This window comes from Rhodopirellula islandica, assembly GCF_001027925.1.
GTDB lineage: Bacteria > Planctomycetota > Planctomycetia > Pirellulales > Pirellulaceae > Rhodopirellula > Rhodopirellula islandica.
Window position 1 is genome coordinate 1 of the sequence record NZ_LECT01000055.1, and the last position, 57,671, is coordinate 57,671.

The window sequence follows — 57,671 nt, forward strand, 5'->3', positions numbered from 1 at the left end:
CGGGGGTGTGCTGCTACGCAGCGACCCCCGGCTACCATCTGACATCCCTACCGGGATGGAGAAAGACAGAAGCCGGAAGAAAATTTGCATCCGCTATCAGAGCGCCAATAGCAAACATTTAGCAGTCCAGAGCAGTGCGCGCCGCTTCCCATGCTCGGCCCTCTCCCTCGCGGACGCCTGAACGGCGTCGCTCGACCTAGTATATCGCGGTTGCTCTCCCCAAACTTCGTTTCAGGAGAGGTGCACCATGTGGAAATCCGCCGAGAAGCGATGTCAGAAATCGGCAGACCTCAGAGAGTGAACGTGTGAGCGAGGCTCCAACCGTCCTGAGGGGCCCCGTCATTCGTCCCAAACGCCACAATTGCGACGGAACGCATCACCAGAGCGTCTCCTCGCACGCATTGCGGGCAATGATCCGATTGTGAGGGCCAGCCAAGCGCCGCGAGATCCTTTTTCAAAGTCGCCGCAGTGTCGGCATCCAACCAAGGGGTACGTTTGACTAAGTCATCGTTTCTCCTTTTCCGGTCGTTCGAATCATGTCTTCCCTGGACGTCACGTTCGAAATTCTCAAGCAAAACACGTCTCCCTGTGCCGGCGAAGTGTTGCAACTCGGCGCAGCGAGCGACGATCGGTCCACGCGGCAACGTTGTCTGCATGCGATGGCGCATCGCAAAGACGTCAAAACGCTCAATTGGCTCATCAATCGTTTTGAGAAGTGTCACGACGACCTCCTGTCTGCTCTGACCACTTCCAAAGTCGAGATCGATGCGGGGTGCTTGGGCAGCGTCGTCACCAAACAACTCGCCAAAGGCGGCTGGAATCAATCCGTGGGCTTGCGATTGATCGAGATGATCGACTGCTTGAACCAAACCGCCGCTCTCGAGACCTTGATTCATTTGGCCCAGCATCACGAAGACTCGTTGATTCGCGCCGCTTCGGGGGAAGTCACACTGTCCCTGGTCTGCCCGCTCTCCAAGCCCATTCGTCAGCGAGCCCCTGAGCACCGCATCTACCCCGAGTCCGAACGATTCCGCCAGCGAATCACAGAACAACTGGCCGCCGCGGTCGAGCGACACAACGCTCATCGCAACAACGATTTGCTGGATGCCTTCTTGGTCATCTCAGACTGGAACGATGCTTTGCTGCAGCGGTTGCTCAGCGATGAATCCTCCACCCAAGAAACGCTGCTGCGCCGCATGCGGACGAGCGAGCATCAAGCGGTGCTTCAGCTTCTATCGGGCTTCATCCGACGTCGCAAAGTTTCGGGACCGATGGTTGGACTGATCCTTCGCCGACATGACGCGATGTTCTGCGAAGCATTGTTGGATGCCATCGGCGAATCCCCCACGCCTGTCACTTCGATCAATTTGCGGGAATACGGATTGCCTGATTGTTTGCGTGGAGGCGAATCCTTCATGCGGTCCCTTGGCAGCGATCGTGACGCTGCCATGTGCAACGCTTACTCGATCGCGATGCCCCATGAGTCCGAATCCGTTCACATGGTTCTGGCGATGCTGGAACGAGGGGGCGAACACAGCGTCCGAGTTGCCGAAGTCTGCTTGAAACGGATCGAAGCGCCGTCGTTGGCAGACTGGATCGCGGACCTGCAAGCAGCCAGTGAACAGCAAGCCGCCCTGGACCAAGCAACCGCGAACTCCCAAGCCTATCAACGCGTCCCCGAAATCGATCGTCAGATTGATTTGCTGAACGGATTGGTGGAACTCTCCGACCACGACTCACCATCGCTGGCCCAAGCCGCGCAAGCCTTGCTGGTTCATCTGAACACCCACGAAGCGCTCCCGATCTTCGCCGGACTCACCCCCGACGTCGGTCGTCGACTCGGTCGCATCCTGATGCAAGTCGACTCCAGCACGCTGGACGTCATCCGCCATGGCCTGCGTCACGCGGTCATGCAAAACCGACTCGATGCGATCGCGTTCACAGAGTCACTTGGCCTGATCGACTTGATGATCGATCCGCTTCGAACGATTGCCGAAACCGATCACCAGGTTGCCAAACTGCGAGCCGCCCAAGCACTTGCACATGGAACCGGAACACAATCAGAGACCGTGCTGCGAGAACTCTGCGCCGTTCCAACAGGGTCTCTCCGAGATGCCGCGTTTGCGGCCATGAAAGAGCGAGGATTGGTCGCATGAGTTTTCTCCACCACATGGACCGCCTGCCGTCGCTTGTCGAGTTCACCGAATCAGTGCTGCACCCATCGCGGTTGCTGATGAATGTCACCCGCATGACGGACTTGGCACCACAATACGAAACCACCGCCAACCACTCATCCATTCCGATCGTGTTTTTTGCTGGCGTTGCGATGGCACTGGTCGCGATCGGCGGTGCCTTGACATGGCACTACCGCACACGCGAACCCGAAGTCCCAACCAGCGACGCTCTGACCATGGAATTGTGTCGGGCACACTGCCTGCCAATTTATCACCGTGGCTTGATCGTTCGCTTGGCTACCGCGGCTGAACTGCCTCACACCGCGGAAATGTTTCTGTCAGCTTCGCATTTCGACAACGCGGTCGCGAAAGCCAAACAAGTCGTCCGGTTGCGCCGTCATCACCAAAGCTGGTTGGGCGAAATTCGCCGCACACTCTTTGACTCGTGAGCCGCATGCATCTCAATCACGCGTCAATCCGGGTGGGAAGATCAACCGCCGCTGCAACACGATCTGCCGGTGACAACCAACGCGGCACCGCACAGAAATGAGCCTGCCGTTGGAATTGCTCCGGCGGTGAAAAGATCGAACGCTGGAACTCAAACGCCTGTCACTTCACAAGCCTTGTAGACGACCTTGGTTTGCCGAAAACCAATTCGCTCGTACAGCTTGACCGCGTGTGAGTTGGCCGTGGTGACTTCCAGGTGCATGCGTTCCAACCCCGCGGATCGAAATCCCGCGGCGGATCGCATCATCAGCAATCGTCCCAAGCCGTTTCCGCGGTGCTCCGGAACAACACCCAGGTTTTGCACCGCACCCCATTCGTCCAGATCCAGCCCTTGGATGGTTCCCACAGCGAGGGGACGGCCTCCCGGACGATCTCGATAGCGGATCAACCAAGTCGCTTCCGGAACAAACGTGGCGCGACTGGCGATTTCTCGCATCAATCGCAAACAACCGTCTCGCCGTCCCAAACAAGGGAAAACATCCGCGTCCATCTCACAGCGGAAAGACTGAAACTTCGCCGCCGCATGTTCGCGAATCAGACCTTCGTCAAACGCGACCAACTCGTAACCACGAGCGGCCAAATCGGCTGCGTCCCAGGATCCGCTCCACTGGCGCAGGTCCATCTCCATGCGGTAACGGCGAAAGTAAGTCATGCCCACTCGGGTTGCCCCCTTTCCGGGATCACGGTCTCTTGTGAACAATCCAGTTTACCACATCAGCTGACTTTCGAGATGCAACCTGACACCCGATCCCAGCCCTTTGCCCCTTTGTTCGATGACGTGATCGTTCTGACCGGTCCGACCGCTTCGGGCAAAACAGAATTGGCTCTGCGGGTTGCGGAAACTCTCGCGGCCAAAACGAATGGCCGGCAAAAACTCGAAATCCTTTCACTCGATGCCATCGCGGTCTACCGCCGCATGGACATCGGGTCAGCCAAACCCACCCCCGACCAACTGGACCGAGCCCCCCATCACCTGATCGATCTGGTCAATCCCTGGGACGAATTCAGCGTCGCTGAATACTTGCAATCCGCCCACGCTCGCGTCCGCGAGATCAAGGACCGCGGCAATCGCCCGATGTTCGTCGGAGGCACCCCGATGTATTTGAAAGGCGTTCTGCGGGGGTTCGATGCCGGACCGCCCGCGGACGAAGCCTTCCGCCAAGCCGTCGAAGAGGACTTGCGGCAACATGGCATCGGCGCACTGCGTGAACGATTGCAACAAGTCGACCCGTTGTCGGCGGCCAAAATCGACCCGGGAGATTCGCGACGGATGATTCGGGCGCTCGAGTTTGCTCGTGCAACCGGAACCCCCATCAGCCACCGTCAATTGCAATTTGAGTCGGCACGAGCCAGCCACGAAGGCCTCGTCTTCGCGCTTCGTGTGCCACGCCCGATTCTGCATCAACGAATCGAACAACGCGTCGAAGCGATGTTCGACGAAGGCTTGGTAGCGGAAGTCCAAAGCCTTCTGGCACTGGACCACCCCCTTTCCAAAACGTCCCGCCAAGCGGTTGGCTACCGTGAAATCATCGAAGCAATCGCGGCCGGGGAAGCCCCTGAAACCGCGGCAGAACAAGTCGTCTTCCACACCCGGCGTCTGGCCCGACGCCAAGAAACCTGGCTCCGTTCATTCTCCGAAATTCGCGGCCTCGGTTCCTTCGAAGCCGACTCTGCACCGGACATCGATCAGTGCGTCGAAACGATGGTCAAAGCCATTGCCTCATTCGATCGTTGAAACGGTCTCGGGCGAGCTTGATTCGCAAATCCAGTTCCAGTCCTCGTCGCTTTGAAAGTGCTCCCGCGAAAAATACATCGCACGGTTGTTTCGCAAATGCCACACCAGCGTTTCGTCGATCCACTCGATTCTCAAACATTCCTCACGAGACAAACGGATGCCGTTGTTCTCGTTGACGCTGACAACTTCCTCGGGGCTGATCCATCCATGCTGTCGCCAGGACGTTTCCTGAGTTGGAATCGATGTCCAACGCCAACTGTTGTAAAAGTATCGTGTGGTGCTGAGGGCCAGAATCAGCAACCCCGCGGCAATGACCCAGAATCCAAAGTGCCAGGCGATGAACATCGCCACCCCGTAAACGACAATCAACCCGCCGTTTCGAATCATGATCCGCCGCACCGCTTTCTGGTCCACTGGCACATGAAGCGTGACTTGCCCGTCGAACGAAATCGCCGACTCAGGACGTTCCCCCAATTGCTGGCAGTTCCGTTCCACGACGGCGTCTGGATCCAACTGAGCTGCATCATGTTGCTGCCAGATCGCTTGCAGGTGATTCCAAACGGCCTTGTCAAACCGCTCAAACAAACGCGTGGAGAGGTAGAGCTGAACGTAGGGGCCTTCCAACAGCGGAACTCGAACACCGTGCCTGGTGGATTGAGCCTGCCTGCAGTAGTCCGCGTTCAAAAGATGGGTCCGCTCACCATCGTTGAACAGCAAACCCCACGGCACGAACCGGCCGACCGCACGCCCCACCAAATCCGGCCGCTGCTTCAATGCCCGCCGTGCTCGCCGGGAAGAACTGACGTACTGCGTCGCAATCGCGAATCCACATCCAACGCCGATGCAGGTGAAGATCAGCCCAACCGATTCGGAATCCAATCCTTCTCGAACCGCATTGATGATTGTGACCACGGCACCAATCGCAAACGCGGGAATGAGAAACCCCCACATCAAAACCGCTAAAATCATCCACAACTCTCGTTCTGGAATCAATCGCCGAATGTCGTCTTCGGTGATCTCGCCATCGAAGGCGAGAAAGCAGCCGACTTGATCGGAGTTCGTGATGGGGTCGGGGTCCGAACCATTCAGTTGCATCGATGACGCGTACGGATTGACCGACGCTCGATCCGATTCGGACGTCGAGGTCGGCTCGACTTCGCTGCCATCGTCCGTCATTCCGGCGGACGCCAACCGTACGTTTCCGTCAAACCGCCGCAGACAATTTCGCGAAGCTGTCCCAACCGAACCGGCTTGCGAAGAATCTTGTAGGCCCGCATCCGAGCCGCTTCCCGCTCGATCGCTTCGTCCATCAGGGCGCTCATCAGCACATACGGCATCGAATTGGGACGCTGCGACAAGATCCGCATCACGTCCAATCCGGTCACACGAGGCATGTGCACATCGAGCAGCACCATGTGAATCGCAGTCTTTTCAATGACACGGAGCGCTTCATCACCGTCGGCGGCTTGAGCAGTGTGCACGCCACGGCGCGCGAGAGCCTCACAAACCACGCCGCGAAAATCGGCGTCGTCGTCGGTCACCAAGACTGTTGGGATCATGCCAGCGTCGACCATGGCTCATCCACATCCCCGCAAACAAAGAAAAACTTGATCACTGTTGATCGTGATTCCATCCATTATACGTCACAGGCTCGGTTTTGGGTTGCCTTGCCAACAAGAGCGTTTTTCCCGCACGATCCGTTCAATCGGGCCAAGCATTCCCTCCGTGTGAGCAGCCGCCGCCTGCCGTTGGCCCGGCAATTCCCCCGGCATTCGAACATCCCGGCTATCATGGAACCCGCGTCGTGGCCCCGTTCCAAGACGACACCTTTTCCATCGGAGTCATCCGTCACCGGAGCGTTTGCCCTTGAATTCCAAAGCGACCTCGTCCGCCGCTCCTCGCCGCGATACCCCCCCTTCGCCACCAACGGCAAGCAACGCCCCGGCAGATGTCTCGGCGGTGGCCGAGCTTTCGAAACGCGTCATCGGCAACGTCGAAAACGCGATCGTGGGCAAACGGAAACAACTGGTTCTTTCGATGGTCGCTTGGCTCAGCGGCGGACACATTTTATTGGAAGACGTTCCCGGTGTGGCCAAAACCATGCTGGCCCGAGCGCTGGCGAAAAGCCTGGGCTGTCACTTCAAACGAGTCCAATGCACACCGGATTTGCTTCCCACGGATGTGACCGGCACTTCAATCTTCAACCAGAAGAACTCGGAATTCGAATTTCGGCCCGGCCCGGTGTTCACCCAAATTTTGCTCGCCGACGAAATCAACCGAGCCACGCCACGAACACAAGCCTCGTTGCTGGAAGCGATGGCGGAAGCCCGGGTCACCGTCGACGGAAAATCCTACACACTGACTCCGCCCTTCCTTGTCATCGCGACTCAAAACCCCGTCGACCACGAAGGCACGTTCCCGCTCCCTGAGGCACAACTGGACCGTTTCCTGATGCGGTTCTCGTTGGGGTATCCCTCCATCGAAGAAGAGCTGCGGATGTTGGATCTGTTGCAATTCAAGCACCCAGTCGATTCGATGACCGCCGTTGCAACCGCCGAGCAATTGGTGGCGGCTCAACAGGCGATTCGGTCCGTTCACGTTGACCCGCGAGTCCGTCACTACCTGCTGCAAATCGTTCACCAAACGCGCCACAACGAGAACCTGGCCCTGGGGGGCAGCCCCCGCGCAACGATCGCCTTGTTCCGGTGCGGACAAGCGATGGCGGCCATCCGGGGACGCACGTTCGTCACCCCCGATGACATCAAAAAAATCATCGCCCCCGTGATGAATCATCGACTGATCCTCCGACCCGAAAGTCGCCTGCGAAAAATGACCACAGAAAAGGTGCTGGAGGAAATTCTCAGTGAGATCGCGGTGCCAACCATCTCATCATGACCAACCAAGGCACCGCTGCGGATTCCAATTCTGGCCCGCCCGCTCCTTCGCGTTGGCTGACAATCGTCGTCGTGTGCGCGATCGTTGTTTTCCTGGGAATGGTCGCGGGCGCCGGGTTGTGGATGACCGCCGCGATCACGGTCGCCTCGGTCGTCGCGATCGGCAATTGGGTTGCCACGCAGTGGTCCGCCGGTGTCGTTGCCGTTCGCCTGGACTCCCCCGAAGAAGGTCGCGATCTGGAGGTCGTGATTGGATCCTTGGTTCCCGTCACCGTCGAAGTCACCAACCAAGGCAAATTACCCGTCGCCTGGGTTTTGGCCGAAGACTTGATCCCTCGCGCCGCCACCCAGCAAGCCCGCCAGGCCGACGGCATGGCCCTCGATCCAAGAACCAGCCCCTTGGCCACCGAAGGAGCCCGCCTCGCCGTCATGGCATTGCTACCTGGACAAACCAAGCGAATCGAATACTCGGTGCGATGCCACCGTCGAGGCTACTTTCAAATCGGTCCAACGGTCCTGGAAACCGGCGACCCGGTTGGCATGTTCCGCCGCTATCGATTGGGAGCACCGCCGATGTTTGTGACCGTGCTTCCCAAAGTCAAACTGCTGTCGACCTACGAAATTGGCTCGCGGCGTCCGATCGGTGAAATCAAAATCCGAGCCTCTTCGATGACGGACCCCACGCGTCTGCGAGGCATCCGGCAATGGCAGATCGGCGACCCTCTGCGCAGTGTTCACTGGGCCGCCACCGCGCGAACCGGCATCCTGCACAGCAAAGTCTACGAGCCATCCTCGGTCGCCGGCGCGACAATTATTCTGGACTTGCACGTCGACACCAATCCCGATCAACACGAACCGCTTCGCACCGACCTGACGATCACCACCGCGGCCACGATCGCAGCGGCCCTGCACGACGCCGGCGAGCCCTTTGGTTTGGCCACCAACGGTCGCGACGCAGCGGACCGAATCCGCACCGAGGGATTCCGAGGCGACCACCGCGTGCGAGACGCATCCGTGCAAGCCGCCTCGCTTAAACAACGCAATGAACGAATGCGACCGGTGCTGGTGGACGTCGATCGCGGTCCAGTGCACCTCAAAGAAATGTTCCGCACGCTGGCTCGACTGGAACGAACCGACGGTCTGACCCTGGCCGAATTCTTAATCGAAACGGAGTCGCAACTGTCCAGCGAGACAACCATGTTGGTGATGCTGCAACAATCGACCGAAGCCGACATCGCGGCACTGGTTGGATTGTCTCGTCGCGGCTGGGCCATTGCAGTCATCATCAACACGCTCGACATCGACCGCTACTCACGGATCGCCGGTCCGCTGCTGGCCGAACGCATTCATGTCAGTCACCTTCAAAACGAAGACAGCATCATGGATGTTTGCCGAGCCCAAATGGCTCGTTGATTGCAAGCTGCTCTTCCCGGCGTCATCGCGTTTGGGCGAACGAATCGGACGTTCCACTCGTCTCCATAGAGCAGAAACAACGAGCAACCAATCGCAAAAACTCTCTTGCTGCTCTATAGCCTTGGGCTTCCACGCGGCTTTTGAAGCAAACGATCGAAGGAACGCGCGCACAATCACCGGTCAGACAGACGCAAAGCGTCTGAATCCGCCAAAGAAGTGTTGAATTCAGAGTCTTCGAAGAATACGTTTCCATTGGAAGTCGACGGTTCTTGCCCTGCAGATCTGCCAGCGATTTCTCTCCCGCCCCCACCCCACCTACCAACGACGTTGCTCGAAGCACCCACCCAGCGATCATGGTGGCGATTCGTGCTGGGTGTCTCCACCAACGTCGCGAGGCCTCGCCTCTCAATCCGGTCCCCCTCGTTGCATCCGATGAAAACCAACTCGTTCCCCCTCAGCCTTCCGCGGCTCTTGTTCGTATTCGCTTTGCTTCTGGCTGCGTCCGGTTGGTTCATAGACCTGCCCCGCGTGTCCGCGGAGCAGCCTTCCGAACAGATCACCGAGTTCCTCGAACTGAACTGCACCGCTTGCCACGACTCCTCCACGCAAGAGGGCAACTTGGACTTGGAGTCCCTGACGTTGGAGCTTGCCGACCCTGACAACTTTCATCTTTGGGAACGCGTGTTCGATCGAATTGGCGCCGGTGAAATGCCGCCCGAGGAAGACTTGGATCCATCGGAGTCCAAACCATTCTTGTTAGAACTGCATGGCATCCTCGAACTCAGTGACCAACAACGCATTGCAACCGAAGGCCGAGTGCCTGCACGTCGCTTGACGCGCACTCAGTACGAACGCAACGTCTGCGACTTGCTCGCGATCGATGTTCCGCTGAGAGACTTCCTACCAGCAGAATCGCTCGCCGATGGCTTCGACACCGTCTCCAGCAGCCAACAAGTTTCGGATCACTCCTTGGCGGCGTACCTCAATGCCGCCGACTTCGCATTGCAAACGGCCTTCGATCGACTGCTCGCTGCTGATCCATCCGGTCATCAATCGCTCAACCAAATCCACTTGGACTGGACCAAACTTCGTCGAAACGAAAAACGCACCAACCGGGAACCGGAAGGTCGTCCCGAACACCAGGACATCGTTTCTTGGTCCAGCAGCCAAAACTTCTACGGCAGAATGCCAGCCACCTCTGTCCCTGCGACGGGACGCTACAAAATCCGAGTGAAAGCACACAGCGTCAACACGCCTGAAATGGGGCGTGTCTGGTGCAGCGTCAACAGCGGCGTTTGTTCGGGCAAGGCATCCACGATGTACTGGATTGGAAGCATCGAAGCGACGGACGAACCCCAAGTCCACGAATTCGAAGCCTGGATTCGCGAGGGGCACATGCTCCAAATTGTCCCCAACGACCACGGCATCCGTCGCCTTGCCGCCAAAGCCGTGGAATCAAAACCCGGTGTGGTGGAAGAGATGGGAGTCGCTGGGATCGCGATCCAGTGGATTGACCTGGAACGTCTCGAAGGCGACCGAGAAGAAATCCGCCACGCCTTGATCGGCGACATGGAACTGCAGCCACTCGCAGCGACGAACAAGCATTCCACGCAGCGATTCAAAATCGTATCGGCCAATCCCAAACGAGACCTGAAAGAGCGAATCCAGGCCTTCGCCGAGAAGGCCTTCCGCCAAGAACTCACCGCCCAAGAACTGCAGCCGTACTTCGAGTTCTCGGAAGCCAAACGCCAGGTCAACCATTCCATGCAGGACGCGCTTCGAGCGGGATACCGAGCGATCCTTTGCTCCTCCCGTTTCCTCTACTTTGATGAGACCCCCGGCCGACTGTCCGATGCGGCCGTCGCCAACCGCCTCAGCCACTTCCTCTGGGGACGCGCGCCCGACATTGAGCTGCGACAACTCGCCGAATCAGGCCAACTGCGAAATCCCGATGTTTTGCGGGCCCAAACCGAACGCTTGCTCAACGACACGCGTTCGCAAGTTGCCATCAACGACTTCACCGATCAATGGCTGCAACTCTACGAACTCGAAAGCACCACCCCGGATGGTCAACTGTACCCCGAGTACGATCTCGTGCTGCATCATTCTTTGCCGGATGAAACTCAAGCGTTTGTGGGCGAACTGATTCGGCGCGACCTTCCCGTGACTCATGTCATCGATTCTGACTTCACGTTCCTGAACCAGCGATTGGCGCGTCACTACAAAATCGATTGGCCCGGTGGAACCGGCCTGAAGCGTGTCTCCCTTGCCTCGGATTCTCGTCGAGGTGGCATCATCTCTCAGGCCAGCGTCCTGAAGGTCACCGCAAACGGAACCACGACCTCGCCCATCATTCGGGGCGTCTGGATGCTGGAAAGGATCATGGGCGAACACGTCCCACCGCCTCCCGCGAACGTTCCCGCTGTCGAACCCGATATTCGCGGCGCGATCTCGATCCGAGACCAACTCGACAAACACCGGAACCTGGAGATGTGTGCCTCCTGCCACGTCAAAATTGATCCCCCCGGATTTGCCTTGGAAAGCTATGACGTGATCGGTGGCTGGCGAGATCGTTACCGCGCCGCGGCTCCCAACAATGGCAAACGCTGGGTACCAGGTTTGCCGATTGACCCCAGTCACGAATTCACCACAGGCGAAGCATTCGAAGATGTCACGGGCCTCAAGTCGATCCTGCTCAATCGGCCCGCACAACTGGCCAAGAACATGGCCTCTCAGTTTGTGACCTACGCCACGGGTGCAGCCCCGACTTTTGCCGATCGAGACGAACTGCAGAGCATCGTCCAGGCCACGAAACCCAATCACTACGGCGTCCGGTCGTTGATCCACGAAGTGGTCCAAAGCCCCTTGTTCCTCCGCAAATGACGAGCGTCGTCACGACAGCTCGACGCATTGCCCCCTCTCAACTCAATCGAATCTCAACACCACCTGGTTGCCACGATGAAAATCAAACCCTTTGTGACCAATCAATCTCTGTCACGCCGAACCGTGTTGCGCGGCGCAGGCATCACCATGGCCCTGCCTTGGCTGGACTCGATGGTGCCAGCCTTTGGACGCGAAGCGACCTCGGCAGCCCACCCACCGCGACGATTCGTTGGGATCAGCAACGCCCTTGGTTTTCACGCTCCGTTTCTGTTTCCTCAAAAGAGCGGCCGGGACTACGAAACCACTCGCTACCTCAAACCGATCGAAGATCTTCGCGACCAATTCACCGTCATCTCCGGGGCCTCGCACCCCGGCGTCGGCGGCGGGCACAAAGCCGAACCCTGCATCTTGTCAGCGGCTCCGTACAGTGGATCGAACTTTCGCAACACGATTTCGCTCGACCAACTGATGGTCAGAGAACTCGGTGGCGAAACTCGCTTCCCATCCTTGGTGCTGAGTTCCAATGGCACGACCAGCACGTCGTACACCGCAAACGGATCGATGATCCCGCCAATCAATTCGCCACAGAAATTGTTTGCGCAACTTTTCATCGACGACAGCCCCGCAGCACAGCGAGCCCAGAAGCAACGCATTCTCGAAGGCCGAAGCATCATGGACCTCGTCGCCGCCGAAGCCAAATCCATGCAGCGCCGCCTCGGTCCCTCCGACCGCGAAAAACTGGATGCCTACTTCACCAGCGTTCGTGATTTGGAACGTCGCTTGGACATGAACCAAGGCTGGGCCGAACGCGCCAAGCCTAAAGTCAACGAAAAGGCACCGGAACCGGTGTCTGACAACAGCCACACAATCGCCAAACAATCGGCCATGCACGATGTGATCTACCTGGCGATCCAAACCGACAGCACCCGGTTCATCACCATGCACACCGATGGCGGAGGTGAACGCGTGCCCTTGGAAGGAGTCGAACAAGGCTATCACCAACTCAGTCACCACGGTCGCGACGAAGAAAAGATCACGCAGCTTGGAATCATCGAAGAAGCCCAAATGCAATCCTGGGGCAACTTGGTTCGCAGGCTTCACGAAACCCCAGAAGGCAACGGCAACCTGCTCGACCAAACCATGTTGTTACTGACTTCCAACCTCGGCAACGCCTCCTCACACGACACCAAGAACATGCCCGTGGTGGTTGCCGGTGGCGGCTTCCGCCACGGCCAGCACCTCGCGTTTGATCAAGCCAACAATTACCCGCTGCCCAACCTCTACACGTCGATGCTGCAACGCCTCGATCTGGAAGTGGAGACCTTCGCGAGTGCCACCGGCACCATGCGAGGGCTCGAACTAGTTTAAGCAGGTGACCCAGAAAAACCACGTGAGTCGTTTGGGCGTTCGCCTGGACTGCGAAATCTTTGATGTTGTGGGGCGCATTGGTTTGCGCAAGTTCTGTTCCACGACTTCGCCCCAACGGGGCAGCCCTATGACAGCCCAGGGCAACGCCCTGGGTTACAGCGGGACCAAGATTGCAAAGCCCCAACGGGGCGGCCCTAGCGTTTTTGCGGGACTCTCCAGTTTTCGCGGTCCAGCGTTCGCCACAGTTGTGCGTGGGAACCGTGGCGAACGCCAACCGGCTCACATAGCGAAAGACACCTGCTGGACGACTGAAAGAACTCTCACACACTCGCTTGGCCGCTGGCAGGTAGATGGGTCAGCTCATGAACCTGAATGCCCTCCAGCGCTCCTTCGGTCGCCGTCCCAAACCCTTTCAACGGCTGCCCCGCGGTGTGCTGCTGCCACAACTCTCGCGTTTCCCAGTTTTCATAGAACATGAAATGGGCGGGATTCTCATTGTCTTGGTGCAAATCGTAATTCACGCACCCATCTTCCTTCAACGTCGGTGCAATCAGCTTCAACAACTCGCTTTTGACAAAATCGACTTGATCTTCTTTGGCGGTGATGTGGGCAACGATGGTCAGGTGTGCCATGAGAATTCAATCAACAGTTCAAAGGGAAGGAAGGGGGAAATCAATTCGGACAATTGCCAACGAAGACAATCTCGACCAGCTGGAAATTCGCTGCCTCAACGAATGAGGTTTATCGGCCGACTTCCGCCAATTTTTTCGCGAACGCTTCGTACGGCAATGTGTTGGCGACATCCGCCGCGGTCAGTCCACCCCGGCGAGCTTGCCGGATTCCATACCGCATCACCCACAACCCGTCCGTGACGTGTGCGTCGGTGTTGATCACGATCGGAATGCCACGCTTTTTCGCGGCCGCCAAGTGAACGTCGTTCAAATCCAAGCGAGCGGGGTTGGCGTTCAGCTCCAGAAACTTGTGGTTCTCTTTCGCGGCTTGCATCACCGCGTCCATGTCCACGTCGTAGGCCTCTCGGCGATTCAAGATCCGCCCCGTCGGATGAGCGATGCAGTCCACATGCGGGTTCTCAATCGCTCCCAGAATCCGATCCGTGATTTGGTCTCGCGGTTGCTTTTGACCGTAGTGCACACTGGCCAAAATCCAATCACCTTGTTCCAACACCTCGTCGGGCAAGTCCATTCCACCGGCTTCGAGGATGTCGCACTCGATGCCTTTCAAGATCACCAGCCGGCCTTCGTACTGCGGTCGAATCTCGTCGATGATTTCCCACTGTTTCAACAATCGCTCGGAATCCAATCCGCCCGCCATCGTCACTCGTTTGCTGTGATCCGTGATCGCGATGTATTTCAAGCCACGCTCGATCGCCGCGTCGGCCATTTCTGCGATCGTGTTTTGACCATCCGTCGCGGAGGTGTGCATGTGCAAATCGCCGAGCACATCATCGGTGTCGATCAGATCCGGCAACTCTCCGGCTTTCGCCCACTCGAATTCGTGGCGATCCTCTCGCAACTCCGGCGCAATCCATGGCAAATCAATGGCTTGGTACACCTCTTCTTCGGTCGTTCCCGCCACGCGAGTTTCGTCGTCCAAACGGAACACGCCGTACTCGTTGATCTTGTACCCATGCTCTTTCGCAATGCGGCGGACGTGAATGTTGTGGGCTTGGCTGCCAGTGAAGTACTGCAGCGCGGCACCAAACTGATCGGCCTCGACCAATCGCATGTCCACTTGGAACGCTTTGCCCACACGGATCGACATCTTGGTATCGCCCCTGCCAATGAGGGACATCACGCCAGGGAATGTTGCCAAGTGATCCATCGCGGCCTCTCGGTCGGATGCAACCGCCAACAAATCCAAATCGCCGACCGTGTCACGGCCACGTCGATAACTCCCCGCCCATTCCATTTGTTTGATCGCGTCGCATGCCTGCATGTGTTTGCTGATCTCGCGAGCCAGATCATCCGCTTTGGACCAGTAAATCCGTTCCGAAGCGGCTTTCGCGATCGCCAGCCCATCCAAAATCGCAGCTTCCGTTTTCTTGGCAAAGCCTTTCAAGCTGGCGACACGTCCTTCGCGACAGGCTGCGGCCAAATCGTCCAACGACTCAATGCCCAACTCCTCGCGAAGCTTGCTGGCTTTTTTCGCCCCCAACCCTGGAATGCGAGACATCTGAATGACCACCTCGGGGACCGCTTCTCGCAACTCTTCCAATTGAGGCAGCGAGCCGGTCTCCAGCAACACCTTGATCTTTTCCGCAATCGTTTTGCCGATCCCAGACAACTTCGAGAGATCTTGATCGGGATCCGAAGCCAGATTGGCGATCGGTTCGTCAAGGTCCCGAATCGCGCGAGCACCGTTCTGATAGGCACGGATGCGAAACGGATTTTCACCTCGAAATTCAAGCAGCTCAGCGAGCTCTTCGAAAACGGCGGCGACGGCGGAGTTGTCCATGGAAAGGATTCGAACAGAGGCTTCTCGGGCAATCAACAGAAGCCGTCATTCAACGCCGGAGTCGCCTGCATTGCAATGGTGCGGCCAGCTCATGGTCACCTTGGTTCCCGATTCTCCGTCGGATTCCATTTGGAACGATCCGCCCAGCTCTTTGATCACCAACGTCGAAACCGCCAGCCCCAAACCGGCTCCGTCGCGTCGTTCTTTGCCGGTCCCCAAACACTCGAACGGCTCACAAATTTTTTCTGCGTACTTGGTGTCGACTCCGATGCCGTTGTCTTCGATGGACACCGAGATCAGTTCACCAGTCTGCTGGATCGAGACGAGCACCTGCAGCGGACGAGACTCCTTTTGAAACCCCAACGCATTGCGAAGCAACTGTTCCAACGGAACCAGCAACAGCGTTTCGTCCACCGACGTTTGGGCGTCGCCCTGCACGGTCAACGAGTCAACCCGGCCGCCGATCGAGCTCCAACTTTCAGAAATCACCTCCGCGACAGAGTAGGGTTCTGCTTGAAATCTCGCACTGGGATTCTTCGCCGTTGCATGCAGCCGCTCGATCATCTTCATGTGCAACGACACCATCAGCGTCAATTGTTGCATTCTCACCGCGGCGGTTCGGACGGTTGCCAACGAACGCCGTGCGTCATCAAGGTCCAACGGCTCCGTCAACGCTTCGTCCACGAACTCCGAAAAAATCGACACGTGACGCGTCGGCGCACTCAAGTCATGCATCAAACGACGGATGTAGGTGGTGTCGACAACAGGTCCATCACGAACCGTGGGGGACTCACCAGGCGAATCGATGGCCGCGTTATCGACGGACGGATCATTGGACATTCGTGGCACTCCGACCCATGAGGTTTTCTTTCCAAGCCTCTGACAAACTTTCGCAAGCCGCCAAACGCAGATCCGCCGCAGCATCACGAGGCTTTGCAAACAAAACGTCATTGGCCGTTTCGATTGTGAATTCAGGATGAGGACGTTCGATCAACCGCAATTCCTGCCCCGCCTGGACAACCCCAGGTTGCAGCACCCTCAGATACCATCCCGTCCGCCGTGTTTGTTGCACTCGCACTGCTAACTTAGGCAGCCCCCACCGCTGCGACAACTTCCAGCACGGCTCGCGCGGCTGCGAAACCTGCAACCGGAGCCCTTGGGCATCGTCTGACTGACACTCAAAAACATCACCAATGCAAACTTCCGATTCCAGCATTCCAGAGAAGGTCAAATTCTCTCCAAATGCACCTGAGTCCCACTGGACCTCGGGAAATTCGGTTTTCCAAAACGCAAAGTGGGATTCGCAGTACCCCAAAACAGCTTTGTCAATTCCGCCGTGGTGTTTCTTGTCGGCCTGTTCATCCCCTTCCAAACCCAATTTCGAGACAGGCACCGGAGCGTGCACGACACTTTTTTCAATCGCGGAGATCCAGGGTCGATCTGGATCGCCATCTTTGAGATAAGTACGGCACCTTCCCACTTGGACGGCGACAATTCGCAGCGAATCGGTCATGGCAAGCAATCCTCGTCCACACGGCGACATTCAATGTCGGTAATCTGTCCGGCAACCCACCTTGGACGTGACGCGTTCGCCCAGTTTCAATGGGTCCATCCTACCGTTTGATCCCTTCCCCATCGATCCACCTTCTCCCATGAATGCCAATCCCGACCGTGACCCAACCCAATTGCGTTCCCACCGTTGGTTCGGCCGAGACGACTTACGCTCCTTTGGGCACCGTTCCAGGCTGAAAGGGATGGGATTCGACGACATTGATTACCGCGACCGGCCGGTCGTGGCGATTCTGAATACTTGGAGCGAACTGAACACTTGCCACTCACATTTTCGTGATCGAGCCGATGAAGTCCGACGCGGAATCCTGCAATCGGGTGGTTTCCCCGTCGAGGTGCCCGTCATGTCGCTCGGCGAAATGATGATGAAGCCCACCACGATGCTGTATCGCAATCTGTTGGCGATGGAAGTCGAGGAGGTCCTGCGTTGTCACCCGATTGATGCCGCGGTGCTGATGGGGGGATGCGACAAAACCGTTCCCGCCATGTTGATGGGCGCCATCAGCGCCGACATCCCCAGCCTCTTCCTGCCCGCCGGTGCGATGTTGCGAGCCCGTTGGAAAGACCAAACACTGGGCAGCGGCAGCGACGCCTGGAAATACTGGGACCAACGTCTCGCCGGCAATCTTTGTGACCGTGATTGGAACCAAGTCGAAAACTGCATCGCCGCGTCCGCCGGCACCTGCATGACGATGGGAACCGCCAGCACAATGGCCTGCGTCGCCGAAGCCATGGGATGGACGTTGCCATCCGCCGCCACGATTCCCGCCGTCATGGCCGATCACTCCCGACTCGCCGTCGCGACCGGACGCCGCGCTGTCGACATGGCCTGGGAACAACTCAAACCCAGCCAGTTCTTTAACTCACAAAGCATCGACAACGGTCTGACCACGTCGCTGGCCATCGGTGGCAGCACCAACGCGATTGTGCACTTGATTGCGATCGCCGGCCGACTGGGCGAAACACTGACGCTGGATCGCTTCGATGAACTCTCGCGAAAAACTCCCGTGCTCGGTGACCTGCGTCCCGGCGGGCGTTTTCTGATGCAGGATTTCTTCGAAGCCGGCGGACTGCCCGCCCTGTTGCAACGCCTTCGCGATCTGTTGAACCTAGATTGTCCAACCGTCTCGGGCAAAACGCTCGGCGAGCAAATCGAAGATGCGGAAGTCCACGACGACGAAGTCATTCGAACTCGCGAAAACCCGGTTTCACCGGCCGGAGGAGTCTGCTTGCTGCGTGGCAACTTGGCCCCCTCGGGATGTGTGATCAAATCCATCGCCGCCAGCGAAAAGCTGCTGCATCATCGCGGCCGTGCAGTGGTCTTCAACGACTACCCCGAGATGAAAAAATCCATCCACGACCCCGAGTTGGACGTCGATGAAAACAGCGTCCTGATCCTGCGTTCCGCAGGCCCCCTCGGTGCTCCCGGATTCCCGGAATGGGGCATGTTGCCGATCCCGCAAAAACTCCTGCAAGCCGGTGTCACCGACATGGTTCGCATGAGCGATGCTCGGATGAGCGGCACCAGCTATGGAACCTGCGTGTTGCACATCGCACCGGAAAGTGCCGCTGGCGGACCGCTGGCGTTGGTCGAAACCGGCGATGAGATCGAGATCAACGTTCCCGAACGTACGATCCACTGGCACATCGACGACGAAGAACTCGCTCGGCGCCGAGCCAACCAACCGGGCGCCGCACCGGAGCCCGCTCGCGGCTACATGAAGCTGTACGCGAAACATGTGACGCAAGCCGACCAAGGGTGCGACTTCGACTTCCTCGCCGGTCGCTCACCCGGCGAAGAACCCGCCATCCACTGATGGAGCGCGACGAAGCAGGTACGCGGGTTTCATCGGGTATGTGAGCCGTTGGCGTTCGCCACGGTTTTCACGCACAACCGGGGCGAACGCTGGGCTGTCAAAAGGTTGGTATTGATCATTCCTGCCGACCTGCTTACAGCGACGGGACTGAAATCCCAGCGCCACCGCCAGAACGACTCATCGGCATTCGCGGCACTCCGATCCGGGGCGTTGGCCTGGGGAACGATCTCGCCTGGATCTCAATTCCAAACGGCTTTTCCAGTTCCCAGTTGGCAAGCTCCGCCCAGGGTGTTCCTCGATGCTCGCTGACGCACTCGCTCAGAACCTGGGTCGCGTGCTCGGCAAGGGCCGCCCCCGGCGAAGTGTTCATCCGCGAGGACGGCATGAAAGTCACCATGTTGGTGTCGGACTGAATCGCGTTCTTCGCTCGATCACAGGCCGCGATGTATTCATGGTACCGAGCCATCGAAGCCAGCGACCTTCCGTGAGCCAGGCTGAATGCAGCTCGCCAACGTGCAGATTCTTCCCCCTCCAGCAAAGCTCGCCAATCGTTTGTCTGTGAATCCTCCAGCAATTGATCCAGCGCTTCCAACGCCTCTTCACTGCGAGCACGCTCGCGTTTGATCGCCACACTGAACCGAGACCGAAACTCGGCGGGGGTGACGTACATCGCTGTGAACTGAGTCGGATCGATCGGCGATCGCTTTCCCATGAACAACATCCGAGGCGCAGCGAGCTGCTCCTTTTCTTGCATCGTCCAATCGGCTGCCTGCACCACGAACGATCGCAACAGACTGCCCTGGACCGACAATCGCACGTCCGTGACCGAGCGATAACTCGGCATGTACTGTCGTAGTTTCCCAACGTCGTACTGATCCGACACACCGTCGTCGTACAGCGTGAATGTCCCGCCGGTTTGCAACGCCAACCGAGTCAGCGCATACGGTCCAAAACCTGACAACACCCGTTCGCGATAGGCACTGCCATACCACGGCATCGCCGACACCGGTTGCATCTTCACGTTCTTCAGCGGCACATCCGCCTCATGCCAGTACGGCAAGAAGATCCGCTGCGGCACCGCCGATTCCGGCCCTCGGTCCACGGTCAGGAAATACTCGGCTCCTCCACCGGCAGCGGGTGCGGTCCAACGTTGCAATCCCTTCTGCATGCCCATCACCGCGGTGGGCCCCAACACGTGCACCACTGCTTCGGACTTGCGACAATTCGCGATGGTGTACTCGAGTTTCTGCACGTCGTCGCCGGATTCATCCGTCAACAACACCACCATCAAACGCTCCTTGCGTCGCTGCTTGGATCGGTAGTGTTCCAGGACACCGTCCACCGCCGCCATGGTGTTCTCAACGCCGCTGGTATCAACCGGCACTCGCGTCATCGCATCGATCGCATTGACGCCGACCAACGAAGGCCGGGAGACCTCTTGGATTCCTTTGCCGAATGCGACCACGCTGCTGAACAAGCGATGTTTCTCGATCCCGTCCGAGGTGGCCGGCCGACTCAGTGCTCCAATCTCGTCATAAAATTCGCGAATTCGGCGAGCCATCCGGTCGCGGTTCAGCTGCAAACTGATGGACGCATCGAGCAACCACACCACCAACGTGTCGCCCTGTTTCAACTCGCCCCGAATCGCGTTTTCGACCGTCTGAGTCGCGGACTCAATCCCGTCGGCGGCGCCGATTTGTTCCGCGGTGGATTCACTTCGCTCCGTCGACTCAGATCCGCCGACCTCGGCCATCATCTTCCGGATCGACGCCAAGCGTGTCTCGGGCGTCGGCAAAAGCTTCTCCAATGCCGAAGCCTCCACCCCTTCCGCCGACGGCATCAACTCCGGCAGATCCAACTCCGCGAGCTCCGAAGTCAACGACGTTTCAACAGGCTCGTCTTCCAAATCCGAATCGCCCAGTTCGGGCATTTCAATCGCAGCGATTGGCATCAATGAGAAACTTGACTCCTGGTCGCCCAGGTCGGCAAAGCTGGCGGTGATCAATTGACCTTCGCGATCCATCCAGTCGGGAAAGACCCACAGCCCCATCACCAACAACGCGGCGGTGTGAAAGATCATCGAGATCAACCACGGATGATCTTTCAGGTGCTCTCGGATCTCTGCCAACGTGTTTCGCATCAGTCGAGCGCTCTGAGAGGGAATTGTTCGCTGGGAACATGCTGTTCCTTCGCGATTGCTTCGATCTGGGCCATCACATCCGGATGCGACGCACTCACGTCGGTGGACTCTGCCAAATCCTTCGACAAGTCATACAGAGCAAACGCCGGCGGTTCGGTTTGGCCTTTCTTCAATCGCTTGGAAAGGTCTTTGCGGATCGCTTTCCAATTGCCGATCCGAATCGCCTGTTGGCCACTGTAACCGGGAAATTCCCAGTACAGAAATTCGTGAGCTTGCTGTGCGGCGTCGTCTCCATGAAGCAATGGCAAAAACGAGATGCCGTCCGTCGTGCTCGGATCCACTTCCACCCCAGCCGCTTCCGTCAGCGTTGGCAAGAAATCCCACCAAGCACCAATCCAATCAGAAGTCCGCCCCGCGGGCACCACACCGGTCTGACGAGCGATCATGGGCACGCGAATCCCGCCTTCATCGAGTTGCCCCTTCAAACCCTTCATGCCCGACGCCGAATCAAAGTAGTCGCTGTCCGATCCACCCAAGCGATCGTAGGTCGGGCCGTTGTCCGACGTGAACAGAATCAGTGTGTTCTCGCCCAATCCCAGTGAATCGATCAGGTCCACGATCTGGCCCACGCCTTCATCCATGCGTGTCACCATCGCGGCGTACCCCGCACGTGGACGTGGGTGCTTCAGATAACCGTGGTGCTCATACTCGGCTTCTTCGATCACGCCGTCATACGCATCGACTTCTTCGTCAGGAACCTGAATCGAAAGGTGAGGCACCGCGAAGGGCAGGTACGCGAAGAAGGGCTGGGTCTTGTCTTCCGCCACGCTTTGGCGAATGAAATCACACGCTTCGTTGACGAATTGATCCTGTGAATACGTCTCGCCATTCAATGTGCGATCGTTGCCCGGCTGAATCTCCTTGACTCGGTTCCGCCACAGGAATTTTGGATAGTGGTTGTGAGCGTGGCGCTGGCAGTTGAAACCGTAAAACAGATCGAACCCTTGCTCGTTCGGGTCGCCTGTGGTTCCAAAGTGACCCAGCCCCCATTTGCCAAACGCGCCCGTTCGATAACCAACCGACTTCAAGTGCTCCGCAATCGTGACCTCATCAACCGGCAACGGGTACTGACCGGGAAATTCCAGTTTGAGCTCTTCGCGAACGACCGGATCGATTTTAGGATCTCCGTTGTTGCGGACATGCGCATGACCGGGATGCTTGCCCGTCATCAAACAACAACGACTCGGCGCGCAAACCGCATTGCCGGAATAGAAGTTCGTCAGCTTGATCCCTTCCGCCGCCAATTGGTCCAAGCGAGGCGTGCGAATTTTGGTTTGCCCATAGCTCCCTAACTCGCTGTATCCCAGGTCATCCGCCACGATCAACACAATGTTGGGACGCGGCGTGGATGAATCATCCCCTGCCCCAGACTCAGCGGCTTCAGCCCCCGCCGAAAACAGACTGGCCAATCCCACCACGCAACCAACGATCACGGTTGATTTCAGCTTGGACCAGGGGAACAGACTTTGCGACGACATCGGGACGGCTTGATTCATGATGCTTTTCAAATGGTGAAACGTTCGTTGGGCGAGGCGGCTTCGCAATCCACCAGTGTCGCCCCTGCCAATTCACCCGTCAAATCTCCCCGGTCGATTCCCACCGCAAAGCATCGCAAAGGGGCATTTCGAATCCTTTGCGGCTTCATATCCAAACCGAGCACTCCAGATCGACTAACCGTTCCATTCTTCAGCGAATCGACGGTGACTCCTCAGGCAGTTTCCAATCCCGTGGCGGCCAACGTTCTGGCACCGGCAGCTGGGACTCAAACGCAGGTCCCACCAGTGATGCAAATCGCTTTGAAGATTCCTCCAAACCACGGACCACATCCCGGTCTGGATCCTCAACCGACTGGGTTTCATTCGGATCCCGCTGCAAATCGAACAACTCGCCGTCCTTCCACTTCCATCGGTCCGAAACGACGGTGCTCGCATCCAACAAAATCATTCGCTCCTGCCGGGGTGCCTTCCCGGTCAACCAAGGCAACAGGTTCACGCCATCGAGCTGTCCGGGGGGCGAACCGCCCGCGGCCGCCACCATGGTCGGCCACAGGTCCACGTAGCTGGCAACCGAATCAAACTTCGCAGCCGCAGGCAAAACAGCAGGCCAACGCATCACGGCCACCACACGAACGCCGCCTTCCCACGTCGTGAACTTGTTCCCCCGAAGTGGTTCATTGCTCCCACCATGCTTGGGATCGGCGCCATTGTCACTGTGAAAGACGACCAAGGTGTTTTCTCGCATCCCATTCCGATCGATCGCATCCAAGATGCGTCCAATCTGGCGATCCATTGCGGTCGTCATCGCCGCAAACGTTTGCCGAATGGAATTGCCTTTGCCGCGATCGCCATAGTTCAATGCATTCTCCCGCTTCGCGATTTTGCGGTCGGTATTGGGAGCCAACTTTCCATCCGGATCGAAACCGTAGGCGTCAAGATCCGACCGCTTCGCCTGCAGCGGTGAATGCGGTGCGTTGAACGCCACGTAGGCATACACCGGCCCTCCGTTCGCGTTCCGATCGATGAAATCCACCACCGCGTCACCAATCAAATCCGTCGAGTAACCTTCCTCTTGGACGCTGTCGTGATCGCGATGCCAATCCAACTCGGCAAAACGTTCGCGACGGAAATAATCAATCGCACCGTTGTAGTGGCCGTAAAACTCCGTCATCCCATGGCGAAGCGGATGAAACAAAGTCGACGCCAGCCCCAAGTGCCACTTGCCAAACATCGCTCGATGCTCGTAGCCAAGCTTCGAAAGACGCTCTGGAATTGTTTCCAGCTCCGGCGGCAAGCCATGTCGCTTCGTCGGTGAGACCACACCACCCCACATTCCAAATCGAAACGGATACAAACCAGTCAGCACGCCTGCGCGAGTCGGCGAGCAAATGGGAGTCACGTAAAACCGGTTGAGAATCACCGATTCACTGGCCAGCCGATCGATGTTGGGCGTACGGATGTCGCTGCCGTGAAAGCCGACGTCATTCCACCCCAAATCATCCGCGACGATGTGAATGATGTGCGGTGATTGGATTTCGTCATTGGGCTCGGCGGACACATCCGCCCCTGCCATCAGAACGCCGAGAGTGACTGCGAGTGGACATTTCATTCGCACAACGCACGCGCATTGGTGAAAGAGATTTCGAAGTCGATTCCCCATGCCCATCCCCTCTCCCATCTTCCCAAAAAACACTTTGCTGTCCCGCCGCCAATCCTTCTCCACACCAAGATAGCAACGTCGCACCCCAAGCGGTTTCGCTCACTCAACGGACCACCCCGGTGAACCGGCGTGCCGCGTCAGGTTTCGTTGTCACCGTCAACACCGCCCAGGGTAACCAACTGACTGGGTAACCAACTGACTGGGTAACCAATTGACAGGGTAACCAATTGACAGAGCAACCAATTGACTGGGGTGCCATTGCCAAGTGATGCCTCGGCAAGTGACAACGCCACCTCGTGCCGACGAAGCGGGCGGACTGCACCACGTCTTGAATCACGGTCATCGACGAGCGGAGATCTTTCACCAGGACGCTGCTCACTACCACACCCGTGGCATGGGCCCTGTCTATCAACAACGCGACAACAGCTTTCCGATCCAGGATGACGAACACTTCTTGGTTGTCTGCCGGCATCCCGCCGAAGCCACTTCGGAAACCATGTTTGGTCACTTTCACTGACATCATCCGCCGATGCCACGGCCATCTCGAAGCCTGCGGGTGTCATCAGAAGGACACCCTGGAATGGCAACATTGCCGCAGCAACGCGCAGCCGTTAAGATTTCCAACACGCGAGTGAGTTGAGTGATATTGGTCAAACACCCCAACTCACTTGCCCCGTATCACGCGATTTCCCGAATACGACCCTACTGAGCAGGGTTGAATCTATTGTTCTGCCATTGAATCGGATCGCGTATGCTGCGACTTAAACGCTTCATTCGATTCCGACTGGCTTCGCTTCTAGCGTTAACCGCGTTTGCTGCAATCTGGATCGCGGCAACCATTCGACCGCTTGGATACCTTGCCGACGCTGAACGCATACGCAAACTTGGAGGGCGCGTTGCACTTCGTCACACCGACTTAGGCATTACCGGAGTTCCCTATCTCCTATTTTGTGGAGTCACGGATCGACGCACTGAGCTTCCCTGTATTCTGACGCTCGACGAACGATGCCCTTCATCTGCACCAGTGCTGCGGATCGCGGGACGCATCCCGACACTCACATCGCTTGACCTAACACGATCTGACGTGGACGACAATTCCTTTGCTTTACTCGCCCCGCTACGTAACGTCCAGGACATTCGTGTTCAGGGTCGTCCGCTGACCAACAAGAGTATGCTTATCGTCGGTCGATGGACCGATTTGCGTTCTGCTTCCTTTCATGGCGCCGACATCGACGATGAAGGTGTCGCTAACTTGGCCAATTGCGAACGGCTTACCGAACTCTCACTTCGCAGTACAAAACTGACCGACCGATCCGTTGGATCATTGATTTCTCTCACACGCCTCCAACGTTTAGACGTTTCTCATTGCGGATTGCCTGATGCAGCGATACAACAATTAATGTCTGCGTTATCGAACTGCGACGTAGAGACTCGTGATCCGTGGGACGTGCAGGCAGAACAATGACATGCACGGGAGCACGGCTTGCGGCGTTTTTCGCAATGGATAGTCAACCTTCCGTGCCCCGTGATGCCCGCCGTTCCCCGATCGTAAATACTGAATGTCCCGCTACACGACAATGATCACCGTCGTTGCTTGGCTGCTCACCGTGCCCACGGGGTGCGGTCCAACGGCACCGTCTGTGGCGAATGGTCCACCAGTTGTTTCATGGAACCATCTCCAAACCGAAAACTGGCGATACGAGCTTCAGGACCAGAAGCGCATCGCGAATTATTCCTTCGGCAGCAATGGGGGCGTTCTTTGGACTGAAGGCACGAAGCGCGGTGGCATTCACGAGGAGGCTGCACTTGGTGGGCAATGGTACATTGACGACGCTGGCGATCTGATCATCACCGACGAAAATCACTCGCAGTCATACCGAACGTTGCAACTTGTATCGTTGACTGTGACCGATGCGACTGTTTTGGACGCCGACACAGGCGTAACCGAACTGTATTCACGACGATACCGACCATGAAAACGGGGAACAATCCCGATCGGGATAGGGGCCCGGTTGCCCGGGACCCCTCCCACACCACCTAGCATGCGGGACCGCACTAGGCGGTTGAGCACGAGTTTCAAATCAGCGCGTCGCCGCGATGACCCAAGCCATTGGACCGACAGCTTCGCCGCTAAGAGATTGCCATACGGCAACGGCTCCTTCGCGAGATGAAGTCGATACGTGCTTGCTCGTTCCCTTCAGGCCTTCGCGTCGCCGTTGGTTTCGGCGGATCGCTACTATGCCCTCTGCTGACTTCTCTTTGCACGGGCATACGTTACCGCATTCCGCCCCGCCTTTCGGGCAAGCCCTACTCACGGGTACGCATCGAGATCTCCCCAAATAAGGGACGTCCTTGATCGCTCAAGGACACGTGATCTGTCCCCGCCCAAGTGCTTGATCTACCTACGCTCTTTCTTCCGGTTCGGCTTCTCGGTCAGCAGCCCGATCGCCTGGAGTCGTCGGCCTCGTATCAAGTTTCTGTACGTCACCTGGCGGGTCTTGGCGAGAAGATGTCCAGCGACGATTCTTTGCTGGCTTACCGATCATCTTCGCAGGCTTCCTCCCCACGGTTTGTCACCTCCCCGCAGTTGCCCTCGCCTCGTACTGTCTTTCTTCAGAGTTACATTTGGTATACTGCCTCGTCGGGAAAGAAACCGGAACTAAGTACAGCCAAGAAAAGGGGACGGGGGTCAAAAACAACGCATCACGCCAATTGACCCCCGTCCCCTTTTCCGAGTCCGAGTTCTGGCGGGATCTCGCTCATGCCAGTATTGGGACCGAAAACGGTGATCCAAAACAAGATCGATTTGCAAAATCATTGCACCGACTTGTGAACGGTTACCCCGACGCGTCAGCGAGGATTTGCTTTGGAACTGAATTTCACAACCCGACGCGTCAGCGGGCCAAGAAAAGGGGACGGGGGTCAAAAACAACGCATCACGCCAATTGACCCCCGTCCCCTTTTCCGAGTCGTCACCACCATCGCGGTCAAGTCCAAGCGGCCGCCTGCTTCAGCTAAGCAGTCTCGAAGCAACCGCCGAACTCGCGTTCGTGCATGATCCGACAGGACAGTTGAGACCAACTGTTCTTCTCTGCTGCGTTTGTACGGCAACACCACCAGGCCAATGTCCTCGACGTCGTCAGCCAGGCCTGTGGGAAAGATCGAAAACCGGGGCAACCGCTTCCAATCCATCGTCCGCCCAACGAAATGTCCTCCCCTGCCCTGCCCAATTCACAAAGTGGCTGGCACCTTACGAGTTCCCGCTGGCACCTTACGAGTTCCGACGGGCCTGGAGTCGTCGGCCTCGTATCAAGTTTCTGTACGTCACCTGGCGGGGCTTGGCGAGAAGATGTCCAGCGACGATTCTTTGCTGGCTTACCGATCATCTTCGCAGGCTTCCTCCCCACGGTTTGTCACCTCCCCGCAGTTGCTCCGGGTTGCTTGGTGAACGGCCTCGTACCGTTATTCTTCAGAGCTGCATTTGGTAGACTGACTCCTTGAAAAGAAACCGGAACGAAGTACAGGGGACTTGCCCCCCACAAGATCACGCCCATGCCGGGCGTACTGCACACAGAGCGGCGAGCCCGCGTTTTTTGATGGTTGATATTACTCTCGCCGTCCGGTGCCAGCGAACGTTACCCGACTGCAATCGCTCCAAAACCTTCCCTGTGACACACACGTCCCAACGCTTCTCGATTGTTGACCTTCTGTCGCTGGTCGCTGCTTTCTCGATCGCTTTTGCGATATTGGTGTTTCACCGTCGACGATGGGCAGCTTTTGGTGCGGATTGGACCTCAATCAACACTCTTACCGTGAACTGGTTTGGGTTCGGCATGACGCTCTGCGTTTGCAGTTTCTACCTTGGCCTTATGGTTCTCCGTCGTCGCCCTGACCGCAGATTGCTTGCCAGCTCTCCCGGACGCGCAGCGACTCTTGCGATTTGCATCGCTTCTCTGCTTGCAATGCTCACAAGCTGGGACTCGTTCTTTGCCTCAGTCTTTTCGCTACCGGTGACTCTTCTTCATCTGCCTTTCACTATCGGTGGCTCTCCTCTGGTTGCCGCCTCTGCAGGACTAACTGCTTGGATTGCGGTGTCCGTAACAAGTGACGCCCAACTGCCGCCAGATTGGCTGGATCGATCCGGAAAAATCTGCACCGTATTTTGGTTGCTGCTATCTTTCGCTCAACCTGTTTTAAACTTGGAGGTCTTGAAGGCGATCGGGTTTCCCCTTGATTGACTTCTGCCGTGCACCCGTGCCTACTCGGCTCGATGCCAGGAGTTGCTCGAGTCACTTGGGCGCGATGTGTCTGCCGCCGACGAAGAAGGAGGCGAAGTCGATCAACCGGACTTGCTGTGTGAGCACTGCGGCAGCGACCGACGGGAGCTGCTCGCTCAGACGGCGAAGCCATCTTGGAAAGAACTGATGTGGCGAGAGAGCGACAGTTGCCCGTGGTGGTATGCTGACCTGCAACGCGAATCGCATCGGAAGTTCTGGGCGGAGTCCTATGGAGAGGACTTTCACGATTGGTACCTGCAAACTCAGGTAGAAAGTGCAAAGGAGCACGAGCAAGATCGTCCACCGGCGATTCAACTGCCCTTGCCCGGCCTTGCCGCTTCCCGGCCATACCAAGAATCGTATCTGGTAGACTCTTTCTAGCGAATCAGACGCCCTGATTCGCTTCCCCGCCCAATCCAGTGCGGCGACAAAGTTCAACGCACGATCTATTCGCAAGTCAGGCGATCAGCTCAACCATCAACGTTGAGCTTTATTAACGCCTGACCAGCGGATAGATCGCAATTCGTTATCCGACTGAATCTCGCACAAAGTACATCTTAGCTAGTGAACATGGACAGTGAACGCACCGAACTGGAGGCGCGATTGCTGCGGCAGGAGCATCGCTGGGTCCCGCTTGTCTGCAACTTCCTTACACGGAAGACCAAATACCCAGACCCAAACGATCCTCGGCGTTCCGCTGTCGCGAAAGCACTTTGGCTCAACCTGCTCTTTTCACCGACGACGGTTGCTGGCGGCGGTTTTGCCATCGCGTTGATTACGGCCTACCTTCTCTTTCAACAAAACCAACTGCTTCAATCGTCGCTGTTTCCCTCGCCGAAATTTACGGCAATGATACGGCCAATGGTAAGGGCGGGTATCGCAGCACCAGAAGAATCGGCGATTGCTTCTCCGGATATCGGGATTGAAGGAAGGCTCTTGAATTCGCGTTCGCTGCAAATGACGCTGGCGCACTCTACGTCGCTACCGTCAACCTTAAGCTAGCGTATATTGATTCTGCCGGTAACGTTTTTCGCGAGTTGGTGTTCGAGGCAAAACAGGAAACGCAGTTACCAGTAGTTGCAAAATCGTCAATCGTTCCCGTCGAATTGCGGTTTACGCAATTTGGCGACATTACCTCCTCCACTGCACCGGCCCCCGTAGACAAAGGTCCCTACCGCGTTAATGCTGTATTTAGCTTTTCTGGATTGGATTCCGCCGGGGAGATCTGGTCGGCAATGCTTGATACCGATGTGATCGTTATTGATGGCGGGGAAACAGACTCTCGCGAAGCGGCATTGTATCTCAACGGTTCTGGCGACGCTCTTCGGGCTGTGTTTCATCGTGGTGCTCCTCCTGACCCGGTTGACGGCGGATAACCAGAGAATTGCACGCGAGTGGCGGTGGCGAGCGTCTCGAAGTGGATGACCAACTCCCGCCACCGCGTGATTTCCGTCGTTCGTCCTACTTATCGACTTGCTGTCCAATGACCAAGCTCTTATCCGTCATACTGATTCTGCTAATCTCTTCTGTTAATGCAGAGGATGCGGCAGTCAGCAGCGACGCATCCCTTGCACGAACAGAAGTCGCAAGGTTTCGTGTGTCGTCGTCAGGGATCGTTACCGCAAAAACCAATAAACGTTGGACCACGGGAATTACGCAAGTCCCGCTTCCTTTGTCCGAAACGGGAGAGTCTGGCTTGGTAATTTCGATGGCATTTTCTCGCGGTGGCCTGAACGCGGCCGACCTTCGCGTCGCGGCTTTGGACGCTGACGGGCAGGACTTACCTCTGCCACGACAAACAAGGGCCTCAGCAACTGGGACCGAGCATTGTGTGGTCACATTCGTTTGCCGCTTTGACCACGCCATCGAGAACATTCACTCAATTTCCATCCGCAGATGCGTAACCAAATGACGGACGAACCAAGCGATGAACCGAAGTCGCGGTAGCCGGGCGATTTCGCAACGGAAAGTCAACTCCCGCGACTCGGTTATCGCGACCGTTACGCCAAGAATTAGATGATGCGTCAGATCGCCATTCCCGCAACAATTGCCACGCTAATCGTTTGCACAGGCATGCATTCACACGCCGAGGATCAAGCCAAGGACTCTTCGGTTGAAAAACATCTTGCCAGGTTGCAATGGCTGTATTCACCCAACGACGAAGCAGATGCAGATCCTCAGCATACGAAGATCTGGCTGCGTGACGTTCATCTCGATGACGACAGTTTTTCAACGCTAAGCGGTGGATTTCTCGGGCTCGGGTCGTATGGTTCTGCTCTGTCCTACTACACCGCCAAGATCGACAAGCAACTTGACATTGATGAAGATTCGCCATCGCCGATTCAAGGAACTTCAGATACTGGAAACTACATTATCCATCGTCTTCACAAGGACGGACAGCCGAAGCGACATAGAATTGTCCTAAGAACAAAAGATGCCGATATCGTGACCGAACTTAGGGAATACCCACGCGCGACATTCACTGTCAGCTACGGGATTAGGATCGTTTGCTTCATACGTCCGCGACGATGATCGTTCATTCGCAGCTCAATCTGGCGTAACCATCGGGATAGGGGCCCGGTTGCCCGGGCCCCCACCCACACCACCTAGCACGCGGGACCGCACGAGGCAGGTCGGCAGGAGTCTTTCGGCATTTGGACTGTTTCGGTAAGCGTCGTTGCTCCCACGTACAACCGGGGCTAACGCCCAAACGGCTCACATGATTATGCCCGATCATTCCTGCCGACCTGCCGAGGAGGTCGAGCACGAGTTTCAAGTCAGCGCGTCGCCGCGATGCCCCAAGCCATTGGACCGACAGCTTCGCCGCTAAGAGATTGCCATCCGGCATCGCCTCCTTCGCGAGAGGAAGTCGAACCTTGCTTGCTCGTTCCCTTCCGGCCTTCGCCGACCACCGGGGCCGACTACGATGCCCTCTGCTGACTTCTCGCTGCACGGTCATACGTTGCCGCCTTTCGGGCAAGCCCTACTCACGGGTACGCATCGAGATCTCCCCGAAGAAGGGACGTCCTTGATCGTTCAAGAACACGTGATCTGTCCCCGCCCGAGTCCTTGATCGACATCCGCTCAGAACTCCATCAAGGCATCCGCCGGGCTTCCGGTACGGCTTCTCGATCAGCAGCCCACTGTGATCCAAGGGATCGCTCCGCGACGGGCCTGGAGTCGTCGGCCTCGTATCAAGTTTCTGTACGTCACCTGGCGGGGCCTGGCGAGAAGATGTCCAGCGACGATTCTTTGCTGGCTTACCGATCATCTTCGCAGGTTTCCTCCCCACGGTTTGTCACCTCCCCGCAGTTGCTCCGGGTTGCTTGGTGAATGGCCTCGGACTGCCTTTCTTCAGAGCTACATTTGGTAGACTGACTCCTCGAAAGAAACCGGAACGAAGTACAGGGGGACTTGCACCCCACAAGATCACGCCCATGTCGGGCGTACTGCAACGAAGTGGCGGTGGTGCGTTTCCTGGTGAGATCAATGTCGTCTCCCGCCACCCGCTGATCCCGACCGTTCTGGCACTGAAATCGTACTCGTACTCAGGGCGCAGCCCGGTACTCGTACTCCTACTCGAAACGAATCCTGATGACCGAGCCCATCTTCGACCACGACCGACTCGACGTTTACCGTCTATCGATCGACTACGTCGCATCGTCGTTTGAGATTGCACGGTCGTTGGAAGGCCCGCATCGTCACGCTCGCGACCAGTGGTTACGTGCGGCTCAATCGATCCCGCTGAATATCGCCGAAGGCAACGGAAAACTGCAGCCTCAAAGACCGCAATCGTTTTCTCGATATCGCGAGCGGTTCAACGCTCGAGTGCGCTGCAATCCAGGATGTCCTCACCGCGACCAAAGGCCTCAACTCGGATCGGAATTCGAAACTCAAGGCGATGCTCAAGCGAATCGTATCGATGTTGACCCGACTGATCGCACGTGCCGAAACTGTCGGTGAGCCCGGAGTCGAGTACGAGTACCGCTGCGCTGAGTACGAGTACGATGGCGCGGACGAGCAAGAACCATGGGATGCAACGAAGCGGCGGCAACGTCCTTCCATGACATCCAAGTCTTCTCTCGCCGCTCGCTGATCCCAAACGTTGTGTCCCTAATCGAACCGCAGCGTGCTCCAATGTCCAAGCTGATTGCGTTTTACGCACTGGTAGTCGGTCTCGTCGTTTTTAGCCAAGGTTGCACGGATACGCCGCCCGGTTCTGTCGAAGCTGAATCCAATGATGACCGCAGTATTTGTCGCGACATTCAAATTGTGTTTCCGAAGGCTGAATACAGTTACACACTCGAAGAGGCGACCAAGGGAATTTCCATTGCATATCAAATTGTCGTTCATCGTGACGTGTCAGGCATAATCCCGCTTCCGCTAGATTCGGGACATGCGATGTTACCCGGGCTCAGTGGACTCATTCCGTTCGAGGAACTCTCTGGCAATGGACAAAGTTACCGTTTAATAAATCTCGGTCTTGGAGACCTCCCCTCTACGACGCCAACCACAATTACAAGAGGCTCGTATTCGAGCACCTTTGCATGGGACGGTTGCAATTGGTCGGGCGGAGATGACTATGGCCATCCCAAAGGGGCTCCTTTTCCCGCCGGAGAATACACCCTTCGGGTCAGTTGTATCGGGCAGGAAGTACTTGAAGAGTCAAAGCTCGACTTTACGATAGAATCAAGCGTCCGCGTTCGACTCAAAGAATGAACGAACGATTGCTCGCAGGCCAGACCACAATCAAATGGAACCCGTGTACGGGACATAACCAATAAGGATTTGACTTCGCGTGGATGCGACGGTCATGCGGCCAAGGGGCCGAAAACGGGTTCGCTTTCCTGGACAACCCAACAAAGAGGCCCGCCCCTCTGATGTCCCTGCGTGGGTAACCGCACTGCAACTGTCGAGCGATAACTACCAAACGTAACTCAGCGTGCCCGAGCCGACGTGGTGGACTTGGTGCTCGTTGAACTGGAGGTTGTAGTCGGCACGGAGGGACCAGCGGTCCGTCAGTTGGCTGCTCAACCCGCCACCGGCGATGCCCCAATCACGTCCGAGATCCAAACCTTCCGATGAAAAGCCGCTGCCACCGACACCGGCAAATTGCGAATTGACCAACGTACTGCTGTCCAGAAACTCGTGCATGTAAATCGCTCGCAATTGCGGGGTGATCCGCAGACCGCGAGACGCCCAGGCGGCGAATTCCAACTCGCCGCCCAACAGACTTCGCAGTGAATGCGTGTCGTTGCCGTCGACGGTCAAGTTCATCACTCCGGCACCCGTTTCGGTGAACCCGTTCTGACGAGCGTAGACGTATTGCAGGCCCGCAAACGGACGCAGCAACACCGCATCGGACAACTGCAAGTTCAGGCCCCGTTCACCATACGCGAACGTTTGCCAGCCTTCGGTCTCGCCGTCAGCGGTTGCGGATAGGGCACCGATTTGCATGTTCCGCTCGCTGGTGATCCCGTCGAACTGGAACCCACCGATTGCGATTCCGTAGTGGTTGCCACTGGCGTGGGTCAACAACGTGCCAAAGTTGCCGCCGTTGCTCGTCCGACTTTGGTTGGTGTTGTCGGTCGTGACTTGCGACCCAACGTAACCGCCAAAGAAACCGATTCGTGTGCAATCATCGACAAACTTTTCGATCCCGAACGTGACCCCGCCCAGTCCATACTGAATCCCGTCCGCGTTGCCGTCGCCTTGTGCCGATCCGCCCAGACCATAACCCGTCGTCCATCCCAACCAAGACGGGCTGCGACGTCCACATCCGAGACTGTCACATGCGCCATCATAGGACGGGCCCGCCAATCCGCCGCCGCTTTCTTGATAGCTCACCAATGCGATCGCCGAGTCCGCCACCGGGCTGCTGCTTGGCCCCGAGATGCCAGTACGCTGCGCCGATGCAAATCCGCCGGAGCCGCCACTGAAACTGGACGCTCCGAACCCTGGGCTCATGCTGCCTCGCAGTTGCCTGCTCAGCACGCCCATCAATTGGCTGGTGCCTTGGATACCGACCTGTTGGCTGCTGCCATTGACCGAGGCGCCCAACTGCGACAAACCGTTTTGCACTTGCGCGTTCGTCATCGGACGAAATTCATCCAGCAAGTCACGGAAGTCGCCGGTGGCGCCCGCACTGTTGCGGTCGATCGCCGCAGCGACGGATCGTTGATTGCCGGTGCCGGCGACACTGGCGTAGTCGCTGCTGTTTTCAGTCAGCATGAAAAAAGCATTGTTAGCCGTGTATCCCAGCGCCGCATCAAAGAACGCCAGATTGTCGGTGATCGATCCAAAGGTTCCTGTTAACCCACCGGTCGTGGTCAAGAACGTGTACTGGGTGTTGTGGGTGTAGGTGCCCGCCGTCCCATCGACTTGCACCGTGGTGCCGACATTGCTGATGGTGGCTGCTCCCGTCACGGCAACCAAATCGTTGTCAGTGCCCGCGACGGGAGCCGCCGACGGTTGGATCTCGACCACCATCGTCGAGTTGTCTGCGGCCGTGTAGTTCCCCGTGACATTGAGTGTGCCGATGGAATTGCCGGCTGCCAATCGTCCGTTGTTGATCACGTCTCCGGTGATCGTTCCGCTACCGCCCAGTTCCGCACCCGCAGCCACGGTGGTCGCGCTGGTGGTCGAGCCATTGATGGCAAGTCGTCCGGCGGAAACCGTGGTCGTTCCCAAGTACGTGTTGACTCCGCTGAGCGTCAACGCCTCGCTGCCACTTTTTGTCAGTGAGCCGGTTCCTGAGACCACTCCGGAATAAGTGCCGTCGGCCGCTTGATTGAACTGCACTGCCGCGTCGTTGTCGATGTTGCCTTGGAGTGAAGTTGTATTGCCGATCAACTCGCCTGCCGAAACAGTCGTCCCGCCTGTGTAGGAGTTCGCACCACTGAGGGTCAACGTTCCGGCACCACTTTTGACGATGCCTCCGCCGGCATTTCCGCCGATCGTGTCGGCGATGGTCATGGCCTGCCCATTGGCCACATTGATGGTGGCTTGGACATCGTTGAGAAACATTCCCGTACCGATTCCCTGACCGGCTTGCGCAGAATACGGCCCCGCCCCGCCGCCAAGAGCGCTACCACCTGAGAATCCGGCGTTTCCTGTCCCACTGGTCTTCTCAATTTGAAGTGTTCCACCCTCGCGAACGAACACGGCACCGCCAAGGCCCGCTCCTCCACCACCACCGTAGTATCCATCGCCGCCGCCAAAGCCACCGCCGCCGTTGACGGTGTAGCCGCCTCCGCCACCTCCGCCGAAGCCGCCGTCGCCACCAACACCGCCGCTAGTTGCGCCAATGCCACCGCCACCGCCACCGAAGCTGCCGGCTGAACCATTGCTTCCTTGGTCACCCCCATTACCGCCACCCCCATTGCCACCTAGGGCACCTGTGAGGCCCGTAGCAGCTGAACCATTCCCAATATATCCGCCACCTCCACCACCGCCATCATGACTAATCAACGCGGCACCATTTCCACCGGTCGCGTTGTTACCCTGGAAGCTCACGTCTCGCAAAGTAACGTTTGCATTTTCATCAACAAACACGGCTCCACCCGCTCCCAGCCCGCCACCACCACCGTAGTATCCATCGCCGCCATTCCCGCCTTGGCCTTTGCCATTTTCGACGGTCAGGTTTTCGATGACGACGGTGCCACTTTCGACAAAGAACGGACGGTACTGACTGGCCCCGCTGAGCGTCTGACCATTGCCGTCGATGGTCAGGTTCTTGTCTAGGTTGTTAAGGTTGCCGGTCAGCGTGATGCCTGCAGTCAGACGGATCGTGTCACCCGCGACTGAGTTGGTGATCGCGGTGTTGAACTCAGCTTCGTCCGCCACATCGATCGTCCCAGCCCACGATGGCCCGACCATGGCAACACCGGCCATTAGCATCGCAGCGAGACCACGGCACGAACCTTGCCACGTCTCACCCAGCATACGACGCAGCCGAGCACGCCGTGGCGCGAGACCTGGGCTATCGAGTTGCGGACGACGAGACAAACGTGACGAGAACTTCGGCATGCTGATATTCATGTTGGGGAGTGTTGTGTTTCTGACCGGGAATCGCCGGTAGCGACTTTGGGATCAGTCCGAGGCCGAAAAACCTCGACAACCTCCGCGACGCAATCTCACTCACCCGGCATCGGCTACGCCATCAAATCAACTTAACCAGACTGATTCGAAAGACTAAGAATCACGTCTTGTGCAGCCGGACTTTGCAACGTAATCGACAGAGCTTGCCAAGACTGCCTACCTGACGGGGGAACACGCCTTGGGGCCTGCAACAAGAGCAAACAATGGGGGCAGGCCTCTTCGTTGAGCTCACCCGGACGGATACGCCGTAACGTTTCGCACTTGGAGACGATCGACGGTGCCACGGCCACCTCGTGCCGACGAAGCGGGCGGACTGCACCACGCCTTGAATCGCGGTCATCTACGAGCGGAGATCTTTCACAAGGACGCTGCTCGCTACCACACCCGTGGCATGAGCCATGTCTATCAGCAACGCGACAAGAGCTTTCCGATCCAGGATGACGAACACTTCTTTGTTGTCTGCCGGTACGTCGAACGCAATGCCTTGCGAGCGGGTCTGGCCAAGCGTGCTGAGGACTGGCGTTGGGGATCGCTTTGGAGGTGGCTTCAAAAGCTCGAACCCAACCCACGCCTGCTTTCGCCGTGGCCGTTGGGTCGGCTTGTGCGTTGGGTCGAGCGGGTCAACGAACCGCTCACGGACAACGAGTTGGCCGCGTGCCGGCTATCGGCGCAACGCGGCAAGCCGCTCGGTGACGAGGGCTGGGTTGAGTCGCTCGCCCGCCGCCTCAACCTCGAATCCACCATGCGGCCAAGGGGCCGAAAACGGGTTCGCTTTTCTGGACAACCCAACAAAGAGGCCTGAGCCTTTGATGTCCCTGTGTCTGCCGAAGCGGCTTGATCCGGCCTACTTGTTGACACGCAATCGACAGGTGCCCGCGATCGTCCGAACAACCGAGCGGCCAGCGATCCGCTTGGATTCATCGGGTTTCCTTCGAGTGATTGGCAGTGCGTTGGATTGATTTCACTTCGTTGTCACTGCCGAGATCCGTCACCGGACCGAGACTGGTGATGTGGTTGTCGCTGGACAGCTTTGCCAACACGACTGGGTTCTCTGTCTCGTTGGTGAGTGTGATGTCGGCGGCGCGATAGGTTTCAGGTGCGTGTTTTTCAAAATGAGTCTCGTGACCTTCCGGGACCTCCGGAAAGTCGACGCTCAAAAAGTCAAACCGCAACGCGTAGCCAACGATGATCGGACGTGGCGTTTCAGCCTTCGCTGCCTTCTGCCAGAGACGAATCGTGTGACGCCGGCCTTTGATGGCGGCCAATGGATGGTCGCCAAGCGAATGGGGTGCTGGAAGGACTTCCAAGTCGATCTGCTGCCCGGAATGCGAATCAGAATGGATGTACAGCAGAGGCCCATAGGCCGCATTCCCGCTGCAATTCTCAATCACCCCGCGACTGGGCAATGAATACCCCTGAATGACACAATCCAGCACTTGGCAATTGGTCACGGTCGCTTTCTTGGCCATGTAGAGTTTGATCCCGCCACGAGCTTTCTTGACCACGCAGTTGTCAACAATCATCTCGCCGGCACCCTTGTACGCACGGATGCCATCTTCCATGCAGTTGAGCATGTGGTCTCTCGGAATCGGCAGTCCACGGACTTCTTCCGGCCACTGCAACTGATAGTCAAATCGCTTCGCCAAGTCGCGTCGATGAAGTTCCGTGTAGCATTCGTTGCTGGGACGCACCGTGCCTTCGACGATTGTGTTCCGGACCGTTGTTCGATTGCCACCTTGAACAAAGATCGCGTGCCCGAACGCCTCCATCTTGATTTGACATCCGTCGACCACGGTGTTGTCACCGGTGATTTGAATACCGCAATGCTTCTTCAATCGCAGGACGGCTGCTCTACCGATGCCGAACATGTTGCCATACCCATACGGGTAGGAACCACGAATGGTCATCTTCATCCCGATCACCCGGTTGTTGTCACCAGAGATCACCATTTCATTCATCCCGCCAAACTTGCGACCGTGGTTGTAGCTTCCATAGTCCGTGACCTCCGTCGAACCGTCGGGATACGTGTCCTCAATGGTTCCGCCACGCAACGTGATTCCATTCCCGGTCAGTCGAAACAGGTTTCGCCCCGAAACCACATCCATGGGGACAATCAATTTGACGCCCGTCCATTCGACCGTGTTGTTGGAACCTGAAAATTCCAATCCGCGACGGTCGGTGATCCAGTACTCCCCAGGAGCCACCACGATTTGCTGATCATCCCCTTTCGCGACTCGTCGGAGTTCGTCGATTGAGTTCACACGAACGGTGGAGCCGGCAGCTTCCTCGCTCTTCGACCCAACGGGCAACAACTCGTGGACTTGAAAACCCGAGTAAACATGGTGCGTTCCGACCATCCGGAACCCAAAGAATCCTTCTCGATAAGTTGGAAAACGATCGGATTCAAAAGCTGAGCTCCGCGAGACACTTCCCCCATCCTCATCGTGGTCTTCGAACTCGACCAAGTCGCCTTGGCGGAATTGATAGACCAGCTTTCCATCCAAAATGTATTGAACCACATCGTCATAGGCGACCAATTGAACGGTCATCTTGCGGTTGGGCTGAATCAGATAACCAGGGTGATGGTCTTGGTCATTCAGTGCGACATGAGAAACGGCATCACCGTTCCGCGTTCGCGGGTAACGCCGCATCCGAGTCGTCGTGTTTTTGCGGCCTCCGCTGCTGGCATAGTAGCCATGCATCTTGTCGTAGTCGGTGAACTTGCCTGAGTAACGGGCGGGATCGAACAATCCCTGGTCGGGATCGTCCGGATCCGTCGCCATCCAAAACTGATTCAAATCTCGCGGTTCCACGCCAGGAATTGCGGGCTCATGGGTGGGGCAAACCACGTCGTAAGTGATCGCGATTCGGGTCGACAATTTGTGCTTGTACCAGACCGTGCAGCCTCGCCCCGGAACCAAACAATCCAACGTCTCATCGTTCGCCCGAACGGATGCCTCGGGAAACCCTTCGCGATCTTCGATCTGGACGACCCAGTCATCGAGGTTCTCAAAGTTGTCCTGCAGCAACAACTTTCCGACGCGAAAGTTCCCTACACCATGGCCAAGCACAACCGGCGACTGCTCGCTCGCCTGAGCCTTCGCCGATGAAGCAACCGCCTCTGCCAAACCTTGCTCTTCAGCGACGACGTGGCCACAAACCCAAAAGGCGGCAAAGAGGACCAACCAACGCGATGCAGCCATGGGGCGATTCACAAACATGGCTTGCGGAATAAGGCTGGAGGCAGAAATCGACAAACCCGAAATTGGTTGACCGTTCATTCGTTGGATCCTGTTTCAACTTTTGATTCGGTGTGTTCGGTGCGAACCCAGACGTCTCGATGGTACTCATTGTCCGACGAAGTGGGTTGCGAATCCAGCAACGTCGACAACCGCTCCCAATTTCCTTTCGCGATCAATAGGTCGGCCGCAGGACGTTTGACCATGGCGTAGCCCACCAAACGCTTCCACTTGCTGTGATTTCGATCGAGAAAGTAGCCCCGTGCGTCCGCAAAGTAATCTCGCTGGGGATGCCGACTCGGCAAATTCAAATCCAACGACTCGCTTTCAACAAAGTAGTAAGGATCGGGGGTGAAGATCCTTTGACCGGTTTCCGCCTGTTCGATCTCAAACACTGGCAACGCCCCCGACACCGGCTTTGCAAACAACTGGAACGTCGCTCCCTCTCGTGTGACCGTCGTCATCGGGCACTCAGACGCATTGAAGTTTAACAATCCATAGTCGACGTGGTCCACCAACGATTCCGCGCGTTTCATGGTCGCTGCTTTTTCTCCAACGACCAAGTAGCTGCGAAACCAAATGGTTGAACCAGGAACAATGCGAAGCTTAGGAATGATTTCACAAACGTCGTAGTTGCGAAAACTATTCTCCGGTCGAGTGGCCCAGTCTTTCCACGTGGTTTTGTAAAGCGGTTCGTTCGCACGCCAATCGCGATACAGCGAGTGTGTGAACTGGCAGTACGCTTCGCCGTTCGCTTTGCGTTCCAACTCGCGTTCCAGATGCTTGTCGCGTCCGTACACCAGCGCCAAACTCGGACTGTCATCCGCATCGGATTGGCACGAGAGGTTCCAACCTGCGGTCTCGCGGACATTCACCGTGCCGTATTCGCTCAGAAAGCCTTCTCGCTCGAGCAACGCTCCTTCCGGCGAAGACACATACCGCAGCGGTAGACTGCTGATGCGCGTGCCTCCCCAAGGTGCATTGAGGTGATCAAAAACGACGTCCTCTCGTTGACTGAAATTGTGCACCACCCAGGTCATCTCGATCACACCATCACCCACATCACGAATTTGAGTGTAGTAGAGCAAGGGCGATCGATGCACACTTCGGATTTGAGGGACCAACCCCCAATTCAACATTCGAATGGCACGAGCGTCTTCGTCGACCTCGTATGCCAGCAGAGGGCAGTAGAGTGACTTCAGCTCAGACGAATCGGGGATGTAGGCGCCCGAATTGTGAACAAAGAACGTGTCGCTCAACCCCAATTCTTTCAACCTGTTCTGGACCGCCTCCACCTCCGTCGATCGTTGCTCCGGCTGACCCCGATTGCTGGCCTGCGTCTGGATGCCGTTGTACTGAGTGCACACAGCAACAAATTGCCAAACCTCGTCGTTCCACGGCGACAACTTGCCACCGGGACTCCTCCAGGATGGCGGCACACTTTCGCCAAACGGTCCTCGCAACGAATAGATCTGACCGCCCTTTCCCATCCGCAGCTGAAACGAATCCGAAGGCGTTTGCTGGTGCTGCATTTCCACTTGAAAGACGGCCGCTTCATCGATCCGGTCGTCCCACACACTGGGACTGGGGGAATACTTTGATTCAAACCGAGTCTCGCCGCTGACCGATTCAGTCACAACGGTGGAGGCTGGAAACACATCCAACTTCGGTTCGACGGATCGGAGGCTTTGCGTTGTCCATTGCCGGTTTCGAAGTTGCGGTGGCCCAGGCAACGTCTCGTCCAACTGAGCTGAGACTGAATCCGCAACGCCGCAGCAAGCAACCACCAGAGCCAACAGCATGCAACGAATCGACACCCATTGAGAACGAAGACAGGACTTCATCGGATTGGTATTTGATGGGCAGGAAGGATGAGAACGGAGAGACTCAGACAGGGAGACATCATCGTCTCGCTAATTCGCAATCGCTCGTTTCGAATACGGTTCCGACGAATCCTTTCCAAATTTCATCGTCGGGAAACTGACCAGATATTGGTTCTCGTCGATCAGGTTGAAAACGAAGTGAGTCACATTTCCGGGCAACTCAACCTGCACACGATCACCTGCAATTTCAGCGGGCAACCGATACCATTCCTCGTATCGTTCGCCTCCATTGTCCGTGTAAATCAGATTGGCTTTCACCACCTTCGCCCCGTGCGTTCGAAACTTCACCCACACGATATTCCCATCCCGTCCATGATCCGACACCTCACAGACTTTGTCTTGATGGGGTAAGCGGCGCGAGCAAGTCGGGTTCAGAAATGGTGGACTCGCGGCCGTTTCATCCAGACGCCGTTGCAACGCTTCGTTCATGGCCGCTGCTTTCTCCGGCATTTCAGCCGCCAAATTGTTGGACTCCTCTATGTCCACGCGTTGGTTCCGCTTGTCGTAGAGACGATACAACTCCAGCGGATTGCTGCCGTCCTGCAACACATCGGACCAGTTCCGAATCAGCTTGTAGCCGCTCACGCGAAGGGTGGACTGCATCGACGAGTGCGGGAAATGCCAGAACATTGAATCGCGAGGACTGCCGTCGCGATCCACGATCAAAGACGCGTCTTTCGGATCAGAAGCAAGCAACGACGACAGGTCCGCTCCATCAAGACGCTGTTGTGTCGGTTGGGATGTTCCAGTCCACGCCAGGATCGTTGGATAGAAATCCAAACCGTTGACCATCGCATCCGATTCCGTTCCCGCTGCGATCCCAGGCCCGCGAATGATCAACGGCACACGGACGCCGCCTTCCTTGGCGTTGATCTTGCCTTTGTCCAGCGGGTAGTTGTCAGTGATGACCTCGCCCGGATGCCGCTCCATCCCGCCATTGTCCGAGGTGAAGATCACATACGTGTTTTCGATCAGTTTGTGCCCTGGCCAACGCGGGTCTTCGGTCGAATCGAGGTAACTCAGCACATTCCCCACGTAGTGGTCCAGCATTTCGACCATCGCGCCGTAGAACGGATTGCGTTGTCCTTCGAGTTCCCATTTCTCTGGATCCGTCGGAAACGGAACCTTCATCTTCTCGCAATACTTCCGCAACAACCTTTCCGATCGTGTGTGAATCGGTGCGTGCACCAAGTACGTCGCGTGATACAGAAAGAACGGTTCCGCTTTGGCTTCGTCCATGAACGACATCGCGTCCGTCACATTTTGATGGAACGGAAATCCGTCCTCATCCAATTGATAGGGGTCGTCGTCCGCTGCGGTCGCAAATCCAGTCAATCGGTTTGGTCGCATGGACCGAGTCACCCCACGTTCGGACCGAGTGAAATCGAACCCTTGATCCTCGGGTTGCGGAAATGCGAAGTGATTGATCGCGACATGCCACTTGCCCGCGTGTCCCGTCCGATACCCATTTCCTTGCAGCGCTTCGGCGATCGTGACTTCGCTCAGCTTCATTCGACCGCTGTACCAGGGCGAAATCAGGGTCGAGTTCTTGGTGTGCGGCGACGGGGGGGCACCTCCGACGACGTGCGTCTTCTGTGTCTTTGCCGGGTGCTTGCCCGACAAAATGGCCGCTCGCGAGGGTGCGCATGTCGGTGCCGGCGAGTACGCTTGTCGGAACAAGACGCCCTGCTGACTCAGCCGATCGATGTTGGGTGTCTCATAGGGACACGGTTCGTCGATGTCGTAACAACCGACGTCCTGCCATCCCAAATCATCGGCCAGCAGCAACACAACGTTCGGCTTCTCGGGACGCTCTTGCGAGAAAGCTGAAGCAGCCCAGCCCACCGCATAGAAGAAGGTGCACGTGGCCAATGCCTGAAATGTCAGGAAGCGAGACATGAGGGTTCACCGCAGATGGGGAGGGAGATGGAGGGGATACCTTGTCGGATCTCAACGGTTGCAGACGACGAACGCCCTGAGCTCACCGCGTTTGAACCTGCAATTCTTGGAAGGCGGTATTTTCACCTCGTTGGGTGACGGGTTGGACCTTCCAAACGATCCAGCGAAAGCGGCCGAGCGTGTGACCGTCCTTGGATCGCAACCCAACCGAGTTGAACCTGCCGTGTTTCCGGCTCGTTGTGTCGACCGACACGAGCGGGGTGAATCGGGACCGATCCTCAACGTTCCATCCGGGATCCGATGCCGAATCGCTCGCATACAAAGTGAGTTTCTGTGCTCCCCTGACACCGTTTCGATCCGTGGACCAACTCACAATCGACACCACACTTTGAACGGTTCCCAGATCCAATCGATACGCACCGGAGTCGACTCCGTTTGCAAACACCGGGCCATAGCCTTCTTCCAATTTGCCATCCGTGAGCGACGGAAGCGGTGCGTCACGAACAGGATGATTGGCATTCACCTTCGCATCCGCGGGCGCCTCCTGGTGGGCTTGTTCGATTGCGGCAGGTGATTCAAAGCTTTCAAGAACGACAGAGGGAGCCGAATCGGTCACCACGTCGATCACTCGCTGTTCGCGGACGACCTTCAGTCGCAAGGTCGAACCGCTCGCACCTTGAAATTCCGCCAACAAATCCGAGCCCTTGCCAACTCGTTTGCCATTGAGTCCTTGGATCACGTCCCCCTCTTGCAAACCGGCCTTCGCCGCCAAGCTTGAGGGAGCAACCGCCGACAACGCAACGCCGCCCTCTTCTTTGGCAACGCCGTACGCCGAGAACTCTTCCCCCTTCAAGTCATCCAGCTTCGCCCCCAGCCAGTAGATCGATTGTGGGCGCGTCACACGCCCGCTGTCCGAACGAGGTTTGTTGAGCGAGTTTTTGACGTCCAATGCCGGAATCACAGGCGTCTTCGCGATCTTTTTCAGCGAAGGCTTCTGCACACCAAACTGGTCCATCGGAAAGTTCTTGAACCCAATTTTCAAAGCGGGAGAATCGTCCTCGACGCGAAAATCGCCCTTTGCCGGATCGATGAATTTTGGATCCGCCACGATCGAATTCACATCCCAACCGAAACTCGCATAGCGATTTTTTATCTCAGGAGCGTTGGCAAAGTACAGGTTGCCGTCGACTCGTTTTCCCTTGGCCGTTTTGGTTGGCATCCGTGCTCCTTGCGGTGCCGCCATGAAGATGTTGCCGAAGACTTCGTCGCCGCTGTCGTTGTACCAAACGTGCGGGTGCAATCCGTTGTTGAGCGTGATGTTGTTCCACGCCCGGCGCCGGAACCCTTCTCGCAACTTCAGACCACCGGCCAACATCAAATTGTTGGTGATGTCGTAGTTCGATGAGCCATCGTCCAGGTCGATGTCCCAGCCATGATCGCATCGCCAGCGACTGTTTCGAATCACGGTGGTTTCGACCGCATCCAGAAACGGAAAGCTCGGTTCGGCGTCGATGACCTTTTGGCTGGCACCACGATCACTGCTCCAGTAGCGATCGCGTCCCCAGGAGTTGAAGGACCCGTGGTCATGCGTTTCCTGGACCGTGTCAAAGACATCACAGCCTTCGATCAAGTGGCCACCCCAAGCCCCATCGCCGATGTTGATTCCTGCTCGAGCACAATCGTAGATCGAGCAGTCACGGACGGTGATGTGCTGTGCCATTTCAATCTGCACGCCAGCGGGCTGCCGTTCGACTCGGCCGATTCCATGAATCAAGCAATCTTCGACCACACAATCCGCCGGGTAGTTGTTGGTCTTTGGACCTGGCGTCCGGTCCACCTTCGTCAAATCATTTTTGTGACCGTACTGGAACAAAGGATCTCGCACCGCGTCGGGATCTCCCACCAAGCAAACCCCGCTGGCACCTGCATCGTGAATGTGACAACCGGAGATCCGCGCCCGGCGGTTGTAGTGGTTCACAAAGATCGCGTTGCCGCCGACCTGATCGAACTCCGAATTGGCAATCGCGACATCCTCGGTTCCGGTCAGCACCACGGCACCGCCGCGATAGATCGTCCAGTCCGAACGCAGCATCGGTTCTTTGGTTTCCATGAACGTGCGGGCGGAATGGCGGAAGACAAAACCGTTCAGCGTGATGTGTCGAACGGGAAGTTGCTCGGTGCCTTGGAACTCGATCAAGTGTCGCAACCGAACGACTTCAATCTTGGCCGCCTTCAAGTCCACCGCTGGGCCAGGGTAAAAATACAACGTGTTCGTTTTCGCGTTGTGGTACCACTCGCCGGGTGCATCCAGTTCTTCGAAGATGTTCTCAACCATCCGTTGGTCCGCGTGCATGCCAGATGGCCGGTTGTTTTGCCAACCGCCTTCGAAGGTCACGTTGCCATCCGAATCTTTGCCAGTGATCCGGTAGTGATACCCGCCCCAACGAGCCCGATGCATGGCGTGAATGAAACCACCACTTGGGTCACTCCACCGTGCCGCACGCTCCTTTGAAAACGCGTCCGCAACGCGGCCTTGATACGCTTGCGTCGTCTTGGATGGATCGTAGTTGGGATAGCGGGCCATGCGTTGCAGTTGGCCGCCCACGAACAGTTGGTCAATCACCAGCCCGGGTGTCGTGTTGGCTTGCACAATGCCATCACGAAACGGTTGCCAGTTCAACTCAAGCCGTGAGCCGCCACTCAAGATTGCCTGACCTTCGTTCACGGCGCGATAAACCACCGGATGTTCCGCCGATCCCGAATCGCCCGATTCAAACATCAACGTTTGTGGCAGATGGTGCACACCATCGCCGATCCAAACGGTCACGTTTTCTTTCCCCACCGAAGGCCGGGCGATCTCGCGCGCACGCTCGACCGAAGCGACCGGCGCCGACTGAGAGCCATCGTTGGCGTCGTCACCTTGCAAGTCGACATACACATCGAGTGCGTTTGCCGACTGCATTCCCAATGACAGCAACGTCAACGTGAGAAACGTTCGCGACAGCCCCAAAGCTGCCCGAGAGATTCGCGACCGAGAAGATTGCATCATGATTTTCAATGAGAAAGGATTCCGCCGAGCAAGCACCATGATCCAACCACCTCAAAACTCGACAGGCCAATGCGACGCCCTGGAAATGATTTGCGACACACAAAGACAAGAACGCGGCCACAAACGAACGCTACCGGACCACTGTTCCACCCAAGCATACCAGCCACGTCTCCAAGATTCCTGCCTTTCCACTCTCCCCGATGGAGCCACCCGACAGCTTCCGGCGGACCGCTATACTCTCGGCGAACGCTGCGTTTCCCGTGTTCCTCGATGTTTTCCCTGTTTCCCAATCGAGTGAATCCACACGACGATTTTTCGCAATCGAACGAGGGCCGTCCCCATCGACAATTCGCTAGGCGAGGGTGTTTACTTCGCACCCCATTCGTACCCCGGTTTCATCCGTCGCTTGTTCGCGATGATGGTTGACGGAGCGATTTTGACGCTTGTCGGGATCGCGAATTGGATCCTGCTGGCGCTGCTGTTCTACGTCCTGGAAACCAACCGAAGTCCAGAGACGCTCCACTTGGCAATTTGGGTCACAATCATCTGGATCTACATGACGGTGATCAAACGTTCCTGGCTTCGCACGATCGGGTACCGATTGGCAGGTCTCCGAATCGTTGACACGCGCGGATCGCGACCGTCGCTGACCAGGATGACGCTTCGAATGCTGATGTGGATCTTTGGCCCCTTCAATTTCATCCTTGATCTGATTTGGTTGGGAGCCGACTCCGAACAACAATCGTTGCGTGACTGCTACTGCAGCACTTATGTCGTGCTTGCCACAGCACAACCGGAAGGCACCGCGCCCGTCCACCTGACCCGCTACTTCGCCGCTGGAATGGCTCCGTCTTACCCCCGCGTTGTGCGCCCCCGGAAAGTTTCATGAACGGTCTTCTGATTCGCGATTTGACCATCGAGGACTCTGCCGCGGTCGTCGAGTTGAACGAGGCTGTTGTTGCACTCACTAGCCCCATGGATGCGGAACGATTTGCAACGCTGCACGCCCTCAGCAGCCTGAAACTCGCGGCGGAAATCGATGGTCGGCTGGCCGGATTCCTGCTCGCGATACCTGCCGGCGCGGCATACGACAACGGCAACTTTCAATGGTTCTCAGAACGCCACGATCACTTTGTCTACATCGATCGGGTCGTGGTCTCGAATGAGTTCCGAGGCCTTGGCATCGGCCGCGTGCTGTATTCACGAGCGTTCGACGAGGCCAAACGTCTGGGTGCGTTGAATATCTGTGCGGAAATCGATTTCGAACCAGCCAATCAACCATCCCTCCGTTTCCACGAATCGGCTCATTTCGTCGCGATCGGGACTCGCCTGCTGGACAGTGGAAAAACAGTCTCGATGCAAATTCGATCGCTCACTGACTGACATCACTCTACCGACCGATCTCGGAACAACACGACAGCCTTCGCAGTGGAGAAACCGACATGACCGCCCTTCGAATCCTCCTTGCTTTCCTCTGGACTTGCTCGTCGTGGAATCTCCTTGTGAGCGTCGAACCACTTGCGGCACAAGAGACCACATTGATTCCGCCTGACACCTTGAAATCCCAAATGGATCAGGCCTGGGAAGTCACCTGGGGCAGATTCTTCCAAGAGGACGTGCAGACATTTGCTGACTATCTCAGCAGCTATGAACCAGGGCAAGAACTCGCACACCTGCCCACCGCCGAGGAGGTCCAACGCCAGTACCCCAACCCATGTGGCTACAGCACGGGGATGGAAGACGGCATGATTTTGGGTGGCGCCATGCTCAGCATCCTTGCGGACAAGTACGCGGTGACGAACGACGACACCCTGCGAGAAACAGCGAAGCAAGTGTTCCGCGGCGTGCACCTCTGCGCCACCGTGCACGGCGTTCCCGGGTTCCTTGCCCGAAACGTCTGCGCCGAAGATCGCAAGAGCGTCTACATCAACTCCTCTCGAGACCAATACACCCACGGCGTGCACGGGCTTTGGAAATACTATCGAAGTCCGCTCTCAGAGGAAGCGACACGATCAGAAATTCGCGAACTCCTCGCCGCGGTCGCGGATCGAATGACCGAGTTCGCCACGCCGGAGAACGATTTCGATTTTTGCCGCGCCGATGGACAACGGTGTCCGCTGGGCATCTGCCGGATGTGGAATGTGCAAGCTCACGAGGCCGCCCGACTGCCCATGATCTACGCCGCCGCCTGGGATGTCACCCAAGACGGAAAGTATCGCCAACTATGGCGGCGTTACGTCGCCGAGGCGGTGAAGCAATCCGCCAATCCCGACCAAAACACACCCGCGTATGCGATCTTGCAAATGCAGTGTTCCCTGGAACTGCTGCATCAGTTGGAACCAGATCCAAAGCTAAAATCGCAAATCCAAGACGTGATGCAACACCTGGCAAGCATCGCGGAAGAACGTTCGGCTCGCGTCGCAGTCCAACTCACGCACAAGACCGCGGAAGAAATGAAAATGCTGGGGCCGGACTGGCGTCACGTCGACCGCTGGATCAACCAGAACGAATATGCCAACCCGCAGTGGGGAAAATACCGAGAGGTGTGGCAGCTCACACGCGAAGCCGGTGAAGCGGCCATGGTGCCATTGATGGTGGAAGCCCCGATCCTGACCTCTGAACAAAAGCAACGGTTGCGGGACCTGATCCGGAACACCGATTACTCGCACAACTCCAGTTGCGGGATCATTTATCACCAGGGTGCTTACTGGAAATCCCGCTTGACCAACAACCTCTGACTGGAGCGAAATGCTCTTTGTCAACACGACTCGAAAGATTCGAAAAGCGGCACAGCGAATCCATCCGACTCGTCGCGTCATGAAACGAACGGATCATCGAGAGTGAAGCGTTTGCGGCTCTTCGCAGGCCCGAATGGTTCAGGTAAGTCGACGATCAAAAACAATCCTGCTATTCAACCAGAGTGGTTAGAAGTACAGGTCAATCACGACGAAATTGAACTGGAACTCCGGACTGCAGGATTCATTGATCTCAGTTGCATCGGCATCGAAATAACTCCCGATGAGTTGAACGTTGGATATCAGTCATCCAATCACTGGGGAATCCGCGAATTGGACAGCAAAACAACTTTCGAAGTGGGGCCACCAAACCATCTTTTCTTTCGCACTTCCAATCTCACATCCTACCACGCGTCATGGATCGCTGGGTATTTTCGCGACCGCTTGATCCTTGAAGGAAAATCACTCGCGACCGAGTCGGTCATGTCCCATCACTCCAAGATTGAGTTGCTTCAACAAACCGAACGAGCTGGCTACCGAAACTACCTCTACTTTGTTGCTACATCTGACGAAGAAATCAACTTGGACCAAGTTCGACTTCGGGTTGCACACGGTGGGCACGACGTGCCGGAACAAAAGATCCGAGAACGCTAAGCAGGTCGGCAGGAGTCTTTCGGCATTTGGACTGTTTCGGTAAGCGTCGTTGCTCCCACGTACAACCGGGGCGAACGCCCAAACGGCTCACATGATGATGCCCGATCATTCCTGCCGACCTGCTTACCATCGCTCCATCGCATTGCTTGGGAAAGCACTGCACCACGTCTATCGCGGTTACGTTTTTGACAACTCGGGAGCAGAGCCCGAACTGATTGCCGAACGAACCCCACAAGGCACCGTTGAATTGCGATCGCGTACCATTCCACAATGGTTTGCTGATGCGGTTTGGAACCAGTCGACTTCCGACAAAATCTGCTCCTTGAGCAACCATTCCTGACGGACGGCCTTCCTATCATTCATCCCTGAGGCTGGAGAAGAACTCGGCACTTGGTGATTCGGGTAGCGAGGCTTTCCAATCTGCCAACTGCTTCGACAGCTTCGAGACAACATCCGCTTGCGAGTCTTTCAAATCAGTTGACTCGTAGGGGTCGGACACAATGTCATACAACTCCACGTAGCTCGAATCTTCGTTTGCCAACAGCTTCCAAGATTCATGCACCACGCAGAAAGACGCCCAGTGATGCGGACGAGATTTCGTGGCCGGCCAACGAGCCCCGATCTTCCAGAACAAGGGCTTGGAACGGCCGGACGTTGCTTCGCCTTGCAAAGACGCGACCTGACTGACCCCGTCGGCAACATACGTTTCCGGCAGGTCGACTCCCCCAACCTCGCAAAACGTGGGCAAGAGGTCGACGGCGCTGATCATGACAGAATCATTTGACTCCCCCGACGCGACGTGCCCAGGCCAACGGACGATGAACGGCACGTTGACACCGCCTTCGAACAGCGACGCCTTGTACCCTTTCCGCCCCGCCGTGATTCCTTTGGCAGCGCCGATGCCAAACCCGGCTCCGGTCGCGGTGTCGTAACTCAGTTCCAACTTCGAGTTGGCCGATCCACGCGCGGGACCGTTGTCGGAACTGAAAATGACCAATGTCTCCTCGGTGAGTTCCAACCGGTCCAAGGCGTCCAAGACTTCGCCGATTCGATCGTCTGCGTGCGACAACACCGCGGCATAAATCTCATCGGCATCACTCAATCCGAGCTCACGAAAACGCCAGCGGTACTTTGGAATCACGTGGAACGGTGTGTGCGGTTCATGAATCCATAAGTTCACGAAGAACGGCTTGCCCTCGGATTGCGCCGCTTCGATGAACCGAATCGTCTCGACCGCATCTTCGTGCACCGGCATCTGCTCGCCCGAGCAATTGAACGCACCGTACTGATCGTATCCGTAAGCCGCCGGTGTGGGCGAATCAGGAATCATGTCGTTGGACAGGTGCCATTTGCCGAAGTGCGCTGTTCGGTAGCCACCCGATTGCAGCAACCTCGGCAGCGTCACCGCGCTGGGATCCAACCAATCCGGCATGTTCCGCTTCGCGTTGCTGGGCACCCAAGCGAAGTGCCCATCAATGTTATGACGTGCCGGAAAGTGTCCCGTCATCACCGCCGTTCGACTCGGTGAACAAACACCGCTGGCAACCGTGAAGCGTTGAAAATCCGTTCCCTCGCGAGCCAAGCGATCGATGTTTGGCGTTTGAACATACGGATGCCCATGACAAGACAGATCGCCCCACCCCCAGTCATCCGCGAAAATGAACAAGATGTTTGGCTTGCTCGGTTGCTCAACCGCGGAGGAACCTTCCGCGGCGGACACCTTCCGTTCCGCCATGGCAACGCCACCGAAAATCAACATCCCCACAACCAGGCAACTGAGCCACTTCATTCGTCCACCGACAACCGTTTGATTCCACATTTGATTTTGTTCCGACCCCTGAGTGTGTGATTGTTTCGAACCAGTCAAACGGACTGGCCCCCGCCGTGGAGTTCACAACCGAGACTCACGACACGCTAATCCATCTCGCCGCCCAATGCATCAACCTCGCGAAACGACGCGAGTCGCAAATGGGTTTCGCCGCGACGCAAACCTTGCTCGATCTCCCTCGATACAGACCCAAAATGCCCCTGGTGAAAACCCCGCCGGCACTCCAGATGAGCCATGCCAAACTCAAGCAATCCGATGGCCAGCCAAGCAGAAGCGGCATTCCATCGCTATCACACCCCGCTGGTGCGATGGATCCGAAACCATGAACATGCCCCGGCAGCGAATTTTTCGTCGCAGTGCCTGGCATGCCTTCGAAACGGATAACCTCGAGGGTGGCGACTTCCGCGTCTGACAAAACTTCGGACCGCTGCACGGACGCAAGTTTATTTCTCCCCCACACACGAACCTCGCATGACCACTCCATCCAACCTGGAAACGATGCTGGAACTGTCTCACTTTCTGGGGGACGAACAGCGTCATCTCGCGATCCTGGGCGAGGGCAACACGTCTACAAAGGTCGATGACGAAATCTTCCTCGTCAAAGCCAGTGGCAGTTGCTTGCAAACACTCTCACCCGACGACACGGTCGCGTGCCGTTTCGATGCGTTGCTGCCAACGCTGAAGGAACAACGACTCAGCGACGAGGAGATTGAACAGCGATTGCTGGCGAGTCGCGTTGACCCCACCGCGAAGAAACCCTCCATCGAGACGCTCTTTCACGCGTACCTTTTGTCATTGCCTGAAATTGCGTTTGTCGGTCACACGCACAGCATTGCCATCAACCAAATCTTGTGTTCACCAATGGCAGAAACCTTCGCCAAACGCCGCTTGTTTCCAGATGAAGTGGTGTGCTGCGGCGCCCGTTCGGTGCTGGTGCCCTACGTCGATCCAGGATTGAGGCTGTCACTGGAAATTCGCGAAAAGACAGAGGCCTTCCAGAAAGAAACGGGCGCTCTGCCACGGATCATCCTGCTGCAGAACCACGGCGTGATCGCGATCGGAAAGACAGCCGGCGCTGTCAAGGCAGCCATGCTGATGGCCCACAAAGCCGCCACCATTTTCGTGGGGGCGGCATCGCTCGGCGGACCAACGTTCATGAGCGAACACGACGTCCTCCGAATCGCCGGACGAACCGATGAACACTACCGACAAAAGGCTCTGCAACTTTGAGCCTTGGACGGACGGCGCAAGCGTGAACCAACCTGAACCGAACCAAAAGGGCTCAACGAAGAAGCCCAATCACCCAAGACACTCAATCACTCGCCGGAATCGAGCTCTTTCCTCGCAGCGTTTCCAATCTGTTGCTGTTCGGTGCGGTATTCACCGGGTGATTGTCCGGTCTCTCGCTTGAACACCGCGCCCAGACTTTCCTTGTGACTGTAGCCAGCCAGCGGAGCGATCTGCTCCAAGGTCATTTCGGTTTCGGTCAACAGTTGCCGGACGCGTTCCAACTGCGTCATCGTGATTTGTTTGTGTGGGGTGTGACCGAGCACATCGCGGAACCGCCGCTCGAGCTGTCGGCGAGACAAAGTGGTGAACTCCACCACGTCACCGACGTTGATTCCCGTGCACGCATTCTGACGAATGAAACGACAAACCCGTGCCAACTCCGCATCCTCCACCGCAATCACTTTGGTCGAGAGTCGCTCGGTAACGGAGATCGGAGTGATTCGCTCCACCTCTTTGTCTGGTACCCAGCCCGCCATCATTTGCTGCAAGATCTCCGCCGCACGGTACCCGGCGAGCTCGGCATCGGGTCGCACACTTGATAGGGGCGGGTCACAGATCGAACAAATCGTGTCGTCGTCATCCACACCGATCACCCCGACATCATCGGGCACCGCGATGCCTGCAAACCGACACGCGTTGAGAACTTGTTGTCCACGAATGTCATTGCAAACAAACAACCCGGTGGGACGCTCCAACGTCGACAACCACTCGCCCAGAGATTCCTGCTCCACCACACCGGCACGTTCCAATTCTGTCAACGTGATTCCAGGTGCACCGGGGGATTGGAACTCGGTGAACGGGCAGCCTGCGTCTTGCACCAACTTTCGGAACGCAACCAGGCGAGCATCCGAATAGGTGGCGAAGCGAAATCCACAAAAAGCAAAACGCCGAAAACCGCGTTCCCAAAGATGCTCAAAAGCCATCTCGGCTACGCGTTGATTGTCGGCCTCCACCTGAGGGACACCGGTGAACTTTCGGTTGCATCGCACGTCCACAATGGGAACCCGCAACTGACGAAGCGGATCAATGGAGTGATGATCAAGTCGGGCAATCACGCCATCCACGCGAGTCCCTGAAATCCAGTCCGGGACCCCCGCATCAATCGTCATCTCCTCGTGCAAGAGAGACCAATTGCCTTTGGTCCTGGCATACAACGCGATCCCGCGAAGCAGCCCGCGACCGTAGGCCCGAGAGACTTCCACCAACAATGCAATTCGAGGTCGATTGGTCTGAGTCATGGACGCTTTTCTCCCAGGCCGACACGAGGCTGCAAACCAAACCACGAACGACGCAAATGATTGCCAACCCGACACACATGCCGAGCTCTATAGGCCACGACGATCCTACCAGAACCGAAACGCACCGCAAATCACGACCGTCAACATTCCGGCTTTTTCGCCTCCCCTCCCGCAGGAGGGCGACGCAATCCCATAGTTACCCGACTCGAAAACACACTGCGAAGCCCAGACTTTCGAGGGGCCCCAATGTGATCGCAGGTGTCTTCAATTCGCGTTCCGACGCAAACGGACCTGGAAAAGCGTTCACGCTCATCGAGCGCCCGGCACATGCAGTTCGGCGAAAAACGGAGGCCGATCGGGTTGGCAAACGGCCCAACCCTGAGTCAGAGTGGACGTGGCCTCCGCCCATTCACTCTCGTCTAGGAATCGTCACGTGCTCCCCATCCGTCGCTCGCCCCTTCGCTGTTTTCGCAATGCCGCTTGTTTGTCCATCGCGGTTCCAGTGCTGGCAGTGGCCTGTTCAATGATGGCTGGACTGCCGCTTGCTTCTGCCGTCGAAGGCCAATGGCCCAAGTTTCAAAACGGCGGCCTTTTGTCCATCGACACAACGCTGCCGACGGAGTGGTCGCCGGAGCAAAACATCGCGTGGACAGCCGACATCATTGGCTACGGTCAATCAACTCCGATCGTGGCCCACGATCAAATCGTGGTGACCTCCACCAGCGGTGAAAACAAGGACCAGTTCCACGTGCAGTCGTTCGCGATTGAAACCGGTGCACTGAACTGGCAAGTCGACCTGGCCAATCCGTCGCCGTTTAAAAATTCGCCGATGGTCAGCCGAGCGGCGCCCAGTGCCGTTGCCACCGCAGAAGGCTTCGTTGCGTTTTGCGAAGGCGGTGTGTTGCTGGCGATTTCGCCTCAGGGTGAAACCCAGTGGAAACGTGACTTGGTCGCTGAGTACGGACCAATCGAAGCCCGACATGGATTGTCAGCTTCTCTCGAGGCCGACTCCCAACACGTTTTCGCTTGGGTCGAACGTGGCGAAGACCCTTACATCTTGGCAGTGTCCCCAACGACCGGCGAAACGATCTGGAAAACAGAAGGTTTGGGCGCGACCTCCTGGGGATCGCCGCGATTGGTTCCTGTCGCTGGCGGTGAACACCTGGTTTGCAGCGCCAGCGGCAAACTGGTGGGACTGAATCCATCCACGGGCGAGCGACTCTGGGAGTTCACCGACCTGTCCAACAACACGTCCTGCACACCCACCATTGTCGGCGAAGGTCGCTTCCTGATCGGAGCCTCCGACGGGCGGGGTGAAACCAACGCAGGCGCCGCAGCGGCCAGCAACGGATTGATCGAGATCACCCTCGGCGAAGACGACCAATTCCAAGCCGCCTTTGCCTGGCAAGCCGAAAAAGCAACCAGCACGTTTGGCAGCCCCATCGTCGCCGGGAACACCGCCGCGATCGTCAACCGAGCCGGAGTGCTGTATCGACTGGACCTCGAAACCGGCGAACAAGTCTCTGCGAAACGAACCGACGCGGGCGGCATCTGGGCAACCCCCTTGGTCGCGGGCGACAACCTGTACCTGTTCGGCTACAAGGGCACGACCAGTGTGTTTTCTCTGGCCGACGGCAAAGCGATCGCAGAGAACCGATGCTGGCCCGAGGGCGGCGACGACGAGAAAACGCCCGGTTTTGGCGGCGGGAACGTGCTGTACGCGGCCGCTCCCGCAGGCAATCGCTTGCTGATCCGACGCGGCGACAAACTTTTCGCGATCGGTGCGAAGTCGAAGTAGACGGAGCAATGCCTCCACCGCTGGCGAACTTCTTTTTCGCAAGCGATGTTGACGCAAATCACCAAATCGCTACCATCCTGAGAACCACTCGCAATAAGCGAATGGTTTTGATAGCCAGCAAGCGATGCCAAGCGGCCGAAGTCCGCGTCGAGTGATCGACGCCCCTTTCGCGCCGCGGTGACGCCAGCCAGCCATGACCCGATTGTCTCGAAATCCTCTCGAGGCACTGCTTTCGTCATCCAGGTTGGCCCTATGAAAAAGATCTCTGAAGAAACTCTGCAATGCGCTTGGCTCGCTCATCTCAGCGGCGCATCCGATCAAGTCATCCAGCTTCTCGCGTCAGACAATGTCCTGGCGCAAACGCACGATGAGGTCGAACCCGCCGTGCTGCTTGGTCTCGCGCTGCATGAAGTCGGACGGACGCTGGAAGCAGCCGACGCGATTGAAAAAGCCAGCTTGCTCGGGCCGATCCCCGATGAAGCACGGATCACGTTGGCATCCTGTTATGCGCAACTTCGCCGCATCGACCTGGCTCGCGAGTTGTACCTGGAACTCGCACTCAGCCGACGGCTGGAGGCGGACCTCATGCTCAAGGTTGCCGCCGGCCTGGCAGCGATCGATTCGCCTCAACTGGCCATGAAGGTCTGCGAGTGGATCACCGAGAAAGACGACTCGGTCGGACAAGCGTACTACGACATGGGCGTGTACTCGGCTCGCTGTGGCAACGCGTTGTACATCAGCGAAGCATTGACACGCCGTGCCCTCCAACTCGACACAGGCAACTTTCACTACCGAGTCGGACTGGCAGCGCTGTTGATTCAATTGCAGCGTGACGGCGAGGCACTCGAGATCGCGCTCACTTTCACGGTCGATCAACTGCAACACGCAACATGCTTCAGTTGTCTGCAACGGATTGCAGACTTGTTGAATCGCCATCAACACACTGATTTGGCCGTTGCCTGCCAAGCACAATCCGACGTCCTCCGAGCCAAACGCGACACCAACCCGATCCACTGAACCAAATTCCTACTCAGCCTTCACCATGAACGATTCTCTCTCCTTCGCTCAGCTCGAATTCGAAGCGGGCCGCTTTGCTCATGCCATTCAGTTCGCCCAATACGCTTTGGTTGAAGCCCCAGACAACACGGACGCCCTGACGCTTTTGGGGATGGCCAGCCTTTGCATTGACGAAGTCGACGAGGGCATCGATGCACTGGAACGCGCTGCGCTGCTACGTCCACTGCCTCGCGTCGTTCAAATTGAACTGGCGATCGCCTACGGGTCGGCGGGAAGACGCACACTCTCCAAAGATTTGCTGATGACGATTGCGACGTCGGGCAAGGTCAGCAGTTCGGAACTCCTTCGAATCGCAGCGGGCTTGGAAGCGATCGACCAACCGCGTTTGGCAATGGAAGCCTGTCGCCAAGCCGGCATCCTGACGCCGGAACGCCCCGAAGTTCACTACCAAATGGGTTACTACGCCGAGCAAT

45 protein-coding genes and 2 pseudogenes (1 of these 47 running past the window's edge) are annotated in these 57,671 nt (G+C 57.1%); 30 read left to right on the forward strand and 17 right to left on the reverse strand.

The annotated features are described in order from the left end of the window. Window positions 1-536 precede the first annotated feature (536 nt). On the forward strand, window positions 537-2,156 hold the full coding sequence (locus tag RISK_RS27065) for a hypothetical protein (RefSeq protein WP_047817468.1): 1,620 nt from the start codon (window positions 537-539) through the stop codon (window positions 2,154-2,156). After that, the gene (locus tag RISK_RS27070) at window positions 2,153-2,623 is read left to right on the forward strand and encodes a hypothetical protein (RefSeq protein WP_236696758.1); all 471 of its coding nucleotides are present in this window, start codon (window positions 2,153-2,155) and stop codon (window positions 2,621-2,623) included. The genes RISK_RS27065 and RISK_RS27070 overlap by 4 nt, the downstream gene beginning before the upstream one ends. 149 nt (window positions 2,624-2,772) lie before the next feature. Here RISK_RS27070 and RISK_RS27075 read toward each other — a convergent pair whose 3' ends face one another. Beyond that, entirely contained in the window at window positions 2,773-3,339 is a 567-nt protein-coding gene (locus tag RISK_RS27075; RefSeq protein WP_047817469.1) for a GNAT family N-acetyltransferase, read from the reverse strand. A gap of 72 nt (window positions 3,340-3,411) precedes the next feature. Between RISK_RS27075 and miaA the strand changes: the two genes are divergently transcribed. After that, complete coding sequence (miaA, locus tag RISK_RS27080; protein ID WP_047817470.1) at window positions 3,412-4,416, forward strand: tRNA (adenosine(37)-N6)-dimethylallyltransferase MiaA; 1,005 nt, start codon at window positions 3,412-3,414, stop codon at window positions 4,414-4,416. On the opposite strand, the gene RISK_RS27085 is transcribed toward miaA, so the two are convergent. Both RISK_RS27085 and RISK_RS27090 read right to left on the reverse strand, forming a co-directional pair. After that, window positions 4,402-5,607 (reverse strand): hypothetical protein, encoded by a 1,206-nt coding sequence (locus RISK_RS27085; RefSeq protein WP_236696759.1) that lies wholly within the window; start codon window positions 5,605-5,607, stop codon window positions 4,402-4,404. The genes miaA and RISK_RS27085 overlap by 15 nt on opposite strands. Next, a complete protein-coding gene (locus RISK_RS27090) occupies window positions 5,589-5,990 on the reverse strand; it encodes a response regulator (RefSeq protein ID WP_083435202.1) in 402 nt (133 codons plus the stop codon). Before RISK_RS27090 ends, RISK_RS27085 begins: the two co-directional genes overlap by 19 nt. A gap of 292 nt (window positions 5,991-6,282) precedes the next feature. Here RISK_RS27090 and RISK_RS27100 point away from each other — a divergent pair, with 292 nt between their 5' ends. The 4 genes from RISK_RS27100 to RISK_RS27115 all read left to right on the forward strand — a co-directional run bounded on the left by RISK_RS27100 (window position 6,283) and on the right by RISK_RS27115 (window position 12,974). Next, window positions 6,283-7,311, forward strand: a complete 1,029-nt coding sequence (locus tag RISK_RS27100; RefSeq protein WP_102017687.1) for an AAA family ATPase — start codon at window positions 6,283-6,285, stop codon at window positions 7,309-7,311. Next, the gene (locus RISK_RS27105; RefSeq protein WP_047817474.1) at window positions 7,308-8,723 is read left to right on the forward strand and encodes a DUF58 domain-containing protein; all 1,416 of its coding nucleotides are present in this window, start codon (window positions 7,308-7,310) and stop codon (window positions 8,721-8,723) included. Before RISK_RS27100 ends, RISK_RS27105 begins: the two co-directional genes overlap by 4 nt. Window positions 8,724-9,251: 528 nt before the next feature. Next, on the forward strand, window positions 9,252-11,606 hold the full coding sequence (locus tag RISK_RS27110; protein WP_236696760.1) for a DUF1592 domain-containing protein: 2,355 nt from the start codon (window positions 9,252-9,254) through the stop codon (window positions 11,604-11,606). 75 nt (window positions 11,607-11,681) lie between these two features. After that, entirely contained in the window at window positions 11,682-12,974 is a 1,293-nt protein-coding gene (locus RISK_RS27115; protein ID WP_047817475.1) for a DUF1552 domain-containing protein, read from the forward strand. A 320-nt stretch (window positions 12,975-13,294) separates the two neighbouring features. Here the strand turns inward: RISK_RS27115 and RISK_RS27120 are convergent, their stop codons facing one another. The 4 genes from RISK_RS27120 to RISK_RS27135 form a co-directional block, all read right to left on the reverse strand. Beyond that, a complete protein-coding gene (locus RISK_RS27120; protein ID WP_047817476.1) occupies window positions 13,295-13,606 on the reverse strand; it encodes a putative quinol monooxygenase in 312 nt (103 codons plus the stop codon). Between the two features lie 109 nt (window positions 13,607-13,715). Then, entirely contained in the window at window positions 13,716-15,449 is a 1,734-nt protein-coding gene (gene polX, locus RISK_RS27125) for a DNA polymerase/3'-5' exonuclease PolX (protein ID WP_236696761.1), read from the reverse strand. Between the two features lie 45 nt (window positions 15,450-15,494). Beyond that, complete coding sequence (locus RISK_RS27130; RefSeq protein ID WP_047817478.1) at window positions 15,495-16,289, reverse strand: ATP-binding protein; 795 nt, start codon at window positions 16,287-16,289, stop codon at window positions 15,495-15,497. Beyond that, on the reverse strand, window positions 16,279-16,962 hold the full coding sequence (locus RISK_RS27135) for an MOSC domain-containing protein (protein WP_047817479.1): 684 nt from the start codon (window positions 16,960-16,962) through the stop codon (window positions 16,279-16,281). The genes RISK_RS27130 and RISK_RS27135 overlap by 11 nt, the downstream gene beginning before the upstream one ends. Before the next feature lie 139 nt (window positions 16,963-17,101). Between RISK_RS27135 and RISK_RS27140 the strand changes: the two genes are divergently transcribed. Beyond that, a complete protein-coding gene (locus tag RISK_RS27140; protein ID WP_047817480.1) occupies window positions 17,102-18,835 on the forward strand; it encodes an IlvD/Edd family dehydratase in 1,734 nt (577 codons plus the stop codon). Window positions 18,836-18,968: 133 nt separating this feature from the next. Here the strand turns inward: RISK_RS27140 and RISK_RS27145 are convergent, their stop codons facing one another. The 3 genes from RISK_RS27145 to RISK_RS27155 form a co-directional block, all read right to left on the reverse strand. Continuing rightward, window positions 18,969-20,975 carry a vWA domain-containing protein gene (locus tag RISK_RS27145; RefSeq protein WP_047817481.1) on the reverse strand — a complete coding sequence of 669 codons (2,007 nt, stop codon included), beginning with the start codon at window positions 20,973-20,975 and terminating at the stop codon, window positions 18,969-18,971. Then, complete coding sequence (locus RISK_RS27150) at window positions 20,975-22,531, reverse strand: arylsulfatase (protein WP_173442739.1); 1,557 nt, start codon at window positions 22,529-22,531, stop codon at window positions 20,975-20,977. Before RISK_RS27150 ends, RISK_RS27145 begins: the two co-directional genes overlap by 1 nt. Before the next feature lie 190 nt (window positions 22,532-22,721). After that, window positions 22,722-24,140: an arylsulfatase B gene (locus tag RISK_RS27155; protein WP_047817580.1), complete on the reverse strand. Its 1,419-nt coding sequence runs from the start codon at window positions 24,138-24,140 to the stop codon at window positions 22,722-22,724. Window positions 24,141-24,471: 331 nt separating this feature from the next. Here RISK_RS27155 and RISK_RS27160 point away from each other — a divergent pair, with 331 nt between their 5' ends. From RISK_RS27160 to RISK_RS27210, 12 genes and pseudogenes are all read left to right on the forward strand, one after another. Beyond that, the gene (locus tag RISK_RS27160) at window positions 24,472-24,708 is read left to right on the forward strand and encodes a hypothetical protein (RefSeq protein WP_150122721.1); all 237 of its coding nucleotides are present in this window, start codon (window positions 24,472-24,474) and stop codon (window positions 24,706-24,708) included. A 567-nt stretch (window positions 24,709-25,275) separates the two neighbouring features. Further along, complete coding sequence (locus RISK_RS32025) at window positions 25,276-25,656, forward strand: hypothetical protein (RefSeq protein ID WP_150122722.1); 381 nt, start codon at window positions 25,276-25,278, stop codon at window positions 25,654-25,656. Between the two features lie 94 nt (window positions 25,657-25,750). Then, window positions 25,751-26,167, forward strand: coding sequence for a hypothetical protein (locus RISK_RS27165; RefSeq protein WP_047817484.1), 417 nt, complete (start codon window positions 25,751-25,753; stop codon window positions 26,165-26,167). Between the two features lie 1,692 nt (window positions 26,168-27,859). After that, complete coding sequence (locus RISK_RS27175; protein WP_150122724.1) at window positions 27,860-28,429, forward strand: hypothetical protein; 570 nt, start codon at window positions 27,860-27,862, stop codon at window positions 28,427-28,429. A 42-nt stretch (window positions 28,430-28,471) separates the two neighbouring features. Next, the gene (locus tag RISK_RS27180) at window positions 28,472-28,849 is read left to right on the forward strand and encodes a hypothetical protein (RefSeq protein ID WP_047817487.1); all 378 of its coding nucleotides are present in this window, start codon (window positions 28,472-28,474) and stop codon (window positions 28,847-28,849) included. A 189-nt stretch (window positions 28,850-29,038) separates the two neighbouring features. Next, window positions 29,039-29,470: a hypothetical protein gene (locus RISK_RS27185; protein WP_047817488.1), complete on the forward strand. Its 432-nt coding sequence runs from the start codon at window positions 29,039-29,041 to the stop codon at window positions 29,468-29,470. 38 nt (window positions 29,471-29,508) lie between these two features. Further along, window positions 29,509-29,844, forward strand: a complete 336-nt coding sequence (locus tag RISK_RS27190; RefSeq protein ID WP_150122725.1) for a hypothetical protein — start codon at window positions 29,509-29,511, stop codon at window positions 29,842-29,844. 640 nt (window positions 29,845-30,484) lie between these two features. Then, window positions 30,485-31,000 carry a hypothetical protein gene (locus tag RISK_RS27200; RefSeq protein WP_150122726.1) on the forward strand — a complete coding sequence of 172 codons (516 nt, stop codon included), beginning with the start codon at window positions 30,485-30,487 and terminating at the stop codon, window positions 30,998-31,000. A gap of 1,062 nt (window positions 31,001-32,062) precedes the next feature. Beyond that, window positions 32,063-32,182 (forward strand): annotated as a pseudogene (locus tag RISK_RS33425) (four helix bundle protein); the annotation flags it as partial. A 91-nt stretch (window positions 32,183-32,273) separates the two neighbouring features. Next, a pseudogene (locus RISK_RS33430) lies at window positions 32,274-32,354 on the forward strand (four helix bundle protein); the annotation flags it as partial. Window positions 32,355-32,390: 36 nt separating this feature from the next. After that, a complete protein-coding gene (locus tag RISK_RS33305; protein ID WP_236696790.1) occupies window positions 32,391-32,564 on the forward strand; it encodes a hypothetical protein in 174 nt (57 codons plus the stop codon). Next, complete coding sequence (locus RISK_RS27210; RefSeq protein WP_261340237.1) at window positions 32,498-33,187, forward strand: hypothetical protein; 690 nt, start codon at window positions 32,498-32,500, stop codon at window positions 33,185-33,187. Before RISK_RS33305 ends, RISK_RS27210 begins: the two co-directional genes overlap by 67 nt. A gap of 204 nt (window positions 33,188-33,391) precedes the next feature. Here RISK_RS27210 and RISK_RS32395 read toward each other — a convergent pair whose 3' ends face one another. After that, window positions 33,392-36,496: an autotransporter outer membrane beta-barrel domain-containing protein gene (locus RISK_RS32395; RefSeq protein WP_160311513.1), complete on the reverse strand. Its 3,105-nt coding sequence runs from the start codon at window positions 36,494-36,496 to the stop codon at window positions 33,392-33,394. 349 nt (window positions 36,497-36,845) lie between these two features. Here RISK_RS32395 and RISK_RS27220 point away from each other — a divergent pair, with 349 nt between their 5' ends. Continuing rightward, entirely contained in the window at window positions 36,846-37,370 is a 525-nt protein-coding gene (locus tag RISK_RS27220) for a hypothetical protein (protein WP_047817493.1), read from the forward strand. Between the two features lie 115 nt (window positions 37,371-37,485). Here the strand turns inward: RISK_RS27220 and RISK_RS27225 are convergent, their stop codons facing one another. The 4 genes from RISK_RS27225 to RISK_RS27240 form a co-directional block, all read right to left on the reverse strand. Continuing rightward, on the reverse strand, window positions 37,486-39,771 hold the full coding sequence (locus tag RISK_RS27225; RefSeq protein ID WP_083435211.1) for a right-handed parallel beta-helix repeat-containing protein: 2,286 nt from the start codon (window positions 39,769-39,771) through the stop codon (window positions 37,486-37,488). 74 nt (window positions 39,772-39,845) lie between these two features. Beyond that, window positions 39,846-41,609, reverse strand: a complete 1,764-nt coding sequence (locus RISK_RS27230; protein WP_236696762.1) for a hypothetical protein — start codon at window positions 41,607-41,609, stop codon at window positions 39,846-39,848. Between the two features lie 111 nt (window positions 41,610-41,720). Beyond that, window positions 41,721-43,589 carry a sulfatase gene (locus RISK_RS27235; RefSeq protein WP_047817494.1) on the reverse strand — a complete coding sequence of 623 codons (1,869 nt, stop codon included), beginning with the start codon at window positions 43,587-43,589 and terminating at the stop codon, window positions 41,721-41,723. 82 nt (window positions 43,590-43,671) lie between these two features. After that, window positions 43,672-46,638 carry a PDZ domain-containing protein gene (locus RISK_RS27240; RefSeq protein ID WP_236696763.1) on the reverse strand — a complete coding sequence of 989 codons (2,967 nt, stop codon included), beginning with the start codon at window positions 46,636-46,638 and terminating at the stop codon, window positions 43,672-43,674. A gap of 397 nt (window positions 46,639-47,035) precedes the next feature. On the opposite strand from RISK_RS27240, the gene RISK_RS27245 reads away from it, so the two are divergent. From RISK_RS27245 to RISK_RS27265, 5 genes are all read left to right on the forward strand, one after another. Beyond that, entirely contained in the window at window positions 47,036-47,527 is a 492-nt protein-coding gene (locus RISK_RS27245) for an RDD family protein (RefSeq protein WP_261340238.1), read from the forward strand. Then, entirely contained in the window at window positions 47,524-48,021 is a 498-nt protein-coding gene (locus RISK_RS27250) for a GNAT family N-acetyltransferase (protein WP_047817496.1), read from the forward strand. Before RISK_RS27245 ends, RISK_RS27250 begins: the two co-directional genes overlap by 4 nt. 119 nt (window positions 48,022-48,140) lie before the next feature. Continuing rightward, complete coding sequence (locus RISK_RS27255) at window positions 48,141-49,376, forward strand: hypothetical protein (protein WP_236696764.1); 1,236 nt, start codon at window positions 48,141-48,143, stop codon at window positions 49,374-49,376. 480 nt (window positions 49,377-49,856) lie between these two features. Further along, window positions 49,857-50,027: a hypothetical protein gene (locus tag RISK_RS33310; protein WP_236696765.1), complete on the forward strand. Its 171-nt coding sequence runs from the start codon at window positions 49,857-49,859 to the stop codon at window positions 50,025-50,027. A 91-nt stretch (window positions 50,028-50,118) separates the two neighbouring features. Then, a complete protein-coding gene (locus tag RISK_RS27265) occupies window positions 50,119-50,367 on the forward strand; it encodes a hypothetical protein (protein WP_236696766.1) in 249 nt (82 codons plus the stop codon). Window positions 50,368-50,382: 15 nt separating this feature from the next. Here RISK_RS27265 and RISK_RS27270 read toward each other — a convergent pair whose 3' ends face one another. Continuing rightward, a complete protein-coding gene (locus RISK_RS27270) occupies window positions 50,383-51,762 on the reverse strand; it encodes a sulfatase family protein (protein ID WP_236696787.1) in 1,380 nt (459 codons plus the stop codon). A 564-nt stretch (window positions 51,763-52,326) separates the two neighbouring features. Between RISK_RS27270 and RISK_RS27280 the strand changes: the two genes are divergently transcribed. Beyond that, complete coding sequence (locus RISK_RS27280; protein ID WP_047817499.1) at window positions 52,327-53,085, forward strand: class II aldolase/adducin family protein; 759 nt, start codon at window positions 52,327-52,329, stop codon at window positions 53,083-53,085. Between the two features lie 86 nt (window positions 53,086-53,171). Here RISK_RS27280 and RISK_RS27285 read toward each other — a convergent pair whose 3' ends face one another. Continuing rightward, window positions 53,172-54,383, reverse strand: a complete 1,212-nt coding sequence (locus RISK_RS27285; protein WP_102017683.1) for an AraC family transcriptional regulator — start codon at window positions 54,381-54,383, stop codon at window positions 53,172-53,174. Between the two features lie 535 nt (window positions 54,384-54,918). Here RISK_RS27285 and RISK_RS27295 point away from each other — a divergent pair. The 3 genes from RISK_RS27295 to RISK_RS27305 form a co-directional block, all read left to right on the forward strand. Continuing rightward, window positions 54,919-56,181, forward strand: a complete 1,263-nt coding sequence (locus RISK_RS27295; protein WP_047817589.1) for an outer membrane protein assembly factor BamB family protein — start codon at window positions 54,919-54,921, stop codon at window positions 56,179-56,181. Between the two features lie 252 nt (window positions 56,182-56,433). Continuing rightward, on the forward strand, window positions 56,434-57,198 hold the full coding sequence (locus RISK_RS27300) for a tetratricopeptide repeat protein (protein ID WP_047817501.1): 765 nt from the start codon (window positions 56,434-56,436) through the stop codon (window positions 57,196-57,198). Between the two features lie 25 nt (window positions 57,199-57,223). Next, window positions 57,224-57,671, forward strand: the 5' portion of a protein-coding gene (locus RISK_RS27305; RefSeq protein WP_047817502.1) for a tetratricopeptide repeat protein. Its footprint extends 308 nt past the window's final position; the window shows 448 of its 756 coding nt (coding positions 1-448); its start codon is at window positions 57,224-57,226; the stop codon falls past the right edge of the window.

What these genes read in the sequence shown, in the direction of transcription:
- RISK_RS27065 (WP_047817468.1), top strand. Translation starts at nt 537, where the DNA reads ATGTCTTCCCTGGACGTCACGTTCGAAATTCTCAAGCAAAACACGTCT.
- RISK_RS27070 (WP_236696758.1), top strand. Translation starts at nt 2,153, where the DNA reads ATGAGTTTTCTCCACCACATGGACCGCCTGCCGTCGCTTGTCGAGTTC.
- miaA (WP_047817470.1), top strand. Translation starts at nt 3,412, where the DNA reads ATGCAACCTGACACCCGATCCCAGCCCTTTGCCCCTTTGTTCGATGAC.
- RISK_RS27090 (WP_083435202.1), bottom strand. Translation starts at nt 5,990, where the DNA reads ATGGTCGACGCTGGCATGATCCCAACAGTCTTGGTGACCGACGACGAC.
- RISK_RS27105 (WP_047817474.1), top strand. Translation starts at nt 7,308, where the DNA reads ATGACCAACCAAGGCACCGCTGCGGATTCCAATTCTGGCCCGCCCGCT.
- RISK_RS27115 (WP_047817475.1), top strand. Translation starts at nt 11,682, where the DNA reads ATGAAAATCAAACCCTTTGTGACCAATCAATCTCTGTCACGCCGAACC.
- RISK_RS27120 (WP_047817476.1), bottom strand. Translation starts at nt 13,606, where the DNA reads ATGGCACACCTGACCATCGTTGCCCACATCACCGCCAAAGAAGATCAA.
- polX (WP_236696761.1), bottom strand. Translation starts at nt 15,449, where the DNA reads ATGGACAACTCCGCCGTCGCCGCCGTTTTCGAAGAGCTCGCTGAGCTG.
- RISK_RS27130 (WP_047817478.1), bottom strand. Translation starts at nt 16,289, where the DNA reads ATGTCCAATGATCCGTCCGTCGATAACGCGGCCATCGATTCGCCTGGT.
- RISK_RS27135 (WP_047817479.1), bottom strand. Translation starts at nt 16,962, where the DNA reads ATGACCGATTCGCTGCGAATTGTCGCCGTCCAAGTGGGAAGGTGCCGT.
- RISK_RS27140 (WP_047817480.1), top strand. Translation starts at nt 17,102, where the DNA reads ATGAATGCCAATCCCGACCGTGACCCAACCCAATTGCGTTCCCACCGT.
- RISK_RS27145 (WP_047817481.1), bottom strand. Translation starts at nt 20,975, where the DNA reads ATGCGAAACACGTTGGCAGAGATCCGAGAGCACCTGAAAGATCATCCG.
- RISK_RS27150 (WP_173442739.1), bottom strand. Translation starts at nt 22,531, where the DNA reads ATGAATCAAGCCGTCCCGATGTCGTCGCAAAGTCTGTTCCCCTGGTCC.
- RISK_RS27155 (WP_047817580.1), bottom strand. Translation starts at nt 24,140, where the DNA reads ATGAAATGTCCACTCGCAGTCACTCTCGGCGTTCTGATGGCAGGGGCG.
- RISK_RS27165 (WP_047817484.1), top strand. Translation starts at nt 25,751, where the DNA reads ATGTCCCGCTACACGACAATGATCACCGTCGTTGCTTGGCTGCTCACC.
- RISK_RS27185 (WP_047817488.1), top strand. Translation starts at nt 29,039, where the DNA reads ATGGACAGTGAACGCACCGAACTGGAGGCGCGATTGCTGCGGCAGGAG.
- RISK_RS27200 (WP_150122726.1), top strand. Translation starts at nt 30,485, where the DNA reads ATGATGCGTCAGATCGCCATTCCCGCAACAATTGCCACGCTAATCGTT.
- RISK_RS33305 (WP_236696790.1), top strand. Translation starts at nt 32,391, where the DNA reads ATGTTGACCCGACTGATCGCACGTGCCGAAACTGTCGGTGAGCCCGGA.
- RISK_RS27210 (WP_261340237.1), top strand. Translation starts at nt 32,498, where the DNA reads ATGGGATGCAACGAAGCGGCGGCAACGTCCTTCCATGACATCCAAGTC.
- RISK_RS32395 (WP_160311513.1), bottom strand. Translation starts at nt 36,496, where the DNA reads ATGCCGAAGTTCTCGTCACGTTTGTCTCGTCGTCCGCAACTCGATAGC.
- RISK_RS27225 (WP_083435211.1), bottom strand. Translation starts at nt 39,771, where the DNA reads ATGGCTGCATCGCGTTGGTTGGTCCTCTTTGCCGCCTTTTGGGTTTGT.
- RISK_RS27230 (WP_236696762.1), bottom strand. Translation starts at nt 41,609, where the DNA reads ATGCTGTTGGCTCTGGTGGTTGCTTGCTGCGGCGTTGCGGATTCAGTC.
- RISK_RS27235 (WP_047817494.1), bottom strand. Translation starts at nt 43,589, where the DNA reads ATGTCTCGCTTCCTGACATTTCAGGCATTGGCCACGTGCACCTTCTTC.
- RISK_RS27240 (WP_236696763.1), bottom strand. Translation starts at nt 46,638, where the DNA reads ATGATGCAATCTTCTCGGTCGCGAATCTCTCGGGCAGCTTTGGGGCTG.
- RISK_RS27250 (WP_047817496.1), top strand. Translation starts at nt 47,524, where the DNA reads ATGAACGGTCTTCTGATTCGCGATTTGACCATCGAGGACTCTGCCGCG.
- RISK_RS33310 (WP_236696765.1), top strand. Translation starts at nt 49,857, where the DNA reads ATGTCCCATCACTCCAAGATTGAGTTGCTTCAACAAACCGAACGAGCT.
- RISK_RS27265 (WP_236696766.1), top strand. Translation starts at nt 50,119, where the DNA reads ATGATGATGCCCGATCATTCCTGCCGACCTGCTTACCATCGCTCCATC.
- RISK_RS27270 (WP_236696787.1), bottom strand. Translation starts at nt 51,762, where the DNA reads ATGGCGGAACGGAAGGTGTCCGCCGCGGAAGGTTCCTCCGCGGTTGAG.
- RISK_RS27280 (WP_047817499.1), top strand. Translation starts at nt 52,327, where the DNA reads ATGACCACTCCATCCAACCTGGAAACGATGCTGGAACTGTCTCACTTT.
- RISK_RS27285 (WP_102017683.1), bottom strand. Translation starts at nt 54,383, where the DNA reads ATGACTCAGACCAATCGACCTCGAATTGCATTGTTGGTGGAAGTCTCT.
- RISK_RS27300 (WP_047817501.1), top strand. Translation starts at nt 56,434, where the DNA reads ATGAAAAAGATCTCTGAAGAAACTCTGCAATGCGCTTGGCTCGCTCAT.